Annotated in this window: 50 protein-coding genes (2 of these 50 running past the window's edge); 27 read left to right on the top strand and 23 right to left on the bottom strand. The window is 73.8% G+C overall.

Translation table 11 applies throughout. From position 1 onward, the window contains the following. Positions 1-284 carry the 3' portion of an aa3-type cytochrome oxidase subunit IV gene (ctaF, locus tag ABT171_RS08205; protein ID WP_351241057.1) on the top strand. The gene continues 100 nt to the left of window position 1, outside the view, so 284 of the gene's 384 nt are visible here — the last part of the coding sequence; its start codon lies beyond the left edge, outside the window; it ends in the stop codon at positions 282-284. On the opposite strand, the gene qcrB is transcribed toward ctaF, so the two are convergent. The 3 genes from qcrB to ABT171_RS08190 all read right to left on the bottom strand — a co-directional run bounded on the left by qcrB (position 220) and on the right by ABT171_RS08190 (position 4,842). After that, positions 220-1,713: a cytochrome bc1 complex cytochrome b subunit gene (gene qcrB / locus ABT171_RS08200; RefSeq protein WP_351241055.1), complete on the bottom strand. Its 1,494-nt coding sequence runs from the start codon at positions 1,711-1,713 to the stop codon at positions 220-222. The two genes, ctaF and qcrB, sit on opposite strands and share 65 nt — an antisense overlap. After that, positions 1,710-1,985 carry a hypothetical protein gene (locus tag ABT171_RS08195; protein WP_351241053.1) on the bottom strand — a complete coding sequence of 92 codons (276 nt, stop codon included), beginning with the start codon at positions 1,983-1,985 and terminating at the stop codon, positions 1,710-1,712. Before ABT171_RS08195 ends, qcrB begins: the two co-directional genes overlap by 4 nt. 394 nt (positions 1,986-2,379) lie before the next feature. After that, positions 2,380-4,842, bottom strand: a complete 2,463-nt coding sequence (locus ABT171_RS08190) for a SpoIIE family protein phosphatase (protein ID WP_351241051.1) — start codon at positions 4,840-4,842, stop codon at positions 2,380-2,382. 189 nt (positions 4,843-5,031) lie between these two features. Here ABT171_RS08190 and lanKC point away from each other — a divergent pair, with 189 nt between their 5' ends. The 4 genes from lanKC (at position 5,032) to ABT171_RS08170 (ending at position 11,572) form a co-directional block, all read left to right on the top strand. After that, positions 5,032-7,635: a class III lanthionine synthetase LanKC gene (gene lanKC, locus ABT171_RS08185; RefSeq protein ID WP_351241049.1), complete on the top strand. Its 2,604-nt coding sequence runs from the start codon at positions 5,032-5,034 to the stop codon at positions 7,633-7,635. A 38-nt stretch (positions 7,636-7,673) separates the two neighbouring features. After that, the gene (locus ABT171_RS08180; RefSeq protein ID WP_351241047.1) at positions 7,674-7,787 is read left to right on the top strand and encodes a SapB/AmfS family lanthipeptide; all 114 of its coding nucleotides are present in this window, start codon (positions 7,674-7,676) and stop codon (positions 7,785-7,787) included. 100 nt (positions 7,788-7,887) lie between these two features. Further along, positions 7,888-9,687 (top strand): ABC transporter ATP-binding protein, encoded by a 1,800-nt coding sequence (locus tag ABT171_RS08175; protein ID WP_351241045.1) that lies wholly within the window; start codon positions 7,888-7,890, stop codon positions 9,685-9,687. A gap of 199 nt (positions 9,688-9,886) precedes the next feature. Beyond that, positions 9,887-11,572 (top strand): ATP-binding cassette domain-containing protein, encoded by a 1,686-nt coding sequence (locus tag ABT171_RS08170; RefSeq protein WP_351241043.1) that lies wholly within the window; start codon positions 9,887-9,889, stop codon positions 11,570-11,572. Between the two features lie 19 nt (positions 11,573-11,591). Here the strand turns inward: ABT171_RS08170 and ABT171_RS08165 are convergent, their stop codons facing one another. Further along, positions 11,592-12,200, bottom strand: a complete 609-nt coding sequence (locus ABT171_RS08165; protein ID WP_351241041.1) for a LuxR C-terminal-related transcriptional regulator — start codon at positions 12,198-12,200, stop codon at positions 11,592-11,594. Between the two features lie 322 nt (positions 12,201-12,522). Here ABT171_RS08165 and ABT171_RS08160 point away from each other — a divergent pair, with 322 nt between their 5' ends. Next, a complete protein-coding gene (locus ABT171_RS08160; protein ID WP_351241123.1) occupies positions 12,523-14,673 on the top strand; it encodes a SpoIIE family protein phosphatase in 2,151 nt (716 codons plus the stop codon). 104 nt (positions 14,674-14,777) lie between these two features. On the opposite strand, the gene ABT171_RS08155 is transcribed toward ABT171_RS08160, so the two are convergent. After that, positions 14,778-16,229 (bottom strand): S1 family peptidase, encoded by a 1,452-nt coding sequence (locus tag ABT171_RS08155; RefSeq protein ID WP_351241121.1) that lies wholly within the window; start codon positions 16,227-16,229, stop codon positions 14,778-14,780. A gap of 200 nt (positions 16,230-16,429) precedes the next feature. Here ABT171_RS08155 and ABT171_RS08150 point away from each other — a divergent pair, with 200 nt between their 5' ends. The 5 genes from ABT171_RS08150 to ABT171_RS08130 all read left to right on the top strand — a co-directional run bounded on the left by ABT171_RS08150 (position 16,430) and on the right by ABT171_RS08130 (position 23,459). Beyond that, positions 16,430-16,843: a PaaI family thioesterase gene (locus ABT171_RS08150; protein ID WP_351241039.1), complete on the top strand. Its 414-nt coding sequence runs from the start codon at positions 16,430-16,432 to the stop codon at positions 16,841-16,843. Between the two features lie 455 nt (positions 16,844-17,298). After that, the gene (locus tag ABT171_RS08145) at positions 17,299-17,514 is read left to right on the top strand and encodes a type A2 lantipeptide (RefSeq protein ID WP_351241037.1); all 216 of its coding nucleotides are present in this window, start codon (positions 17,299-17,301) and stop codon (positions 17,512-17,514) included. 101 nt (positions 17,515-17,615) lie between these two features. Then, on the top strand, positions 17,616-18,422 hold the full coding sequence (locus ABT171_RS08140; RefSeq protein ID WP_351241035.1) for an HlyD family efflux transporter periplasmic adaptor subunit: 807 nt from the start codon (positions 17,616-17,618) through the stop codon (positions 18,420-18,422). Continuing rightward, on the top strand, positions 18,419-20,641 hold the full coding sequence (locus ABT171_RS08135; RefSeq protein ID WP_351241033.1) for an NHLP family bacteriocin export ABC transporter peptidase/permease/ATPase subunit: 2,223 nt from the start codon (positions 18,419-18,421) through the stop codon (positions 20,639-20,641). The genes ABT171_RS08140 and ABT171_RS08135 overlap by 4 nt, the downstream gene beginning before the upstream one ends. A 1-nt stretch (position 20,642) precedes the next feature. Continuing rightward, on the top strand, positions 20,643-23,459 hold the full coding sequence (locus ABT171_RS08130) for an NHLP bacteriocin export ABC transporter permease/ATPase subunit (protein ID WP_351241031.1): 2,817 nt from the start codon (positions 20,643-20,645) through the stop codon (positions 23,457-23,459). Here the strand turns inward: ABT171_RS08130 and ABT171_RS08125 are convergent. Next, complete coding sequence (locus ABT171_RS08125; RefSeq protein ID WP_351241029.1) at positions 23,456-24,274, bottom strand: YhjD/YihY/BrkB family envelope integrity protein; 819 nt, start codon at positions 24,272-24,274, stop codon at positions 23,456-23,458. The two genes, ABT171_RS08130 and ABT171_RS08125, sit on opposite strands and share 4 nt — an antisense overlap. Before the next feature lie 149 nt (positions 24,275-24,423). Here ABT171_RS08125 and ABT171_RS08120 point away from each other — a divergent pair, with 149 nt between their 5' ends. Then, on the top strand, positions 24,424-25,533 hold the full coding sequence (locus ABT171_RS08120) for an MGDG synthase family glycosyltransferase (protein WP_351241119.1): 1,110 nt from the start codon (positions 24,424-24,426) through the stop codon (positions 25,531-25,533). A gap of 103 nt (positions 25,534-25,636) precedes the next feature. Here the strand turns inward: ABT171_RS08120 and ABT171_RS08115 are convergent, their stop codons facing one another. Genes ABT171_RS08115 through ABT171_RS08105 form a run of 3 tightly spaced genes read right to left on the bottom strand, consistent with a single transcriptional unit; the run spans position 25,637 to position 28,208 of the window. Then, positions 25,637-26,410 carry a polysaccharide deacetylase family protein gene (locus tag ABT171_RS08115; protein WP_351241027.1) on the bottom strand — a complete coding sequence of 258 codons (774 nt, stop codon included), beginning with the start codon at positions 26,408-26,410 and terminating at the stop codon, positions 25,637-25,639. A 19-nt stretch (positions 26,411-26,429) separates the two neighbouring features. Beyond that, a complete protein-coding gene (locus ABT171_RS08110) occupies positions 26,430-27,350 on the bottom strand; it encodes a DMT family transporter (RefSeq protein ID WP_351241025.1) in 921 nt (306 codons plus the stop codon). Positions 27,351-27,356: 6 nt separating this feature from the next. Next, entirely contained in the window at positions 27,357-28,208 is an 852-nt protein-coding gene (locus tag ABT171_RS08105) for an SDR family NAD(P)-dependent oxidoreductase (RefSeq protein ID WP_351241023.1), read from the bottom strand. A 270-nt stretch (positions 28,209-28,478) separates the two neighbouring features. On the opposite strand from ABT171_RS08105, the gene ABT171_RS08100 reads away from it, so the two are divergent. The 4 genes from ABT171_RS08100 (at position 28,479) to ABT171_RS08085 (ending at position 30,629) form a co-directional block, all read left to right on the top strand. After that, on the top strand, positions 28,479-28,673 hold the full coding sequence (locus ABT171_RS08100) for a hypothetical protein (protein WP_351241021.1): 195 nt from the start codon (positions 28,479-28,481) through the stop codon (positions 28,671-28,673). 77 nt (positions 28,674-28,750) lie between these two features. Beyond that, positions 28,751-29,764 carry an iron-containing redox enzyme family protein gene (locus ABT171_RS08095; RefSeq protein WP_351241019.1) on the top strand — a complete coding sequence of 338 codons (1,014 nt, stop codon included), beginning with the start codon at positions 28,751-28,753 and terminating at the stop codon, positions 29,762-29,764. Continuing rightward, a complete protein-coding gene (locus ABT171_RS08090; protein ID WP_351241017.1) occupies positions 29,765-30,439 on the top strand; it encodes a HemK2/MTQ2 family protein methyltransferase in 675 nt (224 codons plus the stop codon). Next, positions 30,420-30,629, top strand: a complete 210-nt coding sequence (locus tag ABT171_RS08085) for a CDGSH iron-sulfur domain-containing protein (protein ID WP_351241015.1) — start codon at positions 30,420-30,422, stop codon at positions 30,627-30,629. Before ABT171_RS08090 ends, ABT171_RS08085 begins: the two co-directional genes overlap by 20 nt. 200 nt (positions 30,630-30,829) lie before the next feature. Here the strand turns inward: ABT171_RS08085 and ABT171_RS08080 are convergent, their stop codons facing one another. The 4 genes from ABT171_RS08080 to ABT171_RS08065 form a co-directional block, all read right to left on the bottom strand. Next, entirely contained in the window at positions 30,830-31,261 is a 432-nt protein-coding gene (locus tag ABT171_RS08080; RefSeq protein WP_351241013.1) for a subtilase-type protease inhibitor, read from the bottom strand. Positions 31,262-31,577: 316 nt separating this feature from the next. Then, a complete protein-coding gene (locus ABT171_RS08075; RefSeq protein WP_351241011.1) occupies positions 31,578-33,275 on the bottom strand; it encodes an RICIN domain-containing protein in 1,698 nt (565 codons plus the stop codon). Between the two features lie 246 nt (positions 33,276-33,521). Further along, positions 33,522-33,899, bottom strand: a complete 378-nt coding sequence (locus ABT171_RS08070; RefSeq protein WP_351241009.1) for a toxin Doc — start codon at positions 33,897-33,899, stop codon at positions 33,522-33,524. Positions 33,900-33,902: 3 nt separating this feature from the next. Next, positions 33,903-34,142 (bottom strand): hypothetical protein, encoded by a 240-nt coding sequence (locus ABT171_RS08065; RefSeq protein ID WP_351241007.1) that lies wholly within the window; start codon positions 34,140-34,142, stop codon positions 33,903-33,905. Positions 34,143-34,938: 796 nt separating this feature from the next. Here ABT171_RS08065 and ABT171_RS08060 point away from each other — a divergent pair. Then, positions 34,939-37,320: a SpoIIE family protein phosphatase gene (locus ABT171_RS08060; protein ID WP_351241005.1), complete on the top strand. Its 2,382-nt coding sequence runs from the start codon at positions 34,939-34,941 to the stop codon at positions 37,318-37,320. 3 nt (positions 37,321-37,323) lie between these two features. On the opposite strand, the gene ABT171_RS08055 is transcribed toward ABT171_RS08060, so the two are convergent. Next, positions 37,324-37,872: an RNA polymerase sigma factor gene (locus tag ABT171_RS08055; RefSeq protein WP_351241003.1), complete on the bottom strand. Its 549-nt coding sequence runs from the start codon at positions 37,870-37,872 to the stop codon at positions 37,324-37,326. A 47-nt stretch (positions 37,873-37,919) separates the two neighbouring features. On the opposite strand from ABT171_RS08055, the gene ABT171_RS08050 reads away from it, so the two are divergent. The 5 genes from ABT171_RS08050 to ABT171_RS08030 all read left to right on the top strand — a co-directional run bounded on the left by ABT171_RS08050 (position 37,920) and on the right by ABT171_RS08030 (position 43,435). Further along, entirely contained in the window at positions 37,920-39,311 is a 1,392-nt protein-coding gene (locus ABT171_RS08050; RefSeq protein ID WP_351241001.1) for a serine/threonine-protein kinase, read from the top strand. 151 nt (positions 39,312-39,462) lie between these two features. Next, the gene (locus ABT171_RS08045; RefSeq protein ID WP_351240999.1) at positions 39,463-40,161 is read left to right on the top strand and encodes a DUF4232 domain-containing protein; all 699 of its coding nucleotides are present in this window, start codon (positions 39,463-39,465) and stop codon (positions 40,159-40,161) included. A 197-nt stretch (positions 40,162-40,358) separates the two neighbouring features. Then, positions 40,359-41,597 carry a polysaccharide deacetylase family protein gene (locus tag ABT171_RS08040; RefSeq protein ID WP_351240997.1) on the top strand — a complete coding sequence of 413 codons (1,239 nt, stop codon included), beginning with the start codon at positions 40,359-40,361 and terminating at the stop codon, positions 41,595-41,597. A 64-nt stretch (positions 41,598-41,661) separates the two neighbouring features. Continuing rightward, positions 41,662-42,915 carry an SLC13 family permease gene (locus tag ABT171_RS08035; protein ID WP_351241117.1) on the top strand — a complete coding sequence of 418 codons (1,254 nt, stop codon included), beginning with the start codon at positions 41,662-41,664 and terminating at the stop codon, positions 42,913-42,915. 28 nt (positions 42,916-42,943) lie between these two features. Continuing rightward, on the top strand, positions 42,944-43,435 hold the full coding sequence (locus ABT171_RS08030; RefSeq protein WP_351240995.1) for a universal stress protein: 492 nt from the start codon (positions 42,944-42,946) through the stop codon (positions 43,433-43,435). 1 nt (position 43,436) lies between these two features. Here the strand turns inward: ABT171_RS08030 and ABT171_RS08025 are convergent, their stop codons facing one another. After that, positions 43,437-45,572 carry an RICIN domain-containing protein gene (locus ABT171_RS08025; protein ID WP_351240993.1) on the bottom strand — a complete coding sequence of 712 codons (2,136 nt, stop codon included), beginning with the start codon at positions 45,570-45,572 and terminating at the stop codon, positions 43,437-43,439. Positions 45,573-45,867: 295 nt separating this feature from the next. Continuing rightward, positions 45,868-46,836 (bottom strand): aldo/keto reductase, encoded by a 969-nt coding sequence (locus ABT171_RS08020; RefSeq protein ID WP_351240991.1) that lies wholly within the window; start codon positions 46,834-46,836, stop codon positions 45,868-45,870. A gap of 220 nt (positions 46,837-47,056) precedes the next feature. On the opposite strand from ABT171_RS08020, the gene ABT171_RS08015 reads away from it, so the two are divergent. After that, complete coding sequence (locus ABT171_RS08015; RefSeq protein ID WP_351240989.1) at positions 47,057-47,914, top strand: hypothetical protein; 858 nt, start codon at positions 47,057-47,059, stop codon at positions 47,912-47,914. Positions 47,915-47,981: 67 nt separating this feature from the next. On the opposite strand, the gene ABT171_RS08010 is transcribed toward ABT171_RS08015, so the two are convergent. From ABT171_RS08010 to ABT171_RS07990, 5 genes are all read right to left on the bottom strand, one after another. Continuing rightward, on the bottom strand, positions 47,982-48,515 hold the full coding sequence (locus tag ABT171_RS08010; RefSeq protein ID WP_351240987.1) for a flavoprotein: 534 nt from the start codon (positions 48,513-48,515) through the stop codon (positions 47,982-47,984). Between the two features lie 9 nt (positions 48,516-48,524). Then, the gene (locus ABT171_RS08005) at positions 48,525-48,983 is read right to left on the bottom strand and encodes a nuclear transport factor 2 family protein (protein ID WP_351240985.1); all 459 of its coding nucleotides are present in this window, start codon (positions 48,981-48,983) and stop codon (positions 48,525-48,527) included. Between the two features lie 278 nt (positions 48,984-49,261). Then, on the bottom strand, positions 49,262-49,462 hold the full coding sequence (locus ABT171_RS08000) for a ferredoxin (RefSeq protein ID WP_351240984.1): 201 nt from the start codon (positions 49,460-49,462) through the stop codon (positions 49,262-49,264). 12 nt (positions 49,463-49,474) lie between these two features. Beyond that, entirely contained in the window at positions 49,475-50,704 is a 1,230-nt protein-coding gene (locus ABT171_RS07995) for a cytochrome P450 (RefSeq protein WP_351240983.1), read from the bottom strand. A 175-nt stretch (positions 50,705-50,879) separates the two neighbouring features. Beyond that, positions 50,880-51,338 carry a nuclear transport factor 2 family protein gene (locus ABT171_RS07990; protein WP_351240982.1) on the bottom strand — a complete coding sequence of 153 codons (459 nt, stop codon included), beginning with the start codon at positions 51,336-51,338 and terminating at the stop codon, positions 50,880-50,882. A 199-nt stretch (positions 51,339-51,537) separates the two neighbouring features. Between ABT171_RS07990 and ABT171_RS07985 the strand changes: the two genes are divergently transcribed. Continuing rightward, entirely contained in the window at positions 51,538-51,987 is a 450-nt protein-coding gene (locus ABT171_RS07985; protein ID WP_351240980.1) for a nitroreductase family deazaflavin-dependent oxidoreductase, read from the top strand. Between the two features lie 103 nt (positions 51,988-52,090). Here the strand turns inward: ABT171_RS07985 and ABT171_RS07980 are convergent, their stop codons facing one another. Next, positions 52,091-53,083 (bottom strand): cation diffusion facilitator family transporter, encoded by a 993-nt coding sequence (locus tag ABT171_RS07980; protein WP_351241115.1) that lies wholly within the window; start codon positions 53,081-53,083, stop codon positions 52,091-52,093. A 446-nt stretch (positions 53,084-53,529) separates the two neighbouring features. On the opposite strand from ABT171_RS07980, the gene ABT171_RS07975 reads away from it, so the two are divergent. Together ABT171_RS07975 and ABT171_RS07970 are read left to right on the top strand one after the other, a co-directional pair. Next, on the top strand, positions 53,530-54,546 hold the full coding sequence (locus ABT171_RS07975) for a glutathione S-transferase family protein (protein WP_351240978.1): 1,017 nt from the start codon (positions 53,530-53,532) through the stop codon (positions 54,544-54,546). Positions 54,547-54,574: 28 nt separating this feature from the next. Then, entirely contained in the window at positions 54,575-54,883 is a 309-nt protein-coding gene (locus ABT171_RS07970; protein WP_351240976.1) for a DUF4235 domain-containing protein, read from the top strand. A 55-nt stretch (positions 54,884-54,938) separates the two neighbouring features. On the opposite strand, the gene ABT171_RS07965 is transcribed toward ABT171_RS07970, so the two are convergent. After that, positions 54,939-55,403, bottom strand: a complete 465-nt coding sequence (locus ABT171_RS07965; protein WP_351240974.1) for a pyridoxamine 5'-phosphate oxidase family protein — start codon at positions 55,401-55,403, stop codon at positions 54,939-54,941. Positions 55,404-55,600: 197 nt separating this feature from the next. Here ABT171_RS07965 and ABT171_RS07960 point away from each other — a divergent pair, with 197 nt between their 5' ends. Then, a protein-coding gene (locus ABT171_RS07960) for an amidohydrolase (protein WP_351240972.1) crosses the window boundary here: on the top strand, positions 55,601-56,574 show its 5' portion. Its footprint extends 652 nt past the window's final position; only the first 974 of its 1,626 coding nucleotides appear in the window; it begins with the start codon at positions 55,601-55,603; the stop codon falls past the right edge of the window.

Raw genomic sequence — 56,574 nt, 5'->3', positions numbered from 1 at the left:
CGCTGGTCGTCGCGTGCGGGATGGCCGGACTGGTCGCGTTCTTCTGCCTGATCCAGTACCGGCGCCGGGGGACGCGGGCGCAGGACCGCACCGAGGCGGAGGTGGCGGACGCGGCCGGGCCGGTGGCGTTCTTCCCCGACGAGAGTCCGTGGCCGATCGTCACCGCGCTCGGTTTCGCGCTGGCGGCGACCGGCGTGGTGTTCGGGCTGTGGCTGTTCCTCATCGGTCTGGGCGTTCTGGCGCGCGGGGTCTACGGGATGGTGTTCCAGTACGCGCACCGGTGAGCGGCCTGCGCGGGGCTCCCGGCCGGAAGGTCTCCACGGGCTCGTGATCGGTGTCGTAGCCGCCGGTGACGCTCTGCCGGATCTCGCCCGTGGGCACGCCCTCGGCCAGCCGCTCGTTCTCGGCCGCCGTCAGGGCCCGGCACAGCCACCGGGTCACCAGGAAGGCGAGGACCGGTGCCACGATCAGGGCGACGCGCAGCACCCAGGTGATGGCGTTGACGGAGATCCGGAAGGTCTGGGCGATGACGTCGTTGCCGCCGGCCAGCAGCAGCACGCCGTAGAAGACGGTGCCCGCCACGCCGAGCCCGGTGCGGACGGGCCGTTCGCGAGGCCGGTCGCACAGGTGCCGTTCGGCCCACCACTCCCCGGTCAGCCGCTGTTCCACGAAGGGGTAGGCGTACAGCGCGGCGAACAGCAGGCCCGGCAGGACCACGGCGGGGAGCAGGACGTTCCACATGAGGGTGTGTCCCGCGAGGTTCGTCTCCCAGGGCGGGACCAGCCGCAGCGCACCCTCCAGGAAGCCGACGTACCAGTCGGGCTGGGAGGCGGTGGAGACCTGGTCGGGGCGGTAGGGGCCGTAGTTCCAGACCGGGTTGACCTGGGCGGTGCCCGCCAGCAGCACCAGCACGCCGGCGACGATGACTGCCAGGCCGCCGGAGGTGCCGCTGAACTGCGGGAAGAACGGCTTGCCGACGGCGTTGCGCTGGGTGTGCCGCGGGCCGCGCCACTGCGTGTGCTTCAGATGGACCACCAGCATCAGGTGGACGCCGACCAGGGCGAGGAGGGCACCCGGGAGCAGCAGGATGTGCAGCGGATACAGGCGGGTGATGATGTCGTGGGACGGGTACTGGCCGCCGAAGGCCAGGAAGGCCACGTACGTGCCGACGACCGGGAGCGAGAGCATGATGCCCTGGGCGATGCGCAGTCCGGTGCCGGAGAGCAGGTCGTCCGGGAGGGAGTAGCCGGCGAAGCCCTCGGCGAGCGAGATCACGAACAGGGTCAGCCCGATGACCCAGTTCAGCTCGCGGGGCCGGCGGAAGGCGCCGGTGAAGAAGATCCGCAGCAGGTGGACGCCGATCGCGGCGACGAAGACCAGCGCGGCCCAGTGGTGGGTCTGCCGCATCAGCAGTCCGCCGCGTACGTCGAAGCTGATGTGCAGGGTGGAGTCGAAGGCGGCCGACATGCGCACACCGCGCAGCGGCACATAGCGGCCCGCGTAGACGACCTCGCGCATCTCCGGCTGGAAGAACAGGGTCAGCCAGACCCCGGTCAGGATCAGCACCAGCAGGCTGTACAGCGCGAGTTCGCCGAGCAGGAAGGACCAGTGCTCCGGGAACGCCTTGCGCAGCAGCGAGCCGCCCTCGTACACGGGCAGCCGGGCGTCCGCGGCGTCCACGAGCCGCTCGGCGCGGCGCCCCGCACGGCTCATGCGGTCTCCGGCTCCGCCGCCGCCCGGGCCACCTCGGCCTCGACCTCGGGGCGCGGCCGGCCCGTCTCCTCCGCGTACTCGCGCACCGCGGTCTGCGCGTCCCGGGCCAGGTCACGCCAGGCGCGCAGCGCGGTCTCGTAGGTGCCGGACTGGGCGCCGGTCATCCGCCGCTCGGCCGGCGGGCCGTAGGTGTCCCGCAGCTCCTCGACCGTGGCGTGGGCCGCGTCGGCCGCGCGCTGCTTCTGCACGAGTTCCTCGAAGGTGTGTGCCACAGCTATCGACCCTAGGCACCGCATCCGGGATACGCCTCTCCAAGCTCCCGAAACGCACCCGTGTGGCGGTCAGCCACCGGCCACGGGGCCGGGCGCGGCAGCCGGTCGCGGGCGCGGGCGGGATCCGCTGTGCGGGCCACCTCCGGTAAGAAACGGTCGGCCACAGGTGATGCGCGACCGGCCGTGAGGGTCGGCCGGCCGTCTGGACAGGCCCGCCGTAGCGCTCAGACGCGAGTCGGTCAGCCCGGGTACGACACCGACCGTGGCGGTCAGCCCCCGGGGCGCGAGGGCCGCCCTCGTGGTCAGCCACCGGCACGGGGCCCGACCACGCGTTCAGCCACTACACGAGCCGCCGCAGGCGGCCCCGCCGGGCCACCACGTCGGCCGGAGGCCGTCAGTCGCCCGGTACGAGGTCGGCCCAGACCTGTTTGCCGCCGCTGACCGGGACGGTGCCCCAGGCCTCCGACACCGCCTCGACCAGGATGATGCCCCGGCCGCCGGTGGCCTCCCAGCCGATGCTGGCGGGCTTGACGGGGCTGCGCGGGGAGGCGTCGGCGACGGCGAGGCGGAGGCGGTGGTTGACCAGGGTGAGGTCCAGGCGGACCTGGCCGCCGGTGTGCACGAGGGCGTTGGTGACGAGTTCGGAGACCACCAGCAGGGCCGTGTCCAGTGTGTCCTGCGGGACGCCCCAGGTACGCAGCGTGCGCCGGGTGAAGCGGCGGGCGTGCCGCACCGCCTCCGGCACCCGCCACACCGTCCAGCTCTCGCGCAGCGGACGCACGGCCATGCCGTCGTAGCGCATCAGCAGCAGGGCGACGTCGTCGTCGCGGTGCGCGCCGGTGAGCAGCGCGTCGGCGACCAGGCCGAGGTGGGCCGGGTCGGCGGCGGACAGCTCGCGGGCGAGCCGGTCCATGCCGACGTCGATGTCCTCGTCCGGTGACTCGACCAGGCCGTCGGTGGTCAGCGCGATCACCGTGCCGGGCTGCAGCCGCAGCGGGGTCATCGGGAAGTCCGCCTGGGCGAGCACGCCGAGCGGCGGGCCGCCCTCGGCCCGGACGATCTCGGTGGTGCCGTCCGGGTGGCGCAGCACCGGGTGGAGGTGGCCGGCGCGCACGCACCACGCGGTGCCCTGCTCCATGTCGACGTCGACGTAGGCACAGGTGGCGAACAGGTCGGTCTCCATCTCCAGGAGGAGCCGGTTGGCGTGGGCCACGACCACGTCCGGGGTGTGGCCCTCGGCGGCGTAGGCGCGCAGCGCGGTGCGCATCTGGCCCATCAGGGTGGCGGCGCCCGCGTTGTGCCCCTGGACGTCGCCGATGACGAGGGCCACGTGGTTGTCGGCGAGCGGGATCACGTCGTACCAGTCGCCGCCGACCTCCAGCCCGGCCGTGGTGGGCAGGTACCGGGCGACGGCCACCGCGCCGGGCAGCCGGGGCAGGCGGCGCGGCAGCAGGGTGCGCTGGAGCATGCCGACGAGTTCGTGCTCGGCGTCGAAGGCGTGGGCGCGCAGCAGGGCCTGGCCGGTGAGGCCGGCGCAGGCGGTGAGCAGGGCGCGTTCGTCGGGCCCGAAGGCGCGCGGGTGGTCCCAGCCGATCAGGCAGGCGCCGGCCATACGGCCGCCGGCGGGCAGCGGCAGCACCGCGAGGCCCCCGGGGCCCACCTCGGCGAGGGCGGGTTCCAGCTCGGTGCCGGCCGGCCAGATGCGGGCGCGGCCCTCGCGCAGCGCGGCGGCGAGGGTGGGCATGGCGCGCACCGGCGCGTCGGGCCACTCGGTGCGCCACTCGCTGCGCCACACCTCGGGCCAGGCCTCGGGCTGGGGCGGGTCCAGGACGGTGACCACGAGCCGGTCGTTCTCCAGTTCCGCGAGCGCGATCCGGTCGGCCTGCAGCGGCCCGCGCAGGGCGGCGACGACGGCGTTGCCGACGTCCTTGACCGTGCCGGCGGTGGCGAGGGCGGCGGCCAGGCGCTGTACCCGGGCCACGTCGGTGACGTCGGAGCGCAGGGTGGAGGCGTCGGCGACGGTGCCGACGAGCCGGGCGGAGCGGCCCTCGCCGCCGGGCAGCAGCCGGCCGCGCAGCCGCAGCCACCTCGGCGCGCCGGACGGCTGGAGGATGCGGAACTCCAGCTCGCGCTCGCCGATGGACATGTGGTCCGCCTCCACGACCGACATCAGCGCGGGCAGGTCCTCGGGCACGGTGCGCCCGAGCAGGGTCTCCACCCGGCCGTCGAAGGCGTCCCGGGCGAGCCCGAACAGGCGCAGGATCTCGTCGCCGACCTCGACCCGGCCGCTGTCCATGACCAGGCTGAAGGCATCCGGCGACAGCTCGCCGCCCTCGCCGGCGGGCGCCGCCCGGACGGGTACGGCGACGGCGCGGGCGATCACCTCCAGAGTGGCGCGGTCGTCGGAGCCGAAGCCGCCGGGGTGCTCGCTGACGGCCAGCAGACAGCCGCCGCCCGCCGGGCCGAGCGGCACGGCGGCCAGGGAGAAGTCCGGGGACGGGGTGCGCCGTGCCTCGGGACAGCCGGCCAGCTGCTCGGGGCCGAGCCAGAGCGGGCGTCCGGTGCGGTGGGCCTCGGCGGCCGGGGACCCGCCGCCGGCCGGGTAGGCGTCGCGGAGTCCGTACCGGGTGCGGGGCAGGCCCGCGGACTCGGCGAGGAACACCTCGGACGGGTCGTCGCCGGGGAGGTACACGCCGGCGAAGGACGCCCCGGCGAACACCAGCGCGTGTTCCAGGACCCGGTGGAGCCGGTCGGGCGTGTCGGGGGCCGCGGTGAGCGTCTCCAGGGCGGCTTCGGCACGCTCCGGCGCCGTTCGCGTTCCGCTGATCGCAGCGCCCTCACTCACCACGTTCGCCATTACAGCGCGTACGGGCCTTCGGCGCAGCCCCTGTGGACACTCCGGGGCGCGCCCGGTTCGTTCGAGAGCCGCCGAACGCATCTTGACGCATGAGTTCCGCACGGTGTCCTCGTGACAGACGTGACTGTCCGCACCCGCCCGGCTCCTGCGAGTGTCTTTTCCGGTCACACGACGAGGGGCGGGAGGCGCATGGACAAGCGGTACGAGGTGTACGCGCTCGCGGACGGGCACTTCTACGACACGCCCGACCGGCTCCCGGGGGCGGACGGGGCGCCTGCGGCGCTGTTCGCGACGGCGCGTCGCACCGTCCCGGAGGGCTGGCACGCGGCGCGCTCGGGCGACTGGCTGACGCTGACCCCGCTGGACGCCGACGGCGCACCGCTTCCATCGCCGGCGCAGGGCTGGAAGGTGCACTCCTCGGCGACCGCCGCGAAGGCGGAACGGATCGCGGACATCGTGTGGGACTACTGCGTGCCGCGCCGCATCCCGTTCAAGTTCGTGCCCGGACCGCACCTGCTGCACCTGCGCAACGCCAAGTACGCCGGCCGCGACACCAGCGGCAAGTTCGTCACCGTCTACCCGGCGGACGAGGAGCAGCTGGAGCGGGTGCTGCGCGAACTCGGCACGCTGCTGGAGGGCTTCGAGGGGCCTTACATCCTCACCGACCTGCGCTGGCACGACGGTCCGCTCTACGTCCGCTACGGCGCCTTCGCCCGCCGGTACGTCGTCGACGAGCGCGGCTCGCTGGTCCCGGCGGTGGCCGACGGCACGGGGACGCTGGTACCCGACCGGCGGGCGCCGTCCTTCCAGGTGCCCGAGTGGGTGAGCCTCCCGGAGTTCCTGCGGCCGCACCTCGACGCGCGCAACACCACGACGGTCGGCGAGCTGCCGTACCGCATCGAGAAGGCGCTGCACTTCTCCAACGGCGGCGGTGTGTACGTCGGCACCGACACCCGGGACGGGCGCCGGGTGGTGCTGAAGGAGGCCCGGCCGCACGCGGGCCTGGCCGCCGACGGGGCGGACGCGGTGGCCCGGCTGGAACGGGAGAAGGCGGCGCTGGAACGGGTCGCCGGGACCGGTGTGGTGCCCGAGGTCCGGGACTGGTTCACGCTCGGCGAGCACCGGTTCCTGGTCATGGACCACCTGGCGGGCCGCACGCTGAACTCCTTCTTCGCCGAACGGCATCCGCTGCTCATCCCCGACCCCGACCCGGCGAAGGTCGCCGCGTACACGGCGTGGGCGCTGGGGATCAACGCGAAGGTGGAGCGGGCGGTGGCGGCCGTGCACGCGCGCGGGCTGGTCTTCAACGACCTGCACGTCTTCAACATCATGGTCTCCGAGGACGAACAGTCGGTGCATCTCATCGACTTCGAGGCCGCCGCCCCCGCCGAGGCGAACGCCCGGCAGACGGTCGCCCACCCCGGTTTCTTCGCCCCGCCGGACCGCCGCGGCACCGACGTCGACCGCTATGCGCTGGCCTGCCTGCGGCTCGCCCTGTTCCTGCCGGTGACCACGCTGTTCGTGGTCGACCGGGGCAAGGCCGCGCATCTCGCCGAGGTGATCGCCGAGCAGTTCCCGGACGTGCCGCGCGCCTTCCTGGACGAGGCGGTCGCGGAGATCACCCGGAACACGGCCCGCAGTACGTCCCGGCCGCCGGTGGTGCCCGGCGACTGGCCCTACAGCCGGGACTCGATGGTCAAGGCGATCCTGGCCTCCGCCACCCCGGAACGCGACGACCGGCTCTTCCCCGGGGACATCGCCCAGTTCTCGGACGGCGGCGGCCTGGGCCTCGCGCACGGCGCGGCCGGGGTGCTGCACGCCCTCCAGGCGTCCGGGGCCGGCCGTTACGACGAGGGCGAGCGCTGGCTGCTGGCACACACCGCCCCGCCGCCGCCCGGCACCCCGCTCGGCCTGTACGACGGCCTCGCGGGCGTCGCCCTGGTACTCGACCAACTCGGCCACACACAAAGGGCGTTGGAGCTCGTCGACGGCATCCTGCGGGAGAACTGGCGCAGCCTCGCCTCCGACCTGCACGGCGGACTCGCCGGTCTCGGCCTGGTCCTCGGCCGGCTCGCGGAGACCACCGGCGAGCCGGGCCTGCGGCAGCACGCCGCCGAGGCCGCCGACATCCTCGTACGCCGGCTCGCCGAGCCGCTCCCGGACACCCCGCGCCGGCGCGCCGGGCTGCTGCGCGGCGCGACCGGGCCCGCGCTGTTCCTCCTGCGCCGGTACGAGCAGACCGGCGAGGACCGCTTCCTGACCGCGGCGGCCGAGGCGCTCCGCCGTGACCTGGACTGCTGTGTGACCCAGGAGGCGAGCGGCGGCCTGGAGGTGGACGAGGGCTGGCGGACGCTGCCCTACCTCGGTGACGGCAGCGTGGGTATCGGACTGGTCCTCGACGACTACCTGGCGCACGCGGACAGCGGGGAGTTCGAGCGCGCCCGGACCGGCATCCTGACCGCCGCCACCTCCCGCTTCTACGCCCAGCCCGGTCTCTTCCAGGGCCGCGCCGGAATGATCCTGCACCTCGCCCGCAGCACCGCGCCGGGCGCCGGCCGGGACCGGCTGGAGCAGCAGATCGCCGGGCTCGGCTGGTTCGCGATGGACTACCAGGGCCAACTGGCCTTCCCGGGGCACCAGATGATGCGGCTGTCCATGGACCTCGCCACCGGCACGGCGGGCTGCCTGCTCGCGCTCGCCGCGGCCCGCGACGACGCGGGCACCGCACACCTGCCCTTCCTCCCGCCGCCTCCGGCGGCCCGCACACGCGGCTCCGCACCGACGGAGTCGTGACACACAACCCCCGTCCCCGAAAAGGAAAGGACACCATCATGGCACTGCTCGACCTGCAGACCCTTGAGTCCGAGGAGTTCACCCACGGCGGCGCGAGCACCGCGAGCCTGCTCTCCTGCGTCTCCGCCGCGAGCGTTCTGGTCTGTCTCTGACCGGACCGGTGAGTCCACGGCTCCGGACGGCACCGCCCCGTGTGGGCGGGGCCGTCCGGGGCCTCCCCGTTTCCCGCCCGACCGAGCGAGGCCGCAGCCGATGAACTCCCGCCCGGACAGCACCCCTTCGGCCACGGGCCGTGCCTTGTCGCACGCGGTGCTGCGGCAGGGCGGCGCCCGCTGTGCCGCCCTGTGCGCGGTGAGTACGGCGGCCACGGCGGCCGGCCTGCTGCTGCCCGCCGTGCTGGGCCACACCCTGGACCTGCTGCTGGCCCGCGCCCCGGCCGCCCCCTGGGTCGCCGGCTGCGCCGGCCTCGTTCTGCTGCTCGCGCTGCTGGACGGCTGTGCGGGCGTGCTGGCCGGTACCGTCGACGCGCAGGCCACCGCATGGCTGCGCCGGCATCTCACCGGGCACGTCCTGGCGTTGGGCCCGCGCGCGGCGGAGCGGTTCGGCGCCGGGGATCTGGCGGCGCGGCTGGTGGGCAACGCGGCCCAGGCGGGGACGGCGCCGGGTGCGCTGGCCGCCCTGCTCGCCGCGCTCGCCGGACCCGTCGGGGGCGTGGTGGCGCTCGCTGTCATCGACCCCTGGCTGGCGGCCGTGTTCCTCGTCGGGGCGCCGGTCCTGGCCCTGTTGCTGCGCGCCTTCACCCGGGACACCTCGGCGTGCGTGGCCGACTACCAGCGGGTGCAGGGCCGGATCGCCGGCGCGCTGGCGGAGGCGGTCGGCGGATTCCGTACGATCCGGGCCGCGGGCATCGAGGACCGCGAGACCGCCCGGATCCTCACCCCGTTGCCCGAACTGTCACGAGCCGGGCACCGCATGTGGCGGGTGCAGGGGCGGGCCGCGGCGCGGGCCGTCACGGTGGCGCCGCTGCTGAACCTGGGCGTGCTGGCCGTGGCGGGGTTGCTGCTGGCCCGGCACCGCCTGTCGGTGGGCGAGGTGCTGGCCGCCTCCCGGTACGCGGTGCTCGTCACGGGCGTCGGCGCGCTGGTCGGGCAGCTGGCCGCACTCGCGCGGGCCCGCGCGGCGACCGGCCGGCTCGCCGAGGTGCGCGCCGAGCCCGTGCCCGGGCACGGCACACGCCGACTGCCGCCGGGCAACGGCCGGCTGGAGCTGCGGGCGGTCACCGCGCTCCGGGGCGGGCGAACCGTCCTGGACGGCGTCGACCTGACCGTGCCGGGCGGCACCACCCTGGCGGTCGTCGGCCGTTCCGGCGCCGGCAAGTCCCTGCTGGCACAGGTCGCCGGCCGGCTCACCGATCCCGACGCGGGTGAGGTCCTTCTCGACGGCGTGCCGCTGCGCGACCTCGCCCACGCCGAGCTGCGCCGCGCCGTCGCCTACGCCTTCGAGCGCCCCGCCCTGCCGGGCACGACCATCGAGGACACCATCGCCTTCGGGCCGACGCCCGCGACACCCGCCGCCGTCCGCGCCGCCGCCCGGCGCGCGCACGCCGACGACTTCGTACGGCGCCTCCCCGCCGGCTACGCCACCCGCACCGCCGACGCGCCCCGCTCCGGGGGCGAGTCCCAACGCCTCGGCCTGGCCCGCGCCTTCGCCCACGGCGGCCGGCTGCTGATCCTCGACGACGCCCTGTCCAGCCTGGACACGGTCACGGAACACCACATCAGCCGGACCCTGCTGGCCCCCGACCCGTCCCGCACCCGCCTGCTGATCGCCCACCGCGCCACGACCGCGGCCCGCGCGGACCGGGTCGCCTGGCTCGACGCCGGCCGTGTCAGGGCGGTCGGAACCCACCGGGAGCTGTGGCGGGACGCGGAGTACCGGGCGGTGTTCGGCGGCGACGGGGAGGGGGAGGGGGAGGGCGCGACGGGGGCGGAGCCCCCTGCGGCGTGCGGGAACGGGAGCGACGCCGAGAGCCGGACCGGGTCCCGAAGTTGACGAGCAGGCCGGCCCAGGACCGGTAACCGACACACAGACCACACCGGGAGCGGAGTTGGGGAGCAAGGACGGGAAGCGTGAGCCGGCGGGGGTGCCGGGCGGAGGACGCCGGTCCCGGCCGGCCGGCCGGTCCGGTGCCGCGGCCTCGGGAGGGATTTCCGGGCACCGGGCCCGCGCCCGCGTCCGTGCGAGCCGGCTGGTGCGGGATCGGTGGCGGGTGCTGGTCCGGCTCGGCGCGTGGTCCGTGCTGGAGGCGGGGCAGACCTTCGTCGTCGGATACGCCCTCGCGCGGGCCCTGGACGCCGGGTTCCTCACCGGGAACGCCCGGACCGGGCTGCTGTGGCTGGGCGCCGCGGGACTCGCGGTGTGTGCCGGGGCGTACGGGACCGGGCGGGTCTACGGCGTGGTCGCCGAGCTGGTGGAGCCGGCCCGGGACCGGCTGGTGTCGGCGGTGGTGGCGCGCGGGGTGCGGGAGGCGGACACGGGTGCGCTGTCCGGGCTCACCCAGCAGGTGGAGATCGCCCGGGACACGCTCGCCGGTGTGGTGATGGTGACCCGTTCCTTCCTGTTCACCGCCGCCGGCGCCCTGATCGGTCTGTTCTCGCTGGCCCCGCTGCTCCTCACGATCGTCCTGCCGCCGCTGCTCGCCGGGATGGCCCTGTTCGCCGCGACACTCGGGCCCCTGGCCCGCCGGCAGGAGGCGTTCCTCGCCGCCGACGAGGCACTGGCCCAGGAACTGGGCGCGCTGTTCCCGGCGCTGCGGGACGTCACCGCGGCCGGTGCCGAGGAGCGCGCCGCCGACGCCGTCGGGGAACGCACCGACGCGGAACTGCGGGCCGCCCGCGCGCTGGCCCGCTGGAGCGTGGCCCGCGTGGCCGCCCTGGCGGTCGGCGGCGAGCTGCCGGCGGTCCTGCTCCTGGTCACCGCGCCCTGGCTGCTCGGCCGAGGCGTCACCCCCGGCGCCCTGGTCGGCGCGCTCGCCTACGTCACCCAGTCCCTCCTGCCCGCCCTCCACAACCTCGTCCACGGCCTCGGCACCAGCGGCTCCCGCCTGACGGTCGTCCTGCGCAGACTGACCCGGGACGCTCCGCCCCGGGAGGCGCCACCGGACCAGGGGCGCGGGGCTGTGTTCTCCGGCGGCTCCGCCGCGGGGCGCGACCGGCCCGCACCCGCCCTCTCCCTCACCTCGGTCACCTTCGCCTACGGCCCCGCCGGCGATCCCGTCCTGCACGACCTCGACCTCACCCTTGCGGAGGGCGCCCACCTGGCGGTCGTAGGCCCGAGCGGAATCGGCAAGTCGACGCTCACCGCCCTCGTCGCCGGCCTGCTCACCCCGCAGCACGGCACCATCCGGGTGTACGGCCGTCCCGTCCCCGCGCCGCAGGCAGCCGTGCTCATCCCCCAGGAGGCCTACGTCCCCACGGGCACCCTGGCCGAAAACCTCGCCCTCTTCCGCAGCGATCCCGTGCCGGAGGCCGAACTTCTGGCCGCCGCCGAGGCGGTGGGCCTCGCGCCGCTGCTGAGGGCGCTGGGCGGACCCGGTGCCACGGTCGCCCCGGCGGAGCTGTCCGCTGGGGAGCGGCAGCTGATCGCGCTGACCCGGGCCTACCTCTCACCCGCCCCGCTGGCCCTGCTGGACGAGGCGACCTGTCATCTCGACCCGGAGGCGGAGGCGCGGGCCGAACGGGCCTTCGCGGCGCGTCCGGGCGGCACGCTGATCGTCGTCGCGCACCGGATCAGTTCCGCCCTCCGCGCCGAGCGGATCCTCGTCATGGACGGCGCGCGCACCGCCTGCGGCACCCACGGCGAACTCCTGCGCACCTGCGAACTGTACCGGGACCTGGCCGGCGGCTGGACGACGCACCCGGCACCGCTGCCCGGCTAGGGGGGGCCGCCCCGCGCCCTCACACCCACCCCTCCCCCTGCGATATGCGAATCGCGTCGATCCGGTTGCGTGCGCCGGTCTTACGGGTGATCGACGCCATGTAGTTGCGGACGGTGCCGAGGGACAGGTGCAGGCTGCCGGCGATCTCCGCGATGGAGGCACCCGCGGCCGCGAGGGAGAGCACGCTCAGCTCGCGTCTGGTCAGCGGCATCTGGGCCGCCTTGAGGAAGCCGAAGCCCAGCGAGGCATCGATGAAACGTTCCCTCTGGGCGACGGACCGGATGGCCCCCACCAGCCGCTCCGGTGAACCCGCCTTGTCGACGAAGCCGAGCGCACCCGCCTCGGCGGCCCGCTTCAGCAGCCCCGGCCGGTTCGCCTGGGCCAGCACCACGAGCGCCGGCGGTCTGCCGCCGGTGCCGGGCGGGCACAGCTCGCCGAGCGGCGGCATCCCCTGGCCGTCCGCGCGGTCGAGGTCCGCCGCGCACACGTCCGGGCATAAGGACCGCACTCGGGCGGCGGCACCCTGCCACGGCGTGTCGTCCACGACCAGCCCCGGCTCCCGGCGCAGCCACTCCGCCAGGACCGATCGCACCAGACACGCGTCGTGCACCAGAAGTACCCGGATCACTGCCCGCCCCCTCGGCTGTTCGTCCTCTGTCCGTTCCCGTCGCCGTCCGTGCCATGTCCACGGCATGGGACAGCGCGTGCCCATTCTTGGGTGCCGTTACCGTTCGCGGGCGCGTAGATCCGGCCATCGGGGTGCGCGGGGGCGCACGCGAGGCGCCCGTACGCCGCCCGCGCTTCCATCGGTGGGGCATGGAGGCGGGCGAAGCGGGTATGCGGAGGCGTCCACCACAGGGCCGCGGCCCCGGCCGGGGCGTTCGCCGTGCGCGGGGCACCGCCGCGGGGGAATGTTGTCCCCAGGATGCGCGGCACGGCCGTACGAGGAGGTGGTCGGCGTGTCCGACGGGCCGGGCCCGCGACCGGCACCGGCGGCCGACGGGCCACCGGTCGCCCAGCCGGTGCTGTCGCGTGCGCTCGTGTCGATGATGCGCGAGGTGCGCGCGCACTCCGGAGCGGTGTACCTGGTCGGGCCCGACGAGCCGGTCCTCAAGATGGCGGTGATGGCGGGCATGCCCCGCGCCTTCGCGGCGCCCTGGCAGCGGGTCGGGCTGAGCGCGCCGATCCCGGTCGCCGACGCCGCGCGCGAACGGCGGCTGGTGTGGGTGAGCGGCGAGGAGGAGATGGCCCGCCGCTATCCGCGGATCGCGGTGGTGCTGCCGTACCCGTTCGCGCTGGCCGCGCTGCCCGTGGCGACGGCGCGCCGGTTGTACGGCGCGGTGTTCGTGACCTGGCCGGGTGCGCACGCGCCGGAGCTGTCCGACCGGGATCGGGACCGGCTGCGGGCGGCCTGCGACCGGCTGGCGCTGCGGCTGGAGCGGGCCGCGCGGGACGACCGGCCGCTCGAACGCGAGGCCGATGTGATGGCGGAGCCGGTCGCGGGCGTGGCCGACACGCCGGGCTCCGTGGAGGCGGCGCGGATGGTGTCCCGGCTGCCGTACGGGCTGGTGTCGCTGGATCTGCACGGCCGGATCGGGTTCGTGAACACGGCCGCCGCCGAGCTGCTCGGCAGACCGGCCGCGGAACTGCTCGGCACGCTGCCATGGGCGTCGGTGCCCTGGCTGAACGACCCGATGTACGAGGACCGGTACCGGGCGGCGCTGGTCAGCCAGCAGGTGACGTCGTTCGTGGCGCTGCGTCCGCCGGGCGAGTGGCTGTCGTTCCGGATGTATCCGAGCACGACCGGGCTGAGCGTGCGGATCAGCCGGGCCCGGGCGGTGGCGGAGATGGCCCGGGGTGCGGCGCGGGCGGGCGCCTCCCCGTCCCGGCTGGTGACGATCTCCCAGGTGCTGAGCCTCGCGGGCGCGCTGACCGAGGCGGTCGGGGTCCAGGACGTGGTGCAGCTGGTCTGGGACGAGGTGGCGCCGGCCGTGGGCAGCCAGGCGATGCTGGTCCTCGGCTCGCAGGGCGGGCGGCTGCACGTGCTCGGGCATCGCGGGTACGGCGATCCGCACACCGTGGAGCGGTTCCACGGGCTGCCGCTGACCGAGCGGACCCCGGGCACCCAGGCGCTGAACAGCGGGGTGCCCGCGTTCTTCGACTCCCGGGAGCAGCTGGAGCGGCTGTATCCGTGCCGGCACGAGACCCGGGACGGCTTCGCCGCCTGGGCGTATCTGCCGCTGATCGCGTCCGGGCGGCCGGTGGGCACCTGTGTGCTGGCGTACGCCGAGCCGCATGTGTTCCCGGCCGACGAGCGGGCCGTACTGACGTCGCTGGGCGGGCTGATCGCGCAGGCGCTGGAGCGGGCGTTGCTCTACGACGCCAAGCTACGGCTCGCGCACGGGCTCCAGCAGGCCCTGCTGCCGCACTCGCTGGCGCCGCCGCCCGGCATCGAGGCGGCCGCCCGCTATGTGCCGGCCACCCACGGCATGGAGATCGGCGGCGACTTCTACGACCTGGTGCCGACGCTGCCGCTGGCGGCGGCGGTGATCGGGGACGTGCAGGGGCACAACGTGACCGCGGCGGGCCTGATGGGGCAGATCCGCACCGGGGTGCGGGCGTACACCACGGTCGGGCAGGCGCCCCACGAAGTGATGAGCAGCACCAACCGGCTGCTGATCGACCTGGGCAGCGAGCTGTTCGCCAGTTGCCTGTATCTGCGGCTGGACCCGGTGCGCGGGCGGGCGGTCATGGCCCGGGCGGGGCATCCGCCGCCGCTGCTGAGACGGCCGGACGGGCGGGTGCGGGTGCTGGACCTGGCCGGCGGCCCGCTGCTCGGGATCGACGCGGCCGCGGTGTACCCGACGACCGAGGTGTCCCTCGCGCCCGGCTCCGTGCTCGTGCTGTACACCGACGGTCTGGTGGAGGCGCCCGGCATCGACATCGAGGACGCGCTGGTCGGCCTGGGCGGGCTGCTGTCGGAGATCGGCGACCAGCCGCTGGAGCGGCTGGCGGACGAGGTCGTCCGGCACAGCGCGGCGGCGCGGGAGCGGGCCGACGATGTGGCGGTCCTCCTGCTGCGCGCCCGCGAGGACGCCTGACGGACGGGACGGGAAAGGTCCGGCCCTCCCGCCGGAGGGCCGGACCACCCCCGGCCGGCCGGAACCGCGGGTGAGGCCGGCCGGGGAGCTGGGTGCCGTTCGGGTCAGCGGCTGCTGGTCAGGGACGACCCGTCGCCCGCCGAGCCGGCCCCGGACGGGTCGCTGCCGCTGCCGGACTGGTCACCGGCGCCTGCGCCGTTCCCCGACTGGTCACCGGCGCCGTTCCCGGACGGGTCTCCGGCCGAGGCGGACGGATCAGCGGAGCCGCCGGACTGGTCACCGGCGCCGGACTGGCCGGACTGGCCGGACTGGTCGCCCGCCGAGGCCGACGGGGCGGCGGAACCGGACTGGTCGCCCGCGCCGTTGCCGTTGTTGTCCGCGCCGCCGTTGCCGCCGTTGCCGGCGTTGCCGCCGTTCCCGCCGTTCCCGAGGGTCGCGCCGGTCGCCTGCAGGGCGGCGGTGACCGGCTGGAAGAAGGTCTCGCCGCCGTTGGTGCAGTCGCCGCTGCCGCCGGAGGTGAGGCCGACGGCGCTGCCGTCCTGGGTGAACAGGGAGCCGCCGCTGTCGCCGGCCTCGGCGCAGACATTGGTCTGGATGAGGCCGTTGACGGTGTCGGTGCCGCCGGGGTTCGTCTCGCTCTGGAAGTTGACGGTGGCGTCGAGTCCGATGACCTGGCCGTTGTGCAGTCCGGTGGTGGAGCCCATCCGGAACACGGTCTCGCCGACGGTGGCGTCGGCGGCCTGGGTGATCTGCACGGTCTGCCCGTTGCCGGCGTTGACCTCGCTGGGCGCCTGGGTGTTGGGGTCGTTGTACTTGACGAGCGAGAAGTCGTTGCCGGGGAACTTGGCCTGGTCGACGGTGGCGATCGGCTGGCCGTTCTGGGAGTCGGACCAGTCCTTGGCGGCGACGCCGCAGTGACCGGCCGTCAGAAAGGCCGGGCTGCCGTCGGAAGCGGTGACGTTGAAGCCGAGGGAGCAGCGCACACCGCCCTGCTGGGTCTGGGAGAAGATGGCGTCGCCGCCCGAGACGAACGTCTTGAAGGTGCCGGCGGACTTCTTCAGGGTGGCCATGCCGGAGCCGAGGCTCCGGACGGTGGACTGCAGTCTGTTCCACCGGGCGCCGGTCACGGTGGAGTCGGCGGTGACCAGGATCTTGTCGGTGCGCGGGTCCACGGCCCAGGAGGTGCCGGGAATCGTCGCCTTGGTCTTCAGCGTTCCGGCGGCCGCCTTGAGGGCGCGGGTGCTGTTCTTCACCTGGCGCACGACCGCGCCCGCCTTCTGCGCCTGGGCCATCGTGTTGCTGTCGCCGCCGACCACGTTGACGACGAGCTGCTGCTTGCCGCTGTCGAAGTACGACCCGGCGAAGGCGTCGCCGAGGGACTTCTGGAGCTGGGCGGCGAGGTGGGAGGCCTGTGTGGCCTTCAGCGTCTTCACCGTGCCGGTGGTGCCCGACGCCTGGTTCTTGTCCTGCGAGGCGTTGGCGTTCGGCAGCAGGAGGGCCGCTGCTCCGAGCGCCGCGACACCGCCCACCGCTATCGCGGCTTTGCGCTTGGGCATTCGCTTGTGACTCAAACTTCTCGACCTCCTGGGGACGGGGGGTCTGCCGCTGACGGGCAGTTCGTTTCGTGGCGCCTGGATGGCCGTACGTACGCACCGGCTGCGCGGTGTGTTCAATTCCGTTTCCCAACGGCCGTACGGGGCGGGCGAATCGGCCAAGCCGCGCGTGTCGTGGGAGGCCGCCGGGAACAATCCCCCATATGACGATGACGCCCGCCGAAGCCGACAAGATCCTCTCCGCCAACTTCGCCCCCTGGGTGCTCGATCTCGGGCTGACCGTCGAGACGGTGGGCGAGGACCGGGCCGTGCTGCGACTGCCCTGGTCCGAGCGGCTGGCCCGGGAGGGCGGCGGGCTGTCGGGGCAGGCGCTGATGGCCGCCGCGGACACGGCGACGGTGATCGCGGTGTCCGCCGCGCGGGGCGGCTTCGTGCCGATGACCACGGTGCAGCAGTCGACGTCGTTCCAGCGCGCGGTAACCGGTTCCGATGTCCGGATCGAAGCGGTCCTGACGAAGCTGGGCCGCCGGATGGCATTCGCGGACATCACACTGAGCGACGCCGGTTCGGGCGCGCTCGCGGCACGGGCGAGCACGGTGTACGCGATTCTGGTCTGACACGTTCCGCTACTGATCAGTAACGATCCGTTCCGGGCGCGAAGCGGAATCCCCTCTTCAGGGAATCTGCACATTGAATACTCAACCAAGTCACCGCCGACCTGGGATCTCCACATCCCCGCGCGCCCCGGCACTCCATTGGCGTGGAGTGCCGGATTCGCCGCCCGGCGGGCAAGGGACCGGACGCGCCGATGCGGTGCCGCATGTGAAGGAGTCGCCGACACGGCGTGCGCACGCCTGCACGGATGAACCTCTCCGGGCATCAAGTGCGCAGGTGAGAGCCCTGGTTGATTGGAAGCGCGCCCAGCGTGCGTGCTTTGATCCATTGCACCGCGGGGGTCGCGGCGGGCTCCCGGAGACGGGGGCCCGGCGCCCGCGGTCGCGGCCGTCCGTCTGTCCCCAGAGGGGGCCGCTCTCCCCCTTGTGAAATATCCATCAGGAAGGGAAGTTCCACCATGAACTCCACCCCCCAGGTTGAGACCGTCGAGATCTCGGACGCCGAGCTGGACAACGTCTCCGGCGGTCTGTCCGTGAACGCCCTCAACACCGTGACCGGTGCCGTGAACGGCGTCGCCCCGGTTTCCGGCCTGGTCAACACGGTTGTCGGCACCGTCGAGGGTGTCACCGGCCTGAACGTGCAGCCGGTCACCAACCTGGTCGCCGGTCTCTGATCGCACCTCGTTGCAACGGAAGTCCCGGAGTCGTTCCTCGGCTCCGGGGCTCTCGGATGCCCTGAAACACCAGCGTCTCTCCCACAGGTGAGGGAAGTCCCGTGCAGTTCCGCCAACAGGCCCTCGCCAAGCTCCAGTCACCCGAAGAGCTGGACCTTCCGGTACGGCTGGCCCGCCCGCAGGGCTGGCTCGCCCTCGGTGTCACCGTCGTCGTCATGGCGGTGGCCTCCGTCTGGGCGGTGACCGGTTCGGTCGCCTCCACGGTGAGCGCACCGGCCATCCTCACGCACGGGCAGGGCAGTTATCTGCTGCAGAGCCCGGTGTCCGGCCAGGTGACGGCCGTCCTCGCCACGCAGGGCGAGCGGCTGCCCGCGAACGCGCCCGTCCTGAAGGTCCGTACGTCCCAGGGCGATTCCGTGGTCCGCACGGTCGCCGCGGGCCGCGTCACCGCGCTCGCCGCCACCATCGGGCAGATCATCCAGACCGGGACCAACGTCGCCGCGGTGGAGAAGGTCGCCCACGCCTCCGACCCGCTGTACGCGACCGTGTACGTCCCCGCCGAGAGCGCCGCCGCCATCCCGGCGCACGCCGCCGTCGACCTCACCGTCTCCTCGGTGCCGGCCCAGACGTACGGCGTGCTGCGCGGCCATGTGAAGTCCGTGGACCGCGCCGCGCAGTCCGCCCAGTCGATCTCCGCGTTCCTCGGCGACAGCCAGCTCGGCGAGCAGTTCACCCGCAAGGGCCGCCCGGTGGCCGTCCTGGTCGCGCTCGACAGGTCGACGGCCACGAAGAGCGGCTACCGCTGGTCCACCACCGACGGGCCGCCGTTCCGGCTGGACTCCATGACGCTCGCCTCCGGTTCGGTCAAGCTGGCCGACCAGCATCCCGTCGATTGGCTCCTCCCGTGACCGCCCCACCGGAAACCCGCAGTCGCAGGCGCGCCGCCCCGGCCAAGCGGCCGGTCCCCAAGCCCAGCGGCGGCACGGTCCGTACCCCCACCGTGCTCCAGATGGAGGCCGTCGAGTGCGGCGCCGCCTCCCTCGCGATGGTCCTCGGCCACTACGGCCGGCACATCCCGCTGGAGGAACTGCGCATCGCCTGCGGCGTCTCCCGCGACGGCTCGCGCGCCTCCAACCTGCTGAAGGCGGCCCGCGGTTACGGCCTGACGGCCAAAGGCATGCAGATGGACCTCGCCGCCCTCGCCGAGGTGCGGGCACCGGCCATCCTGTTCTGGGAGTTCAACCACTACGTCGTCTTCGACGGCATGGGCCGCCGCTTCGGCCGGCGCGGCGTGTACATCAACGACCCCGCCAAGGGCCGCCGGTTCGTGCCCATGGAGGAGTTCGACGGCAGTTTCACCGGTGTGGTGCTGGTGATGGAGCCGGGCGAGGGCTTCACCAAGGGCGGACGCAAGCCGGGCGTGCTCGGCGCGATGCCGGCCCGGCTGCGCGGCACCGCCGGCACCCTGCCCGCCGCGGTCCTGGCCAGCCTGCTGCTGGTCGCGGTCGGCGCCGCCGTACCCGCGCTCGGCCGCACCTACATCGACACGTTCCTCATCGGCGGCCAGACCTCCCTGCTGGGCGTGCTGTTCGCGTCGATGGCGACCTGTGTCCTGCTCACCCTGGTGCTGACCTGGCTGCAGCAGGCCAATCTGCTGCACGGCCGGATCATCTCCTCGACCCTCTCCAGCGCCCGCTTCCTGCGCCATCTGCTGCGGCTGCCGGTGACGTTCTTCGCCCAGCGCTCCCCCGCCGACCTGGTGCAGCGGCTGCAGTCCAACGACCAGGTCGCCGAGACCCTGGCCCGCGACCTGGCGGCGGCGGGCGTGGACGCGATCGTCGTCGTCCTGTACGCCGTGCTGCTCTACACCTACGACCCGCAGCTGACCTTCGTCGGCATCGGCGTGGCCCTGCTGAACGTGGTCGCCATGCGGCTGGTCGTACGGCTGCGCGCGACCCGTACGGCGAAGCTGCGCGCGGACACGGCGCGGCTGACCAACACCTCGTACACCGGCCTCCAGCTGATCGAGACGATGAAGGCCACCGGCGGTGAGGACGGCTACTTCCGCAAGTGGGCCGGGCAGCACGCCGCCACGCTGGAGGAGCAGCAGCGGCTCGGTGTGCCGAGCGCCTGGCTCGGCGTGGTCGCGCCGACGCTCGCCACCTTCAACAGCGCGCTGATCCTGTGGATCGGCGGCCTGCGCGCGATCGAGGGGCACATCTCGGTGGGTCTGCTGGTCGCCTTCCAGGCGCTGGTCACCCGCTTCACCGCTCCCCTCACCCGGCTCAACGGCGTGGCGGGCCGCATCCAGGACTTCGCCGCCGACGTGGCCCGGCTGAAGGACGTGGAGAACTTCCAGGCCGACCCGCTCTACGCCCGCCCCGGCGGCGCCGACTCCACGCGCCGGCTGCACGGGCATGTCGAGCTGGAGAACGTCACCTTCGGCTACAGCCCGCTGGACAAGCCGCTGCTGAGCGGCTTCGACCTGACCGTGGGCCCGGGGCAGCAGGTGGCGCTGGTGGGCGGCTCCGGCAGCGGCAAGTCCACGGTGTCCCGGCTCATCTCCGGCCTGTACACCCCGTGGGACGGGGTGATCCGCATCGACGGCCGCCGCCTTGAGGACATCCCGCGCGGCGCGCTGGCCGCCTCCGTCTCCTTCGTCGACCAGGACGTCTTCCTCTTCGAGGGCTCGGTCCGCGACAACGTGGCGCTGTGGGACCCGTCGATCCCGGACGAGGCCGTGGTGGAGGCGCTGCGGGACGCGGCCCTGTACGACGTGGTGATGCGCCGGCCCGGCGGCATCCACAGCAGGGTCGAGCAGGACGGCCACAACTTCTCCGGCGGCCAGCGCCAGCGGCTGGAGATCGCGCGGGCCCTGGTCCGCAGGCCGAGCATCCTCGTCCTGGACGAGGTGACCAGCGCGCTCGACGCGGAGACCGAGCTGGTCGTGATGGACAACCTGCGCCGGCGCGGCTGTGCCTGCGTGGTGATCGCGCACCGGCTGAGCACCGTCCGCGACAGCGACGAGATCGTCGTGCTCCAGCACGGCACGGTCGTCGAGCGCGGGCGGCACGAGGAGCTGGTGGCGCGCGGCGGCGCGTACGCCGCGCTGGTCAGGGAGCGGTGAGATGACGACCATCGGCGAAGGTGACCTCGTGCTCGGTGCGCTGGGGTCCATGGGCACGCGCGTCGACTGCGCCGGCTTCAACCGCCTGGACCTGGAAGGCCCGCAGGTGCTCTGGCTGGTCGCGGCCGGCGCCCTGGACCTGTTCGCGGTGGACGCCGTCCAGCAGGGCCACTGGCACCACCTGGGCCGGCTGGAGCCGGGCGCGCTGCTGCTCGGCCCGGTCGCCGGACCCCAGCACACCCTGGTGGCCCGCCCGGTCCGGGACTGCGTGGTGCACCGGATCAGCCTGCGCGAGCTGTACCAGCCGGCGAACACCCAGACCTGGTCGTACGACGAGTACGGCAACCCCCAGTACGTGCCGCCCGCCACCAGCCCGCTGGAGTACGCCGTCGCGCTCGGCGTCGGCCGCGGCCTGTCGGTGCTCTTCCAGGCGCCGATGGCCGAGGAGCGGGCCCAGGCCCCCACCGACGACGACGTGTTCTGGATGCAGGTGCCGCCGGGCAGCGTCCAGTACGGCTCGCTGTACGGCGCGGAGGCCGCCGCCGACCTGCTGATGGACCCGGCGCTGTGGCAGTCCATGGTGGACCAGCAGTACCGGCTGCTGACCGCGCTGGACCGGTGGATCGAGCAGCTGGAGCGCACCCACGAGACCCGTACGGCCGCCGGGATCAAGGCCGGTGAGGCGGTGCGCGCCGAGGCCGACCAGACGCTGCTGGCGTCCATCGGCAAGCGCTCGGCCCGCCGGACCACGGCCGCCGACGCCGACGCCGGCTACGCCGCCTGCAAGCTGGTCGCCGAGGCGGCCGGGATCAGGCTGGCGGAGCCCGCGCAGAGCGGCACCGGGAGCGAACGCCTCGACCCGGTCGAACGGGTGGCGCTCGCCTCCCGGGTGCGCACCCGTGCCGTACGGCTCCAGGGGCGCTGGTGGCGGGAGAACGTGGGCCCGCTGGTCGGGCACCGGGCGCTGTCCGGGGCGCCGGTCGCGCTGCTGTGGCGGCGCGGCGGTTATGTGGCCGTCCACCCCGGATCCGGCCGCGAGACCCCGATCGAGAAGGCGAACGCGGACGAGTTCGAGCCGCGCGCGGTGATGTTCTACCGGCCGCTGCCCGACAAGGCGCTCTCGCCGTTCGGCCTGCTGCGGTTCAGCCTGCGCGGCACCCGGGGTGATCTGCTCGGCCTGCTGCTGGCGGGCCTGGTGACGGTGGCGATCGGCGCGCTGGTGCCGATCGCGACGGGCAAGGTGCTCGGCGAGTACGTGCCGCGCGCCCAGGAGGGCCTGATCGTCCAGGTGTGCCTGGCCGTGATGGTGAGCGGCGTGGTGGCGGCGGCGTTCACGCTGCTGGAGAACCTGTCCATCCTGCGCCTGGAGGGCCGGATCGAGGCCGCGCTCCAGCCCGCCGTCTGGGACCGGCTGCTCCGGCTGCCCACCCGGTTCTTCACCCAGCGCTCCACCGGTGAACTCGCCAGTGCCGCCATGGGCATCAGCGCGATGCGGCGGCTGCTGGCGGGTGTCGGCCCGGTGGTCGCCCAGTCGGTGACCGTCGGCGCGATGAACCTGGGCCTGCTGTTCTGGTACAGCCCGTCGATGGCCCTGGCGGCGATCGGCATGCTCGTCGTCATCGCGGCCGTGTTCCTGGGGCTCGGGCTGTGGCAGGTGCGCTGGCAGCGGAAGCTGGTGGCGCTCGGCAACAAGCTGAACAACCAGGCCTTCCAGACCCTGCGGGGGCTGCCCAAGCTGCGGGTGGCGGCGGCCGAGAACTACGCCTACGCGGCCTGGGCGCGGGAGTTCGCGCACAGCCGGGAGCTGCAGCAGAAGGTCGGCCGGATCAAGAACCTCACCACGGTGCTCGGCGGGATCTACCTGCCGGTGTGCACCCTGCTGATGTTCATGCTGCTGGCAGGCCCGGCCAAGGGCGCGATGTCGGCGGCCGACTTCCTCGCCTTCAACACCTCGGTGACGATGGTGCTGACCTCGGTCACCCAGCTGACCGGCTCGTTCGTGTCGGCGGTGGCCGCGCTGCCGCTCTTCGAGGAGATCAAGCCGGTCTTCGAGGCGACCCCGGAGGTGCGCACGTCGAGCACCCGGCCGGGCCCGCTGTCCGGCGCGATCGAGGCCCGCCGGCTCTCCTTCCGGTACGCCGACGACGGCCCGCTCGTCCTGGACGACGTGTCCTTCGCGATCCGGCCTGGCGAGTTCGTGGCGGTCGTCGGCCCGAGCGGCTGCGGCAAGTCCACGCTGCTGAGGCTGCTGATCGGCTTCGACAAGCCGGTCTCCGGAAGTGTCCTGTACGACGGCCAGGACCTCGCGGCGCTCGACCAGTCGGCGGTGCGCCGCCAGTGCGGGGTGGTGCTCCAGCACGCGCAGCCGTTCACCGGTTCCATCCTGGACGTCATATGCGGCACCGAGCCGTACACGCCGGAGGAGGCGATGGCGGCGGCGGAACTGGCGGGTCTCGCGGAGGACATCAAGCGGATGCCGATGGGCCTGCACACCATCGTGGCCGGCAACGGGTCCGTCTCCGGCGGCCAGCGGCAGCGCCTGATGATCGCCCAGGCGCTGATCCGGCGCCCGCGGATCCTGTTCTTCGACGAGGCCACCAGTGCCCTGGACAACGACACCCAGCGCATCGTCATCGACAGCACCCGCAAGCTGAACGCCACCCGGGTCGTCATCGCGCACCGGCTGTCGACGGTCCTGGACGCCGATCGGGTGATCGTGATGGAGGACGGCAAGGTGGTCCAGCAGGGCACCCCGTCCGAGCTGCTCGCCGACACCACGGGCCGGCTGCACGAGCTGGTGCGCCGCCAGATGGCCTAACCGGTCTCCGTGTCGTCCTCCTGGTGGTCGTCGTGGTGCGGCATCCAGTGGTGCTCGCAGAACCAGCGGCCGAACAGGGCGCCGCCGTAGATGACGAAGCCGACGCCGATCAGCCAGGACTCCACCACGAGCACGGTGCCGACGGCGCCGTAGCTGAGCGCGTTGGTGACGATGAGCGGGGTGAAGACGAGGTAGGAGAAGGCCCGCAGCCCGACCAGGCCGATGACCGTGGCCACAGCTCCCGGGAACAGCGAGCGCCAGTGGATCTGGCCGCCCAGCAGGAACCGCTGTCCCCACCAGAAGAACAGCACGCCGCTGGCGGCGGACAGGGCGATCCGCTGGGCCCCGTGCAGCGAGTTCTTCGTCGCCACCTCCTGGTAGAGGTAGGCGGTGAGCACCACCAGCCAGGTCGCCTGCCGCCAGACCCGGTGCCAGGGGCCGGGGGGCACGCCCCAGATCCGTTCATAGGCGTTCTGCACGCTGCCGCCGAAGGACACGCCGAACACGGCCAGCAGGACACCGCCCAGGACACTGGTCGTGCCGATGACCTTGCGCGGCGGGCTGATGACGTCGGTGATCACATGGGCGGACCGGCCGGACAGGCCCATGCCGTCGGTCAGCCACGAGGCGAAACCGCCCCGCACCAGGGGATCGGCGGCGGCGACCACGATGAGCAGCGGTGCCAGCGTCACCAGCGCCAGGGTGGCGAAGCCCATGGCCCGGTGCATCAGTTCCAGCTCGCGGCCGTGTGCCAGCAGGGCTCCGGCCCTGAGCCACTCCCACGCGCGGTGCAGCCCGCGCCGCAACCGCCTCACGGCTCCTCCCGTGCTCGCCGCCCACACGCTCTCCTGTGCCGATTCATCCACTCCGGCGCGCTCCGGGCAACTCACGACACGGCCCGGGAGAGGGCTGTTTACGCGCCGTGTGCACCGGAGAATCGGAAGCCGTGCGTACTCCTGCCGAGGTGCCCTTCCCGGAACCGGCCGAGCCGGGTGCCCGGCGGCGCCCGCTGATCCTGAGCGCGGGCATGGGGGCCGGGCACGACACCGTGGCCACCGAACTGGCGCGCCGGGCCGCGGCGTGCGGACACGAGCCGCAGGTGGCCGACGTCCTGCGGCTGCTGCCGTACGGCCTGGGCGGTGGGCTGCGCCGCTCGTACCAGGCGTCGGTACGGCACTTTCCCTGGCTGTACGCCGGTGTCTACGGCGCTTTCCTGCGGGGTGCCACGGGGCCGCGCCCGAGCGGGGTACCACTGGCCCGGCTCGCCGGTGACCGGCTGACGGAGCTGGTGCGGCGGCTGGACGCCGACGTGGTCGTGTCGGTCTTCCATCTGGCCGCGCAGCTCACCGGTCACCTCAGGGCCCGGGGCCGGCTGGGGGTGCCGAGCGCCGTCTTCCTCGTCGACTTCGCGGTGCACCGGCAGTGGCTGCATCCCGGCAACGACCAGTACCTGTGCCTCACGGACGGGGCGGCGGCCGAGGTGCGCCGGGCCCTGGGCGGGCCCGTCGTGACGACCGGTCCGGCGGTCGCGCCGCAGTTCCGCGCGTCGGCGCCGGGTGCGGCCCGGTGGCGGGAGCGCTTCGCCGGGCAGGCGCCCGGCCGGCCGCCGGTCCTGCTGTCCGCCGGCGCCTGGGGCGCGGCGTCCCGGGCGGGCGCCACCGCGCGGCTGCTGGCGGGGGCCGGGTATCTGCCGGTGGTGCTGTGCGGGCGCAACGCAGCGCTGCGCGAGCGGGTGGCCCGGGTGCCCGGGGTGCTGGCCCTGGACTGGGTGGACGACATGCCCGGGCTGCTGTCCGCCGCGTACGCCCTGCTGGACAACGCGGCCGGCCAGACCGCCGTACAGGCCCTGGCCGCCGGGCTGCCGGTGATCGGGTACCGGCCGCTGCCCGGCCACGGGGTGGACGGGGTCCGCCGGATGGCCGATCTCGGCGTGTCGGAACACGCCCCGGACGGGCCGGCGCTGCTGACGGCTCTGGCCGGGCTCACGGAAGGCAGCGCGGAGCGGGCGGCACGGGTGGCGCGGGGGCAGGCGCTGTTCCGGGGGGATCCGATGGAGTACGTGACCGGGCTGTGACTCGGGGACACGGGGACACGGGGACACGAGAAGGGTCGTACCAGCCGCGCCGTGCGGTGTCGGTTCGCACGTGCGTGACGTCGGCGTGTCGGGTGCCCGGCCGTCATCGGGGGCCCGGCGGCAGGGATGCGACGGTGGCGGCAGTGACCGGGCGGTGGTCGCGGAGCGGGCCGACCGCCAGTCCTGCGTCTCGGCAGTCCTGCACCAGGGCGGGCAGGGCGCCGAGGGCCGAGCGCCAGCAGCCGGGGGCCGCGAGCCGGTCGGAGTCGTGCAGCAGAACCGTTCCGCCGCCGCGCAGATCCGCCGCGATCCTGGCCTGCACGGACGCCGGGGTGGCGTCGGCCCTCCAGTCCTTGCCCCACGCCGACCACAGCACCGGCCGCAGCCCGGCCCGGCGGGCGGCCAGCCAGCGTCCGGAGGTGAGGATGCCGTACGGCGGCCGGTACCACTGCGGCCGGTGGCCACAGACGTCCTGCACCGCGCGGACGGTCCGGGCGACCTGCGCGGCGTCCCGGGCGGGGGCCGGCCGCCAGGGACGGTCGTGCGTCCAGCCGTGCACCGCCAGTTCGTGTCCGCGCCGGGCGGTCTCCCGGGCCAGCGCGGGATGGCGCACCACGTTCTCACCGAGCACGAAGAACGTCGCCCGCACGCCGAGGTCGTCCAGGGCGTCGAGGAAGTGCGGTGTGGACCGCGGGTCCGGGCCGTCGTCGAAGGTCAGCGCGACATGCCCGCGGCGTCCGGTGCCGGACAGCCCGGGGAACAGCAGCAGCCGCACGCCCGGAAGCCAGGTGGCCGCCGGTCCGATGTGTGCGGCCGCGATCCCGGCCGGGAGCAGGAGCGCCGCCTTCCGCCATGGCCGGCCGGACATCAGAGACATCGCCGAACCGCCTTCCTGGTCAACGGTGTGCTCGATTCGTATGACGTGTTCCGCCGTCCCGGCGGTCCCGCACGTGCGTGTCCCACTCCTGTCCCTCGGCCGAGGCGCCGGCGAGTCCGAGGCTGCCCGCCCCGATCAGCCCGATGCCGATCACTTCCGGGATCACGCGCAGCCCGAGATGGATCACCTCGTCGAACAGCACCCAGCCGAGGACGACGCTGGTGATCGCGTCGCCGAGGGTCAGGGCGGGCTGGGACGCCGTCAGGGAACCGGCGCCCAGCGCGCTCTGCAGCAGCAGGAAGGCGACGAGCCCGACGGCTCCGGTGGCGTACAGCGCCCAGTGCCCGAACATCGCGTCCGGCCTGTGCGCCAGCCGCCCCACGGCCTCCTTCAGCAGCGCCGCGGTGGTCGCGAAGGACACGGCCGAGGCGAGACCGAGCAGCGCGGCCCGGGCGGCACCCCTCGTCGGACGGGCGGCCGCCACCAGCAGCACCACGACACCGAGCACCCCGCCACCGCCCACCAGCCAGGACCGGGGCGACGCCGTGGGCTGCCCGGCGGACGGCGACGCCGCCACGAGGAAGAGGGCCAGCCCGACGGCCAGGGCGGCGAACGCCAGCCAGGTCCGGCGGTCCGGTGCACGCCGGAAGACGACACTGCCCACGACCAGGGTGAACAGCAGCTCGGCGGCGAGCAGGGGCTGCACGAGGGACAGGCTGCCGGTGGCCAGCGCCCCGCCCTGCAGCACGCTGGACAGCGCCAGCAGCCCGGTGCCGGCCAGCCAGTTCGGGCGCCGCAGCAGATGGGTGAGCCGGCGCAGGGCGGCCCGCGCCCCGGTGCCCTCGTCGGACTCCTGCACGGCGGCCCGGCGCTGCAGCACCGAGGCGGACGCGTTGGACAGCGCCGCGAGCAGGGCGAGCAGCACGGTGACGGCGATCATGGCCGCTCATCCGAAGCGGGCGGCGAGCCGCCGGTAGAGCCCGGGCGCGACGCCGCGCACCCGGGCGGGGAAGCTCAGCCAGCCGGGGACGTACACCTCGTCCCTGCCGTGCAGGACTGCGCTCCAGACGGCGTCCGCCACCCGTTCGGGTGACACCGGACGCGGCCATGTCCTGGTGTAGGGGACACCCCGCCGCTCGAAGAAGGGGGTGTCGACCACGCCGGGGATCACATGGGTGACGCCGACCCCGGTACGGCGCAGCTCGTGGCGCAGGGCGTCGGCGAAGGTGGCCAGGGCGGCCTTCGCGGCGGAGTAGACGGCCTCGCCGCGCACGCCGAAGCGGCCCGCGGCCGATCCGATGAGCACGATGCGTCCCGTGCCGGCCGCGACCATGTGGGGCAGCAGGGCGCGCACGAGGTGCAGCGTGGCCAGCAGGTCGACGCCGACGACCTCGTCGATGCGGGCGTGGGGCATCTCGGTGAAGTCGCCGGCCCAGCCCACGCCGGCGCCGGCCACCAGCAGGTCGAGGCGGCCCGTGTGGTCCAGGACGAGATCGGTGAGCAGACGGTCGGCGCCCGGCCGGGTGAGGTCCGCCGGCAGGGCCAGGGCGTCGGCCTGGGCGGCCACCTGCTCCAGACGTGTGGCGTCGCGTCCGTTCAGCACCAGCCGCCAGCCGCCCTCGGTGGCGAGCCGGCGGGCGACGACGGCGCCGATGCCCGAGGAGGCGCCCGTCACCAGGGCGGTGCGCTGCCGGCCGGCCCGGCCCCCGGATCCGGGGGCCGGGCCCGTCTCGGGGACGGAGGTCCCGACCAGCCCGGTGCGGTCCGACGGTCCTGCGGGGGGCGGGGCATGGGACATGGTGACGACCTCACTGCGACGTATGTGCACGGGCTCGCGAGTTCCGGGGCCGAACCCTCGCGGTGTATCCAGGGCGCCACACACTGAAACACCGCGCACGGCGGAACCCCGCCGAACGCCTGCGGCAGGCGGAACGGAGGAGTCCGAAATCGCCGGGTGGTGCCGTTTCGACGACGGTCGCCACCATGGTCGCCCGGCGGAACGCTTGAGACGGCACGGGCGGGTAACCCGTGGTGGATCAAGACGTCGGCGACGGCGGGAGGAGACGCCATGCCCGGTGGAAACGGTGAGAACGGCGGGAACGGGGGGAACGAGCACGAGGACCGGCCCGAGACGGCGCTCGAAGAGGTGCTCCGGGAGGTCGAGGAGGCCGAGAGGCGCGACGAGGCCAAGGCCTCGGGCGGTGCGGCCGGGGACGCCGTCACCCCGAACACGGGAGCGCAGGAGGAGGCGCACGGGGAGTGAGACGGCGGACCGGCGGCTCACCGATGGGTTCCGGAGGGACCCCCGGTGCCCCGGGGAGGCGGGGGTACCCGACCTCCATGACCAGCCACCCACGAGGACCCCGGCTGCCCCCGCCCCGGGGTCCGCTGTCCGCCGCGATCGCCGCGTACCTGCGTGGTACGGGCCCCCTCCCCCGTCCCGGGGAGGCCGAGGCGGCGGCTCCCTACGACGACGACCCCCAGCTCGCCCTGTACCTGTGCTACGAGCTGCACTACCGGGGCTTCGCCGGTGTCGGCCCCGAGTTCGAGTGGGACCCGGACCTGTTGCGGGTCCGCGCCGCGCTGGAGCGTCGCTTCCTGTCCGCGCTGCGTGCCGACGCGCCGGGCCACGACAGCCTCGACGACGCGCTCGCCGCGCTCCTCGTCGAACCGGCCGAGGGTACCGGGGTGACCCATTTCCTGTGCGCCGAAGGCGAGTTGTGGCACCTGCGCGAGTACGCCGCCCAGCGCTCCCTGTACCACCTGAAGGAGGCCGACCCGCACGCCTGGGTGCTGCCCCGGCTGTGGGGCCGGGCCAAGGCGGCGATGGCGGCGGTGGAGTTCGACGAGTTCGGCGGGGGCCGGGCCGACCGGGTGCACGCGCGCCTGTTCGCCGCGCTGATGGCGGACCTGGGCCTGGACACCGCCTACGGCCGCTATCTGGACGCGGCCCGGGCGGAGATGCTCGCCGTCGTCAACCTGATGTCGCTGTTCGGCCTGCACCGGGAGCTGCGCGCCGCGCTGGTGGGCCACTTCGCCGAGGTGGAGATCACCTCTTCGCCGGGTTCCCGCCGGCTCGCCGAGGCCATGCGCCGCACGGGCGCCGGGGCCGCCGCGGAGTTCTTCTACGACGAGCACGTGGAGGCGGACGCGGTGCACGAACAGGTCGTACGCCATGACGTGATCGGCGGACTGCTCGCCGAGGAGCCGGAACTCGCGGCGGACGTCGCCTTCGGGATCGACGCCACCGAGTACCTGGAGGACCGTCTGACCCGGCGGCTGCTCGCCGACTGGCGCGCCGGACGCTCCTCGCTGCGGACGCCCCTGCCGCCGGAAACAGCCCATATATCCTGAATGCCGGGGTACTCGCGCGCTGTGATCGCTTTGGTGCTCCCGGGCGTGTACGCCCCACAGGACGACACGGAGCTGCTGGCCGAGGCCCTCCGCGAGGAGGCCCCGATGCCTGGTGCCCGCGTGCTCGACGTCGGCACCGGCAGCGGGGCACTGGCCCTGGCGGCGGCCCGGCAGGGCGCCGAGGTGACCGCGGTGGACGTGTCGCGCCTGGCGGTGTGGACGGCGCGGATGAACGCGTGGCTGTCCCGGCTGCCGGTACGGATCCGGCACGGCAACCTCTTCGCACCGGTCCGGGGCCGCACGTACGACCTGATTCTCGCGAACCCTCCCTACGTCCCGGCACCCGAGGCCGGTCGCGGCCCGCACGGCAGGTCCCGGGCCTGGGACGCGGGTCAGGACGGGCGGCTGCTGCTGGACCGCATCTGCCGGGACGCACCCGCGCTGCTGCGCCCCGGCGGCGTGCTGCTGACCGTGCACTCCTCGCTCAGCGATCCCTGCCGCACGCTGGAACTGCTGCGCGCCGCGGGCCTGAAGGCCGCGGTCGTCCGGCGCCGCTGGATCGCCTTCGGGCCGGTGCTGCGCTCCCGGGAGGACTGGCTGCGCGGGCGCGGTCTCATCCCCCCGGACGAGGACAGGGAGGAACTGGTGGTGGTCCGTGCCGAACGAACACGCTGACCGGGCCCGTCGGATCACCGTGCAGCGGCACGGGCCGCTGTTGGTGGAGGGGCCGGTCGAGATCGAGCTTGAGGACGGCACGACGGTCTCCTCGGACCGCTTCCGTGTCGCTCTGTGTACCTGCCGGCGCAGTCGCCGCTACCCGTGGTGCGACACGAGTCACCGGCGCAGGGCCAAGGACACCGACTGAAACCGCTCGTTTTTCGCCGCCCCCCGGGAAGGGCCCCCCACGGGCCCACCCGGGGAGCGGCTGTGTGCCCGGAGACCGGCGGGCGGCCCCACTCCGCCCGTCGGTTCCGGTGCGAGATCGCAGGTACCCCGCTCCAGGGGCCGCACTCCCCAGTTGCGGACCTGATCCGGTGTGTGCGGGGACACATGCGATCCCGGTCTCTAGAAGGCGAAGACGCCGTCGCCGATGGCGTCACGCTCACAGCTGTTGCCGAAGGTGCGCTCGTAGGAGACGCGCTTGCCCTGCCAGACACCCTGAACGGTGACGACGACCGGGTTGTACAGCTTGTTGCACCACACTTCGCCGGCCTTCAGGGCGTTGAAGTCGCCGCCGGTGCCGCGCAGTTCTGCGCAGGCCTGGGCCGCGGCCGGGTGGGTGCCGGAGGCCGCGGGGGCGCACGTCAGGGTGACGGCGCGCTCCGGGGTGGCCGTGGCCACGTCGCTGCCGTGGCCGGTGGTGAGGACCAGCGCCGAGGGGGCGTAGAGCGACGACGGGGCGGCGCCCGGTGCAGCGACGGCGGCCCCGGTCAGGGGTCCGCAAACGGCTGCGGCCGTGAGGCCGAGGGCCGCTGCCCAGCGCGCGGTGTTCCGCATTGTGTGCATCCTTCCGCTCGAATAGACGAGATGCCGGCCCGGACCCGGTCGGGCGCCGGGGCGGCGAGCGCCACTCTGCCGAGTCCGCCGGGGAAACTCACATCGACCGCATGCGTTTCGGTAACCTTTCGTGTTGAAGTAGTGGCGTGAAGTCACGGAATCCGCACAGCGTGACCCTGGAACTGAGCGGGTCCAGCCCTTCCGGGCCCCCGGGATGGCCGAAAATCAGCGCTTCGTTAATCGTCCTGAAACATTCCGACTCCGACCGCGCCGAACCCCTTCGTGACGCCTTGTGTTCACGAAATGATCACCATGCTCAGTGCAGTTGCCTGATCGGCCGGGCGGCCGGCCCCGCGACCGACAGCGAGCCCGGCCTCGCCGAGGTCGTGCCGGCCGACCAGCGCTGGCCGGCGGAGCGGTCCCGGACCTTGACGACGAGGTCGGCGCCGGCGTTCTGGCCCGAGGTCGCGAGCGCGAGGGTCCGGTCCCAGCGGGGCAGCAACTCGCCCTGCCCGGTGAGGTCGTAGCGCACGTCGTCGCCCCGCGCGGAGCCGGCGCCGGCGCAGGTGCCGAGGATCACCACACCGGCGTCGGCGTGCGAGTCCAGGCACAGTCCCGAGTCGGCCGCGCTGCGCAGCAGCCCGTCGGCGTCGTACGTCCACTGCTGGGTGAGGGCCGAGGAGCAGACGGCGAGGCCCGTGCTCGCCCCGGTCTTCGGTGTGCCCTTGATGTCCAGGCACAGCCCGGCGGCGGCGTTGCGCAGCAGGGTGGGACGGCCGGCGGCGGGCAGTCCCGCGGGGGCGGTGGCGGACGACGGCGGGGACTGGCCCGTGGCGGTGCCGGGCACGGCGCTGGAGGAGGCGGCCGGGCCGGTCCCGTCAGCGCCGTCCGGCCACACGCTGACCGCGAGGACGGTCGCCAGCAGCCCGGCCGAGGCCACGCCGACGCCGGTGAGCAGCGTCCTGGAGGACCAGGCGGCGCCGGGGATCCGGGCGAGCGGACCGGGCCCGCCGCCGCGCCGCCTGCCGCGCGGGACCGGATCGGGGGACCCGGGTTCGCCGCCACCGCGCCGCCGGGCGCCGGTCAGGGCGGCGCGGGCGAGCAGGCCGGGCCCGCCGCCGCGCCGGCGTCCGCCGGAGCGCCGGGAGCCGCCACGGCCGCGGGCCGGGCCGGGGCGGCGGCCGGGGCGGGATTCGAGGTAGCGGCGGGCGCCCCAGCCCAGCACGGCCTCGGCGAGCAGCACGCCCAGGGCGGCGTCGGCGTGGCCCAGTTGCTCGGCGGCGTGCCGGCAGTAGGCGCAGCCGGACAGGTGTTCCTGGACGTCGGGCAGCAGGGCGCCGGCCCCGCCACGGCGGATCGGAACGTCGAGCAGGCGGTTGTAGTAGCGGCATTCCTTGCCGGGCGCGAGTTCCCGGTGGGCGCGCACCAGGCCCTCCCGGAACTTCTCGCGAGCCTGCTCCAGCGCGACCGCCGCGCTCTCGATGTCCACGCCGAGCAGCCCCGCGGGAACGGTCATCGGCTCGGCCTCGACCTCGATGTGCCACAGCAGCGCCTGCTCCAGCAGGGAAAGGGCGTGAAAGGAGCGGTCCGACAGGGCGCGGTTCTCCGGTATCAGGGTCTTCGCGGCGCGCATCCCCCGGCCCCCGGCGGGCTTGGCGAGTCCGGGCAGTACGGCGGTGATCCGGTCGGTGCCGGACCAGTTGACGACCGTGTCCCGGACCGTCACCAGCAGCCGGGGCCGCAGCGCTTCGGCTCCTTCGCCGAGCGCGAGCCGGCCGAGGACCTGGTGGAAGGCGGTGGCGGTGACCATGTGGGCGAGCGGCCCGGACTGCGCCAGGCAGACGACGGCGTAATCGTGGGCCGGCTGCCAGTGACGGGCCATCAGCAGGGCGGCGGACCGGGAGCCCTCCGCGTCGGAGCCGGCCCGCAGCGGACCGGCGAGCAACTCGTCGGACTCCCCGGAGTCGTCGCCGGGCGGCGGATAGGGCGGACGAGCGGGGTGGGGGGTGAGCACTGAGCGTGTTCCTTATGGTGCGTGCTGCGTCGATGCGTGTCTCTGCGGCGCGTGGCGAGGGAAATGGGCCGGAGCTCGGCCGGTGACGTTCCGCATCCGCCGGAGAAACCCCGGACTCTACCCCCCGCACGGGCGTTTCAACCCTTGCACAACTTCCACACCAGCAACAGGCCGCCCACACAACCTCGGAAGTTTTGAAAGAAAGTCAGACAGCGGACCGGCTCTTGGGCAGGTGGCGCGGCCTCCTCAGATCTGCCAGGAGCGCAGCCGGTCGGCCGCGCCGTACACGTCCGCCTTGCCGGACATCAGATCGCGGGCGAGGTCGACGAGGGCGCCGTAGGGCGGGTCGATACCGACGCCGCTGACGAACATGTAGGCCACCGCGGTCGCACAGGCGAAGCGGGCGTTGGCGGCGGGCAGGGGCTTGAGCACGGCGAGCGTGTGCAGGAGTGCGGCGGCCCGCCAGGCGGGGTCGGAGTCCACGCCGAGCCGGGGCGGATCCACGCGGTGCCGGGCGACGGCGGCGACCAGCGCGGAGAAGTCGTCGACCGCGGGCTGGTCGGGCAGGACCTCCTCATGGCGCTGGAGCAGCCAGGGGACGTCGATATGGATGACGGAAGGCATGCGTCAGGCGGCCTCGTCGTTCACGGCGGGTTCGTCGTCGGGGAAGGCCGCGGCGAACTCCTCGGCGTGCGCGGCGAAGAACCGCCGGAATGCCTCGGCGCCCTCCTGCAGGGCCCGGTGCCGCGCTATGTCGGCGGCTGCGGCCTCGCGCACGAGGGCCTTCATCGACGTACCCCGCTCCTTGGCGATCTGCCGCAGGTCCTCAAGTTCCCGTTCGCTGAACTCGACGTTGAGAGCTGGCATGTCCCTCACGGTACCGCGCGGGTACTCACCCGTAAATCTCGCCAGGTCAGCTGCCCTTTCCCGCGGTACCCGCGGTCGGGCCGCCGGAGGTCGCGGCCCGGACCGCCCCGGCGCCCTCCACCGGTCGGCCGGCACCCGGTCCTCGGCGCGGGCGCGGTGGAACGCGGGCGGCGTGTCCGGACGCGCGCAGTAACTGGCGTCCGCGTACGGGGGGTTCGGCGGGGCGGGGCGGTCGGGCCTGTCGTGGGGCCTGTCGTCCGGTGCGGCGGTGCGGACGACCGGGCGGGGCGGGGTCGTCCGCCCCCGGACCGCACCCGGACCGCGCCCGTACACAGGCCGTCCGCCCGCGCGGTGGCGGCCAGCGGGACCGGACGGGTACCGGAGCGGACGGCGGCGAGGGCCTTGTCCGGGTCGGCGGCCCCTGCGTACGCGCCGGTCGGGTCGGTGACACCGCCCGGGTCCGGCCGCCGCCACCCGCGACACCCGCGGCCGGAGGCCCCACGTACCGATCGTCGGGTGACCGCCGTGGCGGCTCCCCTCATCAGGGGCCGGAAGCAGAAGTACTCACAACTGATCGTGAACAAACAGATTCTGACGGATTGCCCTGTGCGATCGTCAAGGGTGCGGCAGTACACGACCGCGCCCGGCCGGGATCGGCCGGATCCCCGCCTTGACCGGCTCCGGCCGACTGGCCGGGGCGGTGGAGGTTGTGGTTCACGGGAGTCCCCGAAGCACTAGGCTGGAACACGAGAGGTGCCACCTGTTCACTGTGAGTGTGCGCTTGGGAGCGGCGACGATGAGCCGGGTCTATCCGTTCGACGACGCGGCGACGGCCCGGGCTGTCATCGACGACGAGGGAACGCTGGTCGAGTGGAACGAGGGCGCCCGACGCCTGCTCGGCCACCCCCCGGACGACGTCCTGGGCCGCCCCGCCGCCCGGTTGCTCGCCGGGGAGTACCCCCCGGCCCTGCCCACGGGCGCCCGCTGGGAGGGAACCGTCGGATTGCGCCACCGGGACGGCCGTACCGTGCCGGTCTGGCTGCTGGCGCACCGCCGGCCGCCGCACGACGGACACGGCGGCGGCTGGCTCGTCGTCACCCCGCTGCCCGCCGCGGAACCGCCCGCCGAGGACGACCCGCTCGCCGCGGCGGGCCTGCTCCAGTCGCCGTGCGCGATCGCGGTGTACGACGCGCAGCTGCGGCTGCGCCGGATGAACGAGGCGATGACCCAGGTCATCGGGCTGCCGGAGGAGCGCCTGCGCGGGCTGCGGCTCGCCGAGATCGGCGGCAGGCCGCAGACCGACGACCTGGAGCAGGGCATGCTCCAGGTGCTGACCACGGGCCGGCCGCTGGACGTGCAGACCTCCATGCGCACCGGCGGCGAGGACCGCGCCCACGCCTGGCTCGCCCGGATGGCACCGGTCAAGGACGCGCGGGGCCGGGTGCGCGGGGTGTGCCTGGCCGCGCACGACATCACCGACAGCCACCGCGCCCGCCAGCGGCTCCAGCTGGTGAACGAGGCGAGCGTGCGCGTCGGGAGCACGCTGGACGTCACCCGCACCGCCCAGGAGCTGGCGGACGTGTGCGTTCCCGCGCTCGCCGACTTCGTCACCATCGACCTGCTGGACCCGCAGGAGTACGGCGGCGAGCCCCCGGCCCGCCTCTCGGCGCCGGTCAGCCTGCGCCGGGCCGCGCACCAGTCGGTCCTCGACGGCGTGCCGGAGGCGGTGATGGAGCCCGGGCAGACCGAGGTGTACCCGGCCGGCTCCCCGCAGGCGGACTCGCTGACCGCGGGCCACACGATCACCGCCTCGGTGGCCGCCGGCGACCTGCAGCAGTGGCTGACCTGGAACCGCGCGCGGGGCGAGCAGGTGCGCAGATTCGGCATCCACTCCTCGATGTCGGTGCCCATCCAGGCCCGCGGGCTCACCCTCGGCGTCGCCGTCTTCACCCGTCACCGGCGCGCGGACCCGTTCACCGCGGACGACCGGCTGCTCGCCGAGGAGATCACCACCCGGGCCGCGGTCTGTATCGACAACGCCCGCCGCTACTCCCGGGAACGCGAGACCGCGCTCGCGCTCCAGCGCAGCCTGCTGCCGCGCACCCTGCCGCGCACGGCCGCGCTGGAGGCCTCCTCCCGCTATCTGCCGGCCGCGCGGGCCGGAGTGGGCGGCGACTGGTTCGATGTGATCCCGCTGTCCGGGATGCGGGTCGCGATGGTCGTCGGGGACGTCGTCGGACACGGCGTGGAGGCCTCGGCCACCATGGGCCGGCTGCGGACCGCCGTACGCACCCTCGCCGACATCGACCTGGCCCCGGACGAGCTGCTCACCCACCTGGACGACCTGGTGGTCCGGCTGTCGGAGGAGTCCGGCGGCGACGGCAGCCCCGGCGAGGTCGGCGCGACCTGCCTGTACGCCGTCTACGACCCGGTGTCGCGGCGCTGCACCCTGGCGCGCGCCGGGCACCCGCCGCCCGTGCTGCTGCGGCCCGGCGGCCGGCCGCAGCTGCTGGACCTGCCCGCCGGTCCCCCGCTGGGCCTGGGCGGACTGCCCTTCGAGTCCGCCGAGGTGGCCCTGCCCGAGGGCACCGTGCTCGCGCTGTACACCGACGGTCTGGTGATGTCCCGGGAGCGGGACGGGGACGCCGGCCGGGAGCTGCTGTACGAGGCGCTCGCCGGGCACACGCACTCCCTCGACGTGACCTGCGACCGTGTGCTGCACGCCCTGCTGCCGCCGGGCGGTGTCCCCGACGACGTGGCGCTGCTGCTCGCCCGCACCCAGGGCCTGCCCGCCTCGCAGGTGGCGACCTGGGACATCCCGGCCGACCCGGCGCTGGTCGCCCCGATCCGCAAGCAGGTCGTGGAGCAGCTGGGCCCCTGGGGGCTGAGCGAGGCGGCGTTCACGGCGGAACTGGTGGTCAGCGAGCTGGTCACCAACGCCATCCGGTACGGCTCGCATCCCATCCGGCTGCGTCTGATCCACGACGCGGCCACGCTGATCGTCGAGGTGTCCGACACCAGCCACACCGCTCCGCACCTGCGCCGGGCCAAGACCTTCGACGAGGGCGGCCGCGGGCTGCTGCTGGTCGCCCAGCTCACCCAGCGCTGGGGCAGCCGGCACACCCCGGAGGGCAAGACGATCTGGGCGGAACTGTCCCTCTTCGAGGAGGACGAGTAGCGCTCAGGACCCCGCCAGCCACGGCCGTACCTGTTTGCGGGCCTCGTGCAGGCGGGACTTGAGCGTGCCGAGCGGGATGCCGACGCGCTCGGCCACCTCGGCGTAGTCCAGCTGGCAGATGTCCCGGTAGACCAGCGGCGCGACCAGGTGCGGATGCGTCCGCTCCAGCCGCTCCAGCGCCTCCAGCAGGTCCACCCGGGAGCCGGCGATGACGCTGGTGGTACGCGGGTCGACGGCGTACGACGGCTCGATGGCGGCAGGCTGCTCGGCCGCCCGCCGCTTCAGCTCGCGGTACTTCTGCCGGGCGCAGTTGGCGACCACGGTGTACAGCCAGGTGCTGAACCGGCTGCGGCCCTCGAAGCCGGAGATGTACCGGGCCACCTGGAGCAGCACGTCCTGCGCGGCCTCCTCGGCGTCCTCCCGGCACGGCAGGAAGCGCCCGCAGCGGCGCAGGACCTCCGGCCGGATCTCGGTGAGCAGCCGGTCCAGGGCCGCGCTGTCGCCGGCGGCGGCCCGCCGGGCGAGGTCTTCCATCGGCGCCTGGTCCTGCACGGACGGGCCCTCCTCCAAGTCGATCTCAGGCCAGGCATGATAGTCGTATGCACTCCCTGGAGCGGATCGGCCGCTACCGCCTCGAACGGCCGCTGGGCACCGGCGGCTTCGCCACGGTGTGGCTCGCCCACGACGACGAGCTTCAGGCCCCGGTCGCGGTCAAGGTCCTCGCCGACAACTGGGCCCACCGGCTCGACATCAGGGACCGCTTCCTGTCCGAGGCGCGGCTGCTGCGCCGGGCCGGTTCCAGTCGCGTGGTGCAGGTCTACGACATCGGTGAACTCCCCGACGGGAGGCCGTACTTCGTGATGGAGTACGCCGCCGGCGGCACCCTCGCCGACCTGCTGGCGGGCGGGCCGCTGCCGGTGGGGCACGCGCTCGCGCTGACGGCCGAGGCCGCCCGGGCCGCCGCCGCGCTGCACGAGGCGGGCATCGTGCACCGGGACATCAAGCCCACCAACGTGCTGCTGCACACCGCCCCGGACGGCACCCGGCGGGTGCTCCTGGCCGACCTGGGACTCGCCAAGAGTCTCGCGCAGGCCTCGGTCCTCACCCTGGCCGCGGGCTCGGCGGGCTATCAGCCGCCGGAGCAGGCCGAGCCCGGCGAGGGCATCGACGAGCGCGCCGACGTCTACAGCCTGGGCGCGGTCGGCTACGAGCTGGTCACCGGAAGCGTGCCGGGCCCGCCGGGCAGGGTGGTGGCGCCCGGGCGGCTGCGGCCGGACCTCGGCGAGGACGTGGAGCGGGCACTGCTGCGCGCCCTGGAGCCGGACCGGGCGCGCCGCTGGCCCGGCGCACAGGCGTTCGCCGACGAGCTGGACCGGCTGGCGGCGGCCGCGCCGGCGCTGCGGCCCTCCCGGCGGCTGGACGGCGTCCGCGGCCGGCTGACCCCGGTGACGCTGACCCTGGCCGCGGTCCTCGCCGCGGCGGCGGCCGCGGCCACGGTGACCGTGCTGATCCACCACGGCGGCTCCCCGGACGAGGCACGGGTGACGGACTCGACCGGTCGGGTGGTCGTGAGGGTTCCGGCCGGCTGGAGCCGCGAGCTGCGCGACTCCGGCTGGGACCCGGGCGCGCTGGGACTCGGCAAGGGCCACGAACCGGGGCTGGTGGTCGCCGACGACCTGAGCCGCTGGCCCGATCTGGGGAAGGCGGTGGACGGCGTGTTCGTCGGGGTGAGCGAGCACGGTGACGTCACCGCGAAGGTGAAGGCCCTCGCCCACTCCGGCTGCCGCTACTCCGGCAGCCGCACGTTCTCCGACGGCGACTGGCACGGCCTGGTGCGGGCCTGGAGCGGCTGCCCGGACGGCGGCTCGGTCACCGAGTCCGCGCTGGCTCCGGCGGACGGCGCCGCGCAGCCCCAGGTGTACGTACAGGTGCGCGAGCGGGGCGCCACGGACGCGACCGACGGGATACTCCGTTCGCTGAGCGTGACCTGACGCGCGGCTGGCGGGGGTCACGGCGGGGAAGAAAACCCTCCGTGCCGAACTTTTCCGGCGTTCGGCGCATCGGAGTGTGAGGACGGCGCACTCGGCGCCGTCAGGCACGCGGTCCGCCGCGTGCCGTGACCATCCAGGAGTGTGGAGCGACATGGTGTACACACCCCGGTCCGCGCGGCGCGGGACCCTCCTCGTGGGCGCGGTCGCCGTGCTGGGCCTCCTGACCGCCTGCGGCAACGGCCAGGACGTCCACGGCAACCCACCGGTGACGTCCTCCGGTACGGCCGCCCCGGCGACCGGCAGCACGAAGACCCCGGACGCCACCACGACCGCCCCGGTGGCGTCCTCCAGCGCCGCCCCCTCGTCCTCGACCACGAAGGCCACGGGTTCCACCGGGTCCACGGGCGGTGGTACGGCCACACCCGCGGCGAGCACCCGCTGCCACACCTCCCAGCTGCGCGCCTCGGTCGGCCGCAACGACCCGGGCGCCGGCCAGGAGAACTTCCCGGTCGTCCTCACCAACAGGTCCGGCCGGACCTGCACCCTGCACGGCTATCCGGGCACGGCGTTCGTGACCGCCTCCGGCGCCCAGCTCGGCCCGGACCCCCAGCGCGAGTCGGGCTCCCCGACCACCATCACCCTCAGGCCCGGGCAGAGCGCCTGGGCCGGGCTGACCTTCTCCAACCCGGGTATCAGCGGCGCCCGGACCGCCACCCCGGCCGCGCTGCTGGTCACGCCGCCGGACGAGCGGGAAGCGCTGAAGATCGCGTGGACGGGCGGAGCGGTGCCCGTCTCCGGCAGCTCCTCGTCCGTCTTCCTGTCCGCGCTCAGCCCCGGCACCGCTCCCTGACCCCTGCCGACATCCCCGGGACGAACCCCGCTGCCCCGCCTCCGGGCAGCGGGGTTCGTCATGAGCGGGCCACAACTGTCACAGGACGGCAACAGGCGCCGCAAGCCGCGATCTTTCCACGGGACCCCCTCATCGAACCCGGCGACCCACACCGGCGAGCAGGCCCCCAGGGGCCGTGACAGGAAATCGGGGAGAAGATGAGCGGGATCTCACGCAGGCGGGTGCTGACGGCGGGAGCGGCTGCGGGCGCCCTGGGCACGCTGGCCGCGTGCTCCTCCGGCACCGGCCTCTCGGTCGACGGCCCGGCGGACGGCAAGGGCACCGCCCAGGCCCGGCCGGCCAAGCCGATAGGCGACGGCTCCACGGCCGACACCGGGCCCCAGCCGCACCAGCCGAAGCCCGAGCGGCTGAAGCCGGGCCAGAAGCCCCCGCAGTTCGTGGTGTTCTCCTGGGACGGCGCGGGCGAGCTGAGCAACGGCCTGTTCTCCCGGTTCCGCAAGGTGGCGGCCGACCACGGCGCCAAGATGACGTTCTTCCTCAGCGGCATCTACACGCTGCCCGAGTCCAAGAAGCACCTGTACCGTCCGCCGCAGCACCCGGTCGGCGCCTCCGCGATCGGCTACCTCGCCGACCGGCACATCCACGCCACGATCCAGCAGGTCCGCGCGGCCTGGCTGGAGGGCCACGAGATCGGCACCCACTTCAACGGGCACTTCTGCGGCGCGAGCGGCGTGCGCAACTGGTCCCCGGCCGAGTGGCGCAGCGAGATAGACCAGGCGGTCGACTTCGTGACCAAGTGGAAGACCAACACCGGTTTCACCGACCTGGAGCCCCTCCCCTTCGACTACCGCAAGGAGCTGATCGGCGGCCGTACGCCGTGCCTGGAGGGCCAGTCCAACCTGCTGCCCACGGCCGCGGCCCTCGGCTGGAAGTACGACGCCAGCTCGCCGGGCGGGCTGCAGATCTGGCCGGGCAAGGTGCAGGGCGGGAAGATCTGGGACTTCCCGCTGCAGTCCATACCGTTCCCCGGGCACTCCTTCCAGGTGCTGTCGATGGACTACAACATGATGTTCAACCAGTCCGGCGGCAACCCGCTGGGCGACCGCGCCCACTACGACGCCTGGCGCGCCCAGGCCCGCGACGCCTATGTCGCCGGATTCCGGCGGGCGTACGAGACCAACCGCGCCCCCTTCTTCATCGGCAACCACTTCGAGCGCTGGAACGGCGGCATCTACATGGACGCCGTCGAGGAGGCGATCGGGAAGATGGCCGCGTACGGCGACGACGTGCGCTTCGTGTCGTTCAAGCAGCTCGTGGCCTGGCTGGAGGCGCAGGACCAGGCGGTGCTGCGCAAGCTGCGCACGCTGGTGCCGGGGCAGGCCCCCGCGGGCGGCTGGGCGGAATTCCTGGGCGCGGCGGGCAGCCGGTCGTCGTAAGACGTTCGACGCCTTCTGTTTTCATGGGCGGGCACCCACGTGATCGATTCCCGGAGGACCCGCCCTGAACGCGCCGCTCGCCGAAGCACTGTCCGCCGCGCTGCTCGTCGCCGTGCTCGCCTGGGCCGTCGTACGGCCCTTCGGGTGGCCGGAGGCGGTGATGGCCGTTCCCGCCGCGGCCATCGCGGTCGCCACCGGGGCGATCTCACTGGACCACGCGCGGGCCGAGGCGGAGCGGCTGGGTCCGGTGGTCGGGTTCCTGGCGGCGGTGCTGGTGCTCGCCCATTTCTGCGATGTGGAGGGGCTGTTCCAGGCGTGCGGGGCGTGGATGGCCCGCGGGGCGCGGGGCCGCCCGGTGCGGCTGCTGACGGCGGTGTTCGCGCTGGCCTCCGCCATCACCGCCGTCCTCAGCCTGGACGCCACGATCGTGCTGCTCACGCCGGTGGTGTTCGCGACGGCCGCGCGGACCGGCGTACGGCCGAAACCGCATGTGTACGCCTGCACGCACCTGTCGAACACCGCCTCGCTGCTGCTGCCGGTGTCCAACCTGACGAACCTGCTCGCGTTCGCGGCGAGCGGGCTGAGCTTCACCCGGTTCGCGACGCTGATGGCGCTGCCGTGGCTGGTGGCGATCGGCGCCGAGTACCTGGTGTTCCGCCGGTTCTTCGCCCGGGACCTCGCGGCGGCGGCACCGGCGGGCGGGGAGAGCGGCGAGGCTCCGCGGCTGCCGCTGTTCGCGCTGGTGACGGTGGCCTGCACGCTGGCGGGGTTCGTGGTGGCGTCGGCGTTCGGCGTGGACCCCGCCTGGGTCGCGGCGGCGGGCGCGCTGGTGCTGGCGGGGCGGGCACTGGTGCGGCGCCGGGCGACCCCGCTGACCGTCGTGCGGGCGGCGGCCCCGGCGTTCCTCGCGTTCGTGCTGGCCCTGGGCATCGTGGTGCGGGCGGTCGTGGACAACGGGCTCGCGGACGTGCTCGGGCACGTGGTCCCCGGCGGTACCGGGCTGCCGGCGCTCCTGGGGACGGCGGCGGTGGCCGCCGTCCTGGCGAACCTCATCAACAACCTGCCGGCGGTGCTGGTCCTGCTGCCGCTGGCGGCACCGGTCGGGCCGGGCGCGGTGCTGGCCGTGCTGCTCGGGGTGAACATCGGCCCCAATCTGACCTACGCCGGGTCGCTGGCGACGCTGCTGTGGCGGAGGATCGTGCACCAGCACGAGCACGGCGTGGACCTCGGGGAGTTCACCCGGCTGGGTCTGCTCGCCGTGCCGTCCTCGCTCGCCGTCGCGGTCGTGGCACTGTGGGGGTCGCTGCAGGTTCTCTGAGAGGCGCGTGCACCGAGGGAGTGACCGGATGCGTGTGATCGCCTGGCTCGTCGAAGGCACCTGGCCCGCCTGCGTGGACGCCGTGCGCGGCCACGCACCGGAGACCGCCGAGGTGGTGCTGCTGCACGTCAGCGGGCCCGAGGTGCCGGGTCTCGCGCACGGCGCGTTCGCGGGGCTGCTCGGGCGGGGGCATCCGGAGAGGGATCCGGGCGACCTGGTGGAGTCGCTCGGCGGGAGTTCGGCGGCCGATCTGCTGGACGCGGCGGCGGAGCGGCTGGGGCGGCCCTGTGCGCGCCAGGAGCGGGCGGGCCGGGTCGAGCGGGAGGTGGTGGCCGCCGCCGAGGGCGCCGATCTGCTGGTGCTGGCGCGGGACGGCGACCGGTCCCGGCTCGGTCCGAAGAGCCTCGGCCCGGCCGTCCGGTTCGCCGTCGACCACGCGCCCTGCCCGGTGCTGCTGGTGTGGCCGGAACCGGCCCCGGGGCTGGGCACGATCCCGCCGCCACCGCCGCACCGTCCCTGAGTCAACGGCTGTGGTGCCCGCCGTCGTTGTAGCCGCCGTAGCCCCCGCCGCAGTAGTACCGGTACGCGGAGCAGGGATCGACCGTGGTGGAGGGCGTGGGCGACGGCGACGCGGACCCGGTCGCCTCCGGGGCCGGCGACGACGTGGTCCTGGAGGCCTTGGGCGTGGGCGTCACCTGGGGAGCCGACCGGTGCGGGGTGGCGGCCGGCAGCGGGCTGCTGTCGCTGTCCCAGTTCACGTTCTGCATCTGCAGATCGGGCTTGGCGGTGTCGACGGACCAGCGCTGGGCGGTGCCGGTGGCGCGGGTCTTGAGGACCAGGGCGCCGGAGCCGTCGGTGGCGGCCGGGGTGAGCGCCAGGTCCTGGTTCCAGCGAGGGATCAGGGCGCCCTGGAGGGTGAAGTCGTAGCGGATGTCCCGGGCGGCGCTGCCGGTGGCCGAACAGGGGGCCAGGCGGACCGAGTAGCCGAGGCTGGAGTCCAGGCACAGGTCGGGGGCGGCGGAGTTGCGCAGCAGTCCGTCGGTCTCGTACGTCCACTGCTGGCTCGGTGTCGCGGAGCAGGCGGCGAGTTCGGTCTCGGCGCCCTTGACGGCATCCTTCCCCACGACGCCGACGCACAGGCCGGAGTCGAGGTTGTGCAGCCGGCCGTGCAGGGCACCCTGGGCCGCCCTGTGGGCCCCGGCCCAGGACATCCCCGGACTCGCGGAGCCCTTCCCCGGCGCCGGGGTGGAGGTGCCGTCGCCGGCCGGTGCGTGGCCGTCGCCGGAGCCGAGCACCGACCACAGCACCAGGGGCAGCACGACCAGACCGCTGACGGTGCCGGCGGCCAGCACGAGGTTGCGCCGCCGGGCACGCCGAGCGCGGGCGGCTCGCTGGGCCGAACGTCCGAGGACGCCGGCTTCCCCGCCACCGGCGACCCCTTCGGCACCGTCAGCCCCACCGGACCCACGTCCCAGCGAAGCCTCCCCGCCGATCCGCGTCGTCCCGCCGGCCCCGTCCCACGGCCCGCCCTCAGCGAAACCGCCCCCATGCCCCGCCTCAGCGGAACCGGACCCGTCCAGCGGCTCCGTGGAGGCGGCGTCGTCCCGTGGCCCGGCGGGGAGACGCCGACGCGAGGGCTCGGCGGAACCGGCCCCGCCCGGTGACCCGGCAGAAGCAGCCCCGCCCGTGGAACCCACCGCACCACGCCGACGCGGGACGCCGGCAGGCCCGGAATCCGAGGAACCTGACCCGTCCAGCGGCTCGGTGGAGGCGGCGTCGTCCGGGAGCTCGGGGGTCCAGAAGGGTTCCCCCGGTGGGGGTGTGAGCGTCGTCGGTCGGGGGGACGGAGCCGTCGCGTTCTCGTCGCGGCGTGCCCGGGCGTCCAGGTAGGCGCGGGCGCCCCAGCCGAGGACCGCCTCGGCGAGGGCGAGGCCGAGACCGGTGTTGAACACGGCGAGTTGGTCGGCGGTCCGGCTGCAGTGGCCGCACCGCCCCAGGTGCTCCCGCAGATCCGGGTCGATGTCGACGCCACCGCGCCGGAACGTCACGTCGAGCATGCGCAGATAGCGCTGGCACTCGGACTCCGGAGCGAGTTCGCGGTGGACCTGGAGGCACTCCTCGCGCAGCCGTTCACGGGCCCGCCGCAACTCGACGCCGGCGTCGTCCTCGTCCAGGCCGAGCAGCGCGGCGGGTACGGCGAGCGGTTCGGCCTCGACCTCCGTGTGCCACAGCACGGCCCGGGAGGTCTGGGGCACCCGCTGGAACGCGCGGGACAGCAACCGCCGGCCGGGCGGCGGCAGCAGCCGGGCGGCGGCACGCTCACCGGTGGCGTCGGACCGCAGGCCCGGGTGGAGGAGTTCCTGACGGCCGTCGGTGTCCCACTCGGCCGCGATCCGGCGGACGGCGACCAGCACCTGGGGCCGCCACGCGGCGGTCGGACCGACCTGTCGGATCGATTCCCCGAACAGCCGGGTGAAGGCGGCGGTGGTCAGCATGCCGGCGGCACGCGTCCCGTCCGTGCACAGCCGGGCGTAGGCGAAGGCCGCTTCCCAGTGCCGGTCGAGGAGTTCACCGACGGGATGGAGCGCGGGTGTCCCGCCCGTCCACTTCTTCAGCTCCGCACTGAGTCGTTCGTCCGACAGGCCTGCCTCATTCACGACCGAAATTCCTCCAGACGCGATACGGAAATTAGTCCACACCAATCGGTATGGGAAGGCGGTGGGGCTGCTCGAACGTCCACCTGAGGCAGCTCTTTTGAAGCGTTGTGGGGGTGTACGGGGAGCGGCCTGGCGCAAACAGCGGAATGGGGATCCGCCTGCGCGCCGACGGTGCACACTTTCGCACAGCCGCACACGCGCGAACAAGAGATCTTTCGACAGTCGACAAATACGTGCGGCACCGTTCCTTATTGACGCGAATTCAAGGAAATCCTTTTCTTCCCCTTACCGCCGCTCAGTGACCGCTGATCGCCCGTGGCGTGTAGGGCTGCTGCAGCTCTTCGAGTTCCTTCTCGGTCAGCTCCAGTTCCACCGCGGCCACCGCGTCCTCGATGTGCTGGGGCCTGGGGGCGCCGACGATCGGGGCGGCCACCGTGTCCTGGTGCAGCAGCCAGGCGAGGGCCACCTGCGCGCGGGACACACCGCGGGCGTCCGCGACACGGGTGACGGCCGCCACGATCGAGCGGTCGCTCTCCAGGTACAGGCGGCCGCCGAAGTCGTCGTTGGCGCTGCGCCCGGTGACCGTGCCCCAGTCACGGGTGAGCCGGCCGCGGGCGAGCGGGCTCCACGGCAGCGCGCTCACTCCCTGGTCCGCGCAGAGCGGCAGCATCTCCCGCTCCTCTTCGCGGTAGAGCAGGTTGTAGTGGTTCTGCATGGACACGAACCGGGTCCAGCCGCCCAGGTCCGCCGTGTACTGCAGCTTGGAGAACTCCCAGGCGTACATCGAACTCGCCCCGAGATAGCGGACCTTGCCCGACTTGACCAGGTCGTGCAGTGCCTCCATCGTCTCCTCGACGGGAGTCGTGTGGTCGTAGCGGTGGATCTGGTAGAGGTCGACGTAGTCGGTGCCGAGGCGGCGCAGGCTGTGGTCGATCTCGGCCATGATGGCCTTGCGGGACAGTCCGGCTCCGTTGGGGCCCGGCCGCATCCGGCCGTTCACCTTGGTGGCCAGCACGATCTCGTCGCGGTTCGCGAAGTCGCGCAGGGCCCTGCCGACGATCTCCTCGCTGGTGCCGTCCGAGTAGACGTTGGCGGTGTCGAAGAAGTTGATGCCCGCCTCCAGCGCCCGCCGGATGAGCGGGCGGGACGCCTCCTCGCCGAGTGTCCACTCGTGGACGCCGCGGTCGGGCAGGCCGTAGGTCATGCAGCCCAGACAGATCCGCGACACGTCCAGGCCCGTCGAACCGAGCTTCACGTACTGCATCGTTGCTGCTCCCGCCTTCGGCACGGTGGTCACCGACGAGCGTACGAGTGCTGTGCCGGCGCCTGCCAGGCCCGGCCTCGCCCGCACCCCTTCGGGGCGCCGGCATTGCTGCCCCCAGGTGACCGCCCGGCGTGGGAGCCGGGGATTGTCGTACGGTCGGATCATCCTCGGCGCAGGCGACCGGCATCCGGCCGGTCCCGGCCGCCCGGAGGGAAACGCGGTGCCGACTCGTCCCACCATCCTGAGAACCCTGGCCGGAGCAGCCCTGTTGCCCCTGGCTCTCGTCACGCCCGCCTGGGGGCACCCCGCTGCGGCACCCGCGCCGGCGCCCGAGAGCCCGGCCACGCTGTGCGCGACCGCCGGCGTCCTGCACGGCGCACACGGTGAGGAGGCGCAGGTCAGCCTGTGCACGGACACCGGCTCACCGAGACTGACGATCACGGCCCCGGCCACCTGCCGGCGCGCCGGTGTCCGGGTCCGGTACGCCTGCCGCACCGAGGGCACCTGGACGGTCCGCCGCGCCGGCAAGACGCTGGACACGGGCACCCTGCCGGGCTCACGGATGTATCCGGGCCCGGGCACGTACGACATCAGCGCCACCGTGCGGGTGCGGTCCACGCCCTCCGGGGTCGACCTGAAGGGCACGGTGCAGACCACCCTGTCGCTGACCACGCCCAAGGCCCAGCCCACGCACGCCGTCACCGTCGACCGGACCACGCTGCGCCGCAATGCCACGACGACGCTGACCTACACCGTCCGCCGGGACAGTGACCAGGGCGACGGCAACGCGCGGCTGGGGCTGATCGGCGAGGAGGGCACCGGTGTACGGATCGCCACGGCCGACCGGCGCTGCGTCAACCCGCTGGTCGGCCGGTACCCGGCGAAGACCCGGCTGGCGCACTCCGTGGACTGCGCGCTGACCGAACTGCAGCCCGGCCACCCGGAGAAGGTGACGGTCCGCATCACCGTCGGGGCGAAGTGCTCCACGGTGGTGTCGAAGCTCGGCTACTGGCTGCCGAAGGGCCAGGCCCTGGAGACCGGAGGCATGCTGGCGGGACCGACGCTGACCTGTCGCTAGTGCCCCCACAGGCAACGTACGCACCGGATGCCGCTCTTCGACGGGCACACGTTGCCCGCCGGGAGCACTAGCGCGGCGGGAGCAGGTCCAGGGCCCGCTCCCAGGCGAAGTCGCGCCGGCCGCCGTCCGACCGGACGTCACCGGCGTACGCGTCGGCGAAGCGGACCCCCATTCCGCGCAGCCGTCGCAGGCTGTCCTGGTAGGCGGGATGGGCGGCCAGCGCGTCGGCGACGCAGGGCAGGACGGCGATCGGTACGCCCAGGCCCGCGGCCTCGCACAGGGTGCCCAGCGCGAGGGTGTCGGCTATGCCGGCCGCCCACTTGTTGAGGGTGTTGAAGGTGGCGGGCGCCACCACGACGGCGTCCGGGGGCGGGAAGGGGCGGGGGTCGGTCGGCCTGCGCCAGGACGATCTGACGGGGCGGCCCGTCTGTGCCTGCACGGCGCCGCTGTCGAAGAAGCCGCCCATCGCCACGGGGGTGGCGATGACGCCGACCTCCCAGTCCCGTTCCTGGGCGGCGGTGATCAGCTTGCTGACGCCCGCGGCGATCCCGGCCGCGCACACGACGACGTAGAGGAAGGGTTTCCCGGACTGTTCGGTCACCCGGGCACCCTACTGAAGCGGGAAGGACACCCCTCGCTCGGCCTCGGGGCGGGGTCCGTGGATGCGGCGCTCCCTCTCCTCGATGGCCACGTCGTTGATGCTCGCCTCCCGCCGGGTCATCAGGCCGTGCTCGTCGAACTCCCACAGTTCGTTGCCGTAGGAGCGCCACCACTGGCCGTCGGCGTCGTGGGACTCGTACTGGAACCGTACGGCGATGCGGTTGCCGTCGAAGGCCCACAGGTCCTTGCGCAGCGCGTAGTCCAGCTCGCGCTGCCATTTGGCGGTGAGGAACGCGACGATCCCGTCGCGGCCGGTGACGAAGGTGTCGCGGTTGCGCCAGACGGAGTCCTCGGAGTAGGCGAGCGCCACCTTGTGCGGATCCCGGGTGTTCCAGGCGTCCTCGGCTGCCTGGACCTTCTGCGCGGCGGTCTCGCGGGTGAACGGCGGCAGGGGCGGGCGATCGGCCATGGTCTCCTCCTGGGCTCGGACAGGACGGCACGGCCGCCCGGGACCGGGCGCTCGACGCCGTCGAGGATCTGGAGGACCTGTTCTACGCCTGCGGTGTCCGGTGCGTGGGCATGGACGGACTGCCCGGCGCGCCGGGTGTCCCACTCGACTGGCTGGAAGGGCTCGTCCGGCTGGAAGGGGGATCAACGCCCGGAGTGACCGTGTCTAGCCTGGTCGCGGCCGGCGGCCGAGGCCCGCGAGGTGGCGCGGGCCTTGGGCGGCCGCCGGCCGGGGTGAGCTCAGCCGGCCGTCTCGGACAGCGTGATGGCACTCACCGGGCAGGCGCGGGCCGCCTCCCGGACCATCGGGTCGCCCGCGCCGTCCTCGCGTCCGGGCAGCAGCGTGCTGTAACCGTCGTCGTCCTGTGTGAAGACGCCCGGTGCGGCCAGCGCGCACTGGCCGGCTCCGATACAGACGTCCGTGTCGATGTCGATGCGCATGAACAGAGCCTCTTACCAGGTCACGGGGAGTTCCAGCATCCCCTGGATCGTGTCGCCGGGCTTGAAGCGGACGTCCTCGGCCGGGACGGCCAGCCGCAGCCCGGGCAGCCGGGTCAGCAGGGTACCCAGAGCGATCTCCAGCTCCGCGCGGGCGAGGTTCTGGCCCAGGCACTGGTGGATGCCGAAGCCGAAGGCCACGTGGTGGCGGGCGGGGCGGTGGAAGTCCAGGCTGTCGGGGTCCTCGTACTGGGCCGGGTCTCGGTTGATCACCGAGGCCGGGAAGAGCACGCCCTCTCCGGCCCGGATGGTGGTGCCGGCTATCTCGATGTCCTCCAGCGCCACCCGCAGCAGCCCGTCCGCGATGGACAGCATCCGCATCAGCTCCTCGACGGCGGCGGGCAGCAGCGCCGGGTCGGCGCGCAGCTCCGCCAGCCGGGCGGGGTGCTGGAGCAGGGTGTAGGTGCCGAGGGAGATCATGTTGGCGGTCGTCTCGTGGCCCGCGACCAGCAGGACGACGGCCAGCGGGACGAGTTCCTCACGGCCGAGGGTGCCCTCGCGCAGCTGGTGGTGGACGAGGTCGTCGAGGACGCCGTCGCCGGGTTCGGTCTGCTTCGCCTTGTCGTCGACCAGCTCCCCGAGATAGCTCTCCAGGCGGTCGCGGGCGTCCTCGGTGTCGGCCGCCGTGGGACCGCGCAGCAGCCGGCGGGACTGTTCCTCGAAGTACTCGTGGTCGGCGTACGGCACTCCGAGCAGGCGGCAGATCACCATCGAGGGCACGGGCAGCGCGAAGGCGGAGACCAGCTCGGCGGGCGGTCCCTCGGCGATCATCGCGTCCAGCAGCCGGTCCACGGTCCGCTGGATCCACGGCCGTATCTCGGTCGCGCGCCTGACGGTGAACGACGGGATCATCACCCGCCGCTGGCGCTGGTGCTCGGGATCGTCCACCCCGATCAGGGCCGCCCGGCGGTCGCGGACGCCCGCGAAGCGCTCGGTGGGCACGGGGAAGCCGGGGCGGCGGCGGTCGCTGGACAGGCGGGGGTCGGCGAGCAGGGCGCGCGCGGTGGCGTGCGCGGTGACCGCCCAGACCTCGCGGCCGTCGAAGAGGGTGACGCGGGACAGGGCGCGCCCGTCGCGCAGCGGCGCGTATCCGGTGGGCGGGTGGTAGGGGCAGGTGCGGTCCTGCGGGAAGGCGACGGGTTCGGCCGGGGTCGCCGGGCCGGTGGTGTCCGTCAGTTCCGTCATGGAAAGACCTCGCAGACGAAGAAGTGCGTCGTGCCGATCTTCATTAGATGCCTCAGGCACCTATGGGTCGACGGCAAGTTCGGCCACTTCGGTGAGGTGCGGGATCTGGCCGAAGAACGGTGCTCGAAGGGGCGGTATCCGGCCACCCCCCCACGGCCCCGTACGCGTCCACCGGTCACGGCAGCCGACGGTCCGCGTCGGACGGGGCGAAGGCACGCGCGACCGCGAGACTGTCCTCGTACACGTGATGCCGTACGACCATGCCGGCGCGGACGGTGAGGTGCAGGGCGAACCGGGCGGCGTAGGCGCGGCCGGTGGGCGCGGCCGTCTGCCGGATGACGCCGAGGACGACCGCGTCCTCGCCGTCGACCAGGATCCGCTCGACACGGGTGTCCGCCCCTTCCGGTACGTGGTACGCGGCCAGCTCGCGGTAGTGCGCGGCGGCGTCGGCGCGGGTGGAGCGGTGCCGGATCCACGGGGTGTCGGCGCGGCCGTGCTCCTCCGCCGGCCAGTCGAGCCGCCAGTCGCAGCCGTCGGCGTACAGCTCGGCGATCCGCTCCGGGTCACCCTGCCCGATCCGGTGGAGCAGTTCCTCGACCGCGGCGCGGGTCGACAGGTCGTGGCTGGTCGTCATGGGGCAGCTCCTTGCACGCACGAACGGACGGGCTGTCGGGACGCGGACCACTGTGCCGCGTGCACCCGGGCGGCGCGATTACCCCGGAGGTCATCACCCCGCCGGCCCAACCGGTCGACGACGCGGATGATTCGCGGGTGCGCCGGTGTTGAATGGCCGGTGGCAGACAGCCGTTGGACCGACGAAGGGGACGGATCCCATGCCTCTTGAGGGAGAGTACGAACCCAGCCCGACGCAGTGGGTGCGCGAACAGGTCGAGTTGTACGAGAGCTCCGGTGGGACGAAGGGCACGACGCTCCGGGACACCGGGCTGCCGGTCGTCGTGCTGACCTCCCGGGGTGCGAAGAGCGGAAAGATCCGCAAGACCCCCCTGATGCGGGTGGAGCACGAGGGGACGTACGCGGTGGTCGCCTCGCAGGGCGGCGCGCCCAAGCATCCGGTGTGGTACTTCAACATCACCTCCGATCCGCATGTGGAGCTTCAGGACGGCCCGGTCAAGCGGGACATGAGGGCCCGTGAGGTCACCGGTGAGGAGAAGGCGCGGTGGTGGGAGCGGGCCGTCGCCGCGTACCCGCCGTACGCCGAGTACCAGGAGAAGACCTCGCGGGAGATCCCGGTCTTCGTGCTGGAGCCCGTTGCGGAGAGCTGACCGAAGAGGGCCGGCGGGAGCGGATTCGCGCCGCGCACCGGCCGGTTTCAGAAATATCCGTGCCGGTCGGGTGTGAACCCGTCCCGAGGTGGGCACTCGTGCTTCAGGCCCCGCCGCGTTCCCCCGTCGCGGCGGGGCTTTCCGCTGCCTCGCCCGCCGGCCGGTCGGTCACGTCCAGGAAGATCTGGTCGGCCTCGGGGAAGGTCCTCGCCAGGGACCGCTTGATGCGTACGGCGACCTCCTCCACCTGTTCACTGTCCAGACCCGGCACCAGGTCGACGCGGGCGGCCACCAGGGTGGAGTCGAGGCCCATCTTCATCGTGAACAGCGCCTCCACGCTGTCGATCTCCGGCTGCGCCCGCAGCAGCGCGCGGATACGGCCGCTCAGTTCGGGGGCGGCGGCCTCGCCGATGAGCTGGTCACGGGCGTCGCGGCCGAGCCGGTAGGCGACGTACACGAGCAGCACGCCGATCGCCAGCGAGGCCGACGCCTCCCACGCGACCTGCCCGGTCACCATGTGCAGGGCCATCCCGGCGAGGGCGAGCGTCACACCGAGCACCGCCGTGCCGTCCTCGGCGACCACCGTGCGCAGTGCCGGGTCGCTCAGCGAGCCGAGGCCGCCGCCCTGGCGGCGTACCTGGTGCACGGCCCGCAGCAGTGAGACGCCTTCGGCGACGAGGGCCACGCCCAGCACGACGAGGCCCGCCACATAGCCGCCGAACGTCTCCTCGGTGCCCTGGCTCAGTGCCTGGGCGCCCTGGAAGAAGGAGAAGCAGCCGCCCATGACGAAGATGCCGACGGCGGCGAGGAGGGACCAGAAGAAGCGTTCCTTGCCGTAGCCGAAGGGGTGTCGTTCGTCCGCGGGGCGGCGGCTGCGGCGCAGCGCGGCCAGCAGGAACACCTCGTTGAAGCTGTCGGCGACGGAGTGCGCGGCCTCCGACAGCAGCGCGGGCGAGCCCGCGAGAACACCGCCGACGGCCTTGGCGACGGCGATCACCAGATTGGCGGCGAGCGCCACGAGGACGGTGACCTTGGTACGCGAGTCGGGCGCGGGTTCAGCGCGGCTCTGCCCTTCGTTCTCCACGGCACCGGCCATGGCCTCCGCGCCCGGCACCGCCCGCCTCCGCCCGCCATCCCCCGCAGCGGACCGGGGTGCGGCCGGGCCGGACTCCCCACGGCTCCGCTCACCTCCCCCCGCCCCGGCGGAAGCGGCACCCGCACCCCGCACCGGCCGGCTCCGCCCGCCATCCCCCACGCCGGCCCCCGGCACAGCCGAGCCGGGCACCCCACGGCGAGGCTCGGCTCCCTCCGCCCCGGCGGGAGCGGCGTCCGTGCCGGGTGGCCGCCGGGCCGGCTCGTCGGGCTGGGCGGGGGGCGGTGCGGGGGGCGTGGTGTTGTCCTCGGCCGTTCGGGCGGCCTGGTTCCGTTCCGAGGGTGTCCCGCTCACCTGACGACGACTGCCCCCGAGCGGGCGGATCACACCGTGCGGGCGGCGGAAAACGGGGAAGGCGAATCCGAGAGGCACCCGGCCGAGGAGGAGACATGGGCGGCGACGGCAACCGGGCCTACGGCCACAAGACGTTCAGCCGGTCCAGGAGCCACTTCACGGACCGGATCACCGCCGACGGACGGGACGGCTGGCCGGTGGAGGCGGGCCGCTACCGGCTGGTGGTCTCCCGTGCCTGTCCGTGGGCGAGTCGGGCGGTGATCTCCCGCCGGCTGCTGGGCCTGGAGGAGGCGCTCTCGATGGCCGTCGCCGACCCGGTCCAGGACGACCGCAGCTGGCGGTTCACCCTGGACCCCGACGGCCGGGACCCGGTGCTCGGCATCCGGTTCCTGAGCGAGGCCTACGACCGCCGCGAAACCGGCTACCCGGGCGGGGTCAGCGTGCCCGCGGTCGTGGACGTGCCCAGCGGACAGCTGGTGACCAACGACTACCAGCGGCTCACCCTGGACCTGGCGAGCGAGTGGACGGCCCTGCACCGCTCCGGCGCGCCCGACCTGTACCCGGCGGACCGGCGGGACGAGATCGACCAGGTGATGGCCGAGGTGTACGAGGACGTGAACAACGGTGTGTACCGGGCCGGGTTCGCCACGCACCAGAAAGAGTACGAGGAGGCGTGCACGGGCGTCTTCCGGCGGCTGGAAACGCTCGCCGAACGGCTGGCCGGACAGCGGTATCTGGTCGGCGACACCCTCACGGAAGCGGACCTCCGGCTGTTCACCACGCTGGTCCGGTTCGACGCCGTCTACCACGGCCACTTCAAGTGCAACCGCTGGAAGCTGACGGAGAACCCGGTGCTGTGGGCGTACGCCCGGGACCTGTTCCAGACACCCGGGTTCGGTGACACCGTCGACTTCGACCACATCAAGCGCCACTACTACCAGGTGCACACCGGCATCAACCCGACCGGGATCGTGCCGGTCGGGCCCGATCTCGCCGGCTGGCTGGTTCCACACCACCGCGAGGAGCTGGGCGGCCGGCCGTTCGGTGACGGCACGGCCCCGGGACCGGTGCGCCCCGGTGAACGGGTGCCCCCCGCGGGGCGGCCTGGTTGAGGGCCGCCCGACGAGGAAGGAGTGACACATGGGCAAGAAGAACAAGAAGAAGAAGCTGCCTTTCGCCTACCAGCCGGTCGGTTTCGTGCTGAGCTGGGCGAGCGGCGCGCTGGCCGGAATGGCCTTCCGGCAGGCGTGGAAGGCGATCCGGCACGAGGACGACGCGCCCGACGCCCTCGACCAGGACCGCGGCTGGGGCGAGATCCTGCTGGCCGCGGCGGTCCAGGGCGCGATCTTCGCCGTGGTCCGCAGCGCGGTGGACCGTACGGGTGCGAAGGCCATCGCACGGTCCACGGGGGTGTGGCCGGTGGCCTCCGAGGAGGGGGGCCGGGACTGAGCCGCCGATCCGCCGCGGGCGTGCGGACGGGACGTGGCCGCGGTGCGTTGTGGTCCTACGGGGTGCTCAGCCACTCGCCGTCCCGCATCAGCTCCCTGCCCCTCAGTTCGTTCTCCTCGCGCCAGGCCTGGACGCGCTGCGGGAGGATCTTGAAGTAGAGGTAGCGGGTGGAGAGTTGACGGGGGTCGAAGCCGGTCTTGCCGGCGAACACCTCGGCGTCCTCCTCGGGCAGGTCCTCCGGCGTCACCGCCTGGACGGTGCCCTCGATCACGACGACGTCCCGGGTCGGGCCGAGGCCGAGGCGGGTGCGTCCGGTCGCCACGAGGTTGCGGCCGGTGGGGCTCTGGGCCGGGGTGGCGATCAGCAGGGTGGCGCCGTCCCACACGAAGGACAGCGGCACGAGATAGGGGGCGCCACCGTCGGGACCGGCGGTGGCGACCCAGACGTCGACATCGTGCTCCAGCCGGTACAGGGTGTCCTTCTTGCGCTGCTCGGCGGTGCGGGCGGGCGGTGGGGTCATGGCGTACGGCCTCCTCGGGATCGGCTCCCGTCCAGTGTGGCCGTCGGTCCGGGATCGGCGCGCATGTGATCAAGGCGTGTCCGGGCGGCCGGCGCGGACCTCCGCGCGCTGCGGCGGGCGGCGTTGCCGCGGCTCGTGCCGGTTGCGATGATCATGCCTTGGCCCACCGCCCCCACCGACCGACCCGGAAAGGCCCCATGCGCGCTGACCTGCTCTTCACCGGCGGCCCCGTCCTCACCCCCCACGGCCGTACCGCGACCGCCGTCGCCGTCACCGCGGGCCGCATCGCCGCGGTCGGCGGCGACGAACTGCGCGACCTGGCCGGTCCGGGCACGGAGGTGGTGGACCTGGCCGGACGGCTGCTGCTGCCCGGCTTCCAGGACGCGCACGTCCATCCGGTGCCCGCGGGGCTGGAGCTGGCCCGGTGCGATCTGAGCGGCACGACGACCGCCGAGGAGACCGTGGCCGCCGTGCGCGCCTACGCCGAGGCGCACCCCGAGCGGGAGTGGATCCTCGGCGGCGGCTGGTCGATGGAGGCGTTCGAGGGCGGTACGCCGACGAAGGAGCTGCTGGACGCGGTCGTACCGGACCGGCCGGTGTATCTGCCCAACCGGGACCACCACGGCGCCTGGGTCAACAGCCGCGCCCTGGAGCTGGCCGGTATCGACCGGCACACGCCCGACCCCGCGGACGGGCGGATCGAGCGGGACGCCGCCGGGGAGCCGAGCGGCACGCTCCAGGAGGGCGCGATGCAGTTGGCCGGCCGGTTCGCCCCGCCCGCCACACCGGCCGACCGGCTGGCCGCGCTGCTGCACGCACAGCGGTATCTGCACGCGCTCGGCATCACCGCCTGGCAGGACGCGCTGGTCGGCGACTTCCTGGGCATGGACGACCCGGCCGAGGCGTATCTCACCGCGGCGCGGGACGGCTCGCTCACCGCGCGGGTGGTGGGCGCGCTGTGGTGGGACCGGCGGCGCGGGGCCGAACAGATCCCCGAACTCGTGGAGAAGCGGGCCCGCTTGAGTCACGGCCGGTTCCGGGCGGGAACGGTGAAGCTGATGCTGGACGGGGTCGCCGAGAACGGCACGGCCGCGCTGCTCGACCCGTATCTCGACCGGTGCGGGTGCGTGACCGCCAACCGCGGCACCAGCTTCCTCGACCCCGGTCAGCT

Source organism: Streptomyces sp. NPDC001851 (assembly GCF_040297165.1).
Classification (GTDB): Bacteria; Actinomycetota; Actinomycetes; order Streptomycetales; family Streptomycetaceae; genus Streptomyces.
Note: the sequence above shows the minus strand (reverse complement) of the source record. Positions and strands in the feature narration are given on the sequence as shown.

Bases quoted from the DNA above. Each gene is read 5' to 3' on its own strand.
- ABT171_RS08095 (WP_351241019.1), top strand. From the start codon at position 28,751: ATGACCAGCCACCCACGAGGACCCCGGCTGCCCCCGCCCCGGGGTCCG.
- ABT171_RS08115 (WP_351241027.1), bottom strand. From the start codon at position 26,410: ATGTCTCTGATGTCCGGCCGGCCATGGCGGAAGGCGGCGCTCCTGCTC.
- ABT171_RS08060 (WP_351241005.1), top strand. From the start codon at position 34,939: ATGAGCCGGGTCTATCCGTTCGACGACGCGGCGACGGCCCGGGCTGTC.
- qcrB (WP_351241055.1), bottom strand. From the start codon at position 1,713: ATGAGCCGTGCGGGGCGCCGCGCCGAGCGGCTCGTGGACGCCGCGGAC.
- ABT171_RS07980 (WP_351241115.1), bottom strand. From the start codon at position 53,083: ATGGCCGGTGCCGTGGAGAACGAAGGGCAGAGCCGCGCTGAACCCGCG.
- ABT171_RS08070 (WP_351241009.1), bottom strand. From the start codon at position 33,899: ATGCCTTCCGTCATCCATATCGACGTCCCCTGGCTGCTCCAGCGCCAT.
- ABT171_RS08105 (WP_351241023.1), bottom strand. From the start codon at position 28,208: ATGTCCCATGCCCCGCCCCCCGCAGGACCGTCGGACCGCACCGGGCTG.
- ABT171_RS08110 (WP_351241025.1), bottom strand. From the start codon at position 27,350: ATGATCGCCGTCACCGTGCTGCTCGCCCTGCTCGCGGCGCTGTCCAAC.
- ABT171_RS08045 (WP_351240999.1), top strand. From the start codon at position 39,463: ATGGTGTACACACCCCGGTCCGCGCGGCGCGGGACCCTCCTCGTGGGC.
- ABT171_RS08190 (WP_351241051.1), bottom strand. From the start codon at position 4,842: ATGGCGAACGTGGTGAGTGAGGGCGCTGCGATCAGCGGAACGCGAACG.
- ABT171_RS07990 (WP_351240982.1), bottom strand. From the start codon at position 51,338: ATGACGACCAGCCACGACCTGTCGACCCGCGCCGCGGTCGAGGAACTG.
- ABT171_RS07965 (WP_351240974.1), bottom strand. From the start codon at position 55,403: ATGACCCCACCGCCCGCCCGCACCGCCGAGCAGCGCAAGAAGGACACC.
- ABT171_RS07970 (WP_351240976.1), top strand. From the start codon at position 54,575: ATGGGCAAGAAGAACAAGAAGAAGAAGCTGCCTTTCGCCTACCAGCCG.
- ABT171_RS08145 (WP_351241037.1), top strand. From the start codon at position 17,299: ATGAACTCCACCCCCCAGGTTGAGACCGTCGAGATCTCGGACGCCGAG.
- ABT171_RS08150 (WP_351241039.1), top strand. From the start codon at position 16,430: ATGACGATGACGCCCGCCGAAGCCGACAAGATCCTCTCCGCCAACTTC.
- ABT171_RS07985 (WP_351240980.1), top strand. From the start codon at position 51,538: ATGCCTCTTGAGGGAGAGTACGAACCCAGCCCGACGCAGTGGGTGCGC.
- ABT171_RS08000 (WP_351240984.1), bottom strand. From the start codon at position 49,462: ATGCGCATCGACATCGACACGGACGTCTGTATCGGAGCCGGCCAGTGC.
- ABT171_RS08050 (WP_351241001.1), top strand. From the start codon at position 37,920: ATGCACTCCCTGGAGCGGATCGGCCGCTACCGCCTCGAACGGCCGCTG.
- ABT171_RS08065 (WP_351241007.1), bottom strand. From the start codon at position 34,142: ATGCCAGCTCTCAACGTCGAGTTCAGCGAACGGGAACTTGAGGACCTG.
- ABT171_RS07975 (WP_351240978.1), top strand. From the start codon at position 53,530: ATGGGCGGCGACGGCAACCGGGCCTACGGCCACAAGACGTTCAGCCGG.
- ABT171_RS08040 (WP_351240997.1), top strand. From the start codon at position 40,359: ATGAGCGGGATCTCACGCAGGCGGGTGCTGACGGCGGGAGCGGCTGCG.
- ABT171_RS07995 (WP_351240983.1), bottom strand. From the start codon at position 50,704: ATGACGGAACTGACGGACACCACCGGCCCGGCGACCCCGGCCGAACCC.
- ABT171_RS08155 (WP_351241121.1), bottom strand. From the start codon at position 16,229: ATGCCCAAGCGCAAAGCCGCGATAGCGGTGGGCGGTGTCGCGGCGCTC.
- ABT171_RS08090 (WP_351241017.1), top strand. From the start codon at position 29,765: ATGCCGGGGTACTCGCGCGCTGTGATCGCTTTGGTGCTCCCGGGCGTG.
- ABT171_RS08175 (WP_351241045.1), top strand. From the start codon at position 7,888: ATGAACTCCCGCCCGGACAGCACCCCTTCGGCCACGGGCCGTGCCTTG.
- ABT171_RS08130 (WP_351241031.1), top strand. From the start codon at position 20,643: ATGACGACCATCGGCGAAGGTGACCTCGTGCTCGGTGCGCTGGGGTCC.
- ABT171_RS08030 (WP_351240995.1), top strand. From the start codon at position 42,944: ATGCGTGTGATCGCCTGGCTCGTCGAAGGCACCTGGCCCGCCTGCGTG.
- ABT171_RS08080 (WP_351241013.1), bottom strand. From the start codon at position 31,261: ATGCGGAACACCGCGCGCTGGGCAGCGGCCCTCGGCCTCACGGCCGCA.
- lanKC (WP_351241049.1), top strand. From the start codon at position 5,032: ATGGACAAGCGGTACGAGGTGTACGCGCTCGCGGACGGGCACTTCTAC.
- ABT171_RS08180 (WP_351241047.1), top strand. From the start codon at position 7,674: ATGGCACTGCTCGACCTGCAGACCCTTGAGTCCGAGGAGTTCACCCAC.
- ABT171_RS08100 (WP_351241021.1), top strand. From the start codon at position 28,479: ATGCCCGGTGGAAACGGTGAGAACGGCGGGAACGGGGGGAACGAGCAC.
- ABT171_RS08005 (WP_351240985.1), bottom strand. From the start codon at position 48,983: ATGGCCGATCGCCCGCCCCTGCCGCCGTTCACCCGCGAGACCGCCGCG.
- ABT171_RS08020 (WP_351240991.1), bottom strand. From the start codon at position 46,836: ATGCAGTACGTGAAGCTCGGTTCGACGGGCCTGGACGTGTCGCGGATC.